Source organism: Pedobacter cryoconitis (assembly GCF_014207135.1).
In the GTDB taxonomy this organism is placed as follows: domain Bacteria; phylum Bacteroidota; class Bacteroidia; order Sphingobacteriales; family Sphingobacteriaceae; genus Pedobacter; species Pedobacter cryoconitis_D.
This window is the reverse complement of record NZ_JACHCC010000005.1, coordinates 403,699-454,710: the sequence shown is the minus strand read 5'-3', so window position 1 is coordinate 454,710 and position 51,012 is coordinate 403,699. Positions and strand designations below refer to the sequence as shown.

Annotated in this window: 42 protein-coding genes (1 of these 42 only partly in view); 18 read left to right on the top strand and 24 right to left on the bottom strand. The window is 39.9% G+C overall.

Annotation, left to right across the window (positions count from 1 at the left end; genetic code table 11):
* The first annotated feature begins 287 nt into the window (after nucleotides 1-287).
* Nucleotides 288-1,268 carry an acyl-ACP desaturase gene (locus HDF25_RS11695; protein ID WP_184624941.1) on the top strand — a complete coding sequence of 327 codons (981 nt, stop codon included), beginning with the start codon at nucleotides 288-290 and terminating at the stop codon, nucleotides 1,266-1,268.
* Between the two features lie 98 nt (nucleotides 1,269-1,366).
* On the opposite strand, the gene HDF25_RS11690 is transcribed toward HDF25_RS11695, so the two are convergent.
* The 11 genes from HDF25_RS11690 to pyrR all read right to left on the bottom strand — a co-directional run bounded on the left by HDF25_RS11690 (nucleotide 1,367) and on the right by pyrR (nucleotide 17,879).
* Nucleotides 1,367-4,744, bottom strand: coding sequence for a methylmalonyl-CoA mutase family protein (locus HDF25_RS11690; RefSeq protein ID WP_184624940.1), 3,378 nt, complete (start codon nucleotides 4,742-4,744; stop codon nucleotides 1,367-1,369).
* A gap of 165 nt (nucleotides 4,745-4,909) precedes the next feature.
* A complete protein-coding gene (pafA, locus tag HDF25_RS11685) occupies nucleotides 4,910-6,577 on the bottom strand; it encodes an alkaline phosphatase PafA (RefSeq protein ID WP_184624939.1) in 1,668 nt (555 codons plus the stop codon).
* A gap of 50 nt (nucleotides 6,578-6,627) precedes the next feature.
* Nucleotides 6,628-7,914, bottom strand: a complete 1,287-nt coding sequence (locus tag HDF25_RS11680; protein WP_184624938.1) for a bifunctional folylpolyglutamate synthase/dihydrofolate synthase — start codon at nucleotides 7,912-7,914, stop codon at nucleotides 6,628-6,630.
* Nucleotides 7,915-7,984: 70 nt separating this feature from the next.
* Nucleotides 7,985-8,800, bottom strand: coding sequence for an energy transducer TonB (locus HDF25_RS11675; protein ID WP_184624937.1), 816 nt, complete (start codon nucleotides 8,798-8,800; stop codon nucleotides 7,985-7,987).
* Entirely contained in the window at nucleotides 8,800-9,201 is a 402-nt protein-coding gene (locus tag HDF25_RS11670; RefSeq protein ID WP_184624936.1) for an ExbD/TolR family protein, read from the bottom strand. The genes HDF25_RS11675 and HDF25_RS11670 overlap by 1 nt, the downstream gene beginning before the upstream one ends.
* On the bottom strand, nucleotides 9,201-9,911 hold the full coding sequence (locus HDF25_RS11665; protein WP_184624935.1) for a MotA/TolQ/ExbB proton channel family protein: 711 nt from the start codon (nucleotides 9,909-9,911) through the stop codon (nucleotides 9,201-9,203). Before HDF25_RS11665 ends, HDF25_RS11670 begins: the two co-directional genes overlap by 1 nt.
* Nucleotides 9,912-9,913: 2 nt before the next feature.
* Nucleotides 9,914-11,290 (bottom strand): hypothetical protein, encoded by a 1,377-nt coding sequence (locus tag HDF25_RS11660; protein ID WP_184624934.1) that lies wholly within the window; start codon nucleotides 11,288-11,290, stop codon nucleotides 9,914-9,916.
* Nucleotides 11,291-11,384: 94 nt separating this feature from the next.
* Nucleotides 11,385-13,151 (bottom strand): TonB-dependent receptor, encoded by a 1,767-nt coding sequence (locus tag HDF25_RS11655; RefSeq protein ID WP_184624933.1) that lies wholly within the window; start codon nucleotides 13,149-13,151, stop codon nucleotides 11,385-11,387.
* Nucleotides 13,152-13,161: 10 nt separating this feature from the next.
* Nucleotides 13,162-16,179 carry a tetratricopeptide repeat protein gene (locus tag HDF25_RS11650; RefSeq protein ID WP_184624932.1) on the bottom strand — a complete coding sequence of 1,006 codons (3,018 nt, stop codon included), beginning with the start codon at nucleotides 16,177-16,179 and terminating at the stop codon, nucleotides 13,162-13,164.
* Nucleotides 16,180-16,394: 215 nt separating this feature from the next.
* The gene (locus HDF25_RS11645) at nucleotides 16,395-17,327 is read right to left on the bottom strand and encodes an aspartate carbamoyltransferase catalytic subunit (RefSeq protein WP_184624931.1); all 933 of its coding nucleotides are present in this window, start codon (nucleotides 17,325-17,327) and stop codon (nucleotides 16,395-16,397) included.
* Nucleotides 17,328-17,330: 3 nt separating this feature from the next.
* Nucleotides 17,331-17,879: a bifunctional pyr operon transcriptional regulator/uracil phosphoribosyltransferase PyrR gene (gene pyrR / locus HDF25_RS11640; protein WP_184624930.1), complete on the bottom strand. Its 549-nt coding sequence runs from the start codon at nucleotides 17,877-17,879 to the stop codon at nucleotides 17,331-17,333.
* 120 nt (nucleotides 17,880-17,999) lie between these two features.
* Between pyrR and HDF25_RS11635 the strand changes: the two genes are divergently transcribed.
* Nucleotides 18,000-18,395: a thiol-disulfide oxidoreductase DCC family protein gene (locus HDF25_RS11635; protein ID WP_184624929.1), complete on the top strand. Its 396-nt coding sequence runs from the start codon at nucleotides 18,000-18,002 to the stop codon at nucleotides 18,393-18,395.
* Between the two features lie 55 nt (nucleotides 18,396-18,450).
* Here HDF25_RS11635 and rpsA read toward each other — a convergent pair whose 3' ends face one another.
* Together rpsA and cmk are read right to left on the bottom strand one after the other, a co-directional pair.
* The gene (rpsA, locus tag HDF25_RS11630; protein ID WP_184624928.1) at nucleotides 18,451-20,385 is read right to left on the bottom strand and encodes a 30S ribosomal protein S1; all 1,935 of its coding nucleotides are present in this window, start codon (nucleotides 20,383-20,385) and stop codon (nucleotides 18,451-18,453) included.
* Nucleotides 20,386-20,519: 134 nt separating this feature from the next.
* Nucleotides 20,520-21,224 (bottom strand): (d)CMP kinase, encoded by a 705-nt coding sequence (cmk, locus tag HDF25_RS11625; RefSeq protein WP_184624927.1) that lies wholly within the window; start codon nucleotides 21,222-21,224, stop codon nucleotides 20,520-20,522.
* Between the two features lie 132 nt (nucleotides 21,225-21,356).
* Between cmk and HDF25_RS11620 the strand changes: the two genes are divergently transcribed.
* Nucleotides 21,357-21,782, top strand: a complete 426-nt coding sequence (locus HDF25_RS11620) for a peptide chain release factor-like protein (RefSeq protein WP_184624926.1) — start codon at nucleotides 21,357-21,359, stop codon at nucleotides 21,780-21,782.
* Between the two features lie 4 nt (nucleotides 21,783-21,786).
* On the opposite strand, the gene HDF25_RS11615 is transcribed toward HDF25_RS11620, so the two are convergent.
* On the bottom strand, nucleotides 21,787-22,740 hold the full coding sequence (locus HDF25_RS11615; protein WP_184624925.1) for a lipid A deacylase LpxR family protein: 954 nt from the start codon (nucleotides 22,738-22,740) through the stop codon (nucleotides 21,787-21,789).
* A gap of 87 nt (nucleotides 22,741-22,827) precedes the next feature.
* Complete coding sequence (gene lon, locus HDF25_RS11610; RefSeq protein ID WP_184624924.1) at nucleotides 22,828-25,308, bottom strand: endopeptidase La; 2,481 nt, start codon at nucleotides 25,306-25,308, stop codon at nucleotides 22,828-22,830.
* A gap of 274 nt (nucleotides 25,309-25,582) precedes the next feature.
* Between lon and HDF25_RS11605 the strand changes: the two genes are divergently transcribed.
* Nucleotides 25,583-26,209, top strand: a complete 627-nt coding sequence (locus HDF25_RS11605) for a tetratricopeptide repeat protein (RefSeq protein ID WP_184624923.1) — start codon at nucleotides 25,583-25,585, stop codon at nucleotides 26,207-26,209.
* 99 nt (nucleotides 26,210-26,308) lie between these two features.
* On the opposite strand, the gene HDF25_RS11600 is transcribed toward HDF25_RS11605, so the two are convergent.
* A complete protein-coding gene (locus tag HDF25_RS11600) occupies nucleotides 26,309-26,839 on the bottom strand; it encodes a hypothetical protein (RefSeq protein ID WP_184624922.1) in 531 nt (176 codons plus the stop codon).
* A complete protein-coding gene (gene gpmI / locus HDF25_RS11595; RefSeq protein WP_184624921.1) occupies nucleotides 26,839-28,359 on the bottom strand; it encodes a 2,3-bisphosphoglycerate-independent phosphoglycerate mutase in 1,521 nt (506 codons plus the stop codon). Before gpmI ends, HDF25_RS11600 begins: the two co-directional genes overlap by 1 nt.
* Before the next feature lie 180 nt (nucleotides 28,360-28,539).
* Here gpmI and HDF25_RS11590 point away from each other — a divergent pair, with 180 nt between their 5' ends.
* Genes HDF25_RS11590 through HDF25_RS11575 form a run of 4 tightly spaced genes read left to right on the top strand, consistent with a single transcriptional unit; the run spans nucleotide 28,540 to nucleotide 31,319 of the window.
* Nucleotides 28,540-28,935, top strand: a complete 396-nt coding sequence (locus tag HDF25_RS11590) for a DUF4783 domain-containing protein (RefSeq protein ID WP_221450891.1) — start codon at nucleotides 28,540-28,542, stop codon at nucleotides 28,933-28,935.
* 48 nt (nucleotides 28,936-28,983) lie between these two features.
* On the top strand, nucleotides 28,984-29,826 hold the full coding sequence (gene nadC, locus HDF25_RS11585) for a carboxylating nicotinate-nucleotide diphosphorylase (RefSeq protein ID WP_184624920.1): 843 nt from the start codon (nucleotides 28,984-28,986) through the stop codon (nucleotides 29,824-29,826).
* Between the two features lie 3 nt (nucleotides 29,827-29,829).
* Nucleotides 29,830-30,483, top strand: coding sequence for a glycerol-3-phosphate 1-O-acyltransferase PlsY (plsY, locus tag HDF25_RS11580; protein WP_184624919.1), 654 nt, complete (start codon nucleotides 29,830-29,832; stop codon nucleotides 30,481-30,483).
* An 8-nt stretch (nucleotides 30,484-30,491) separates the two neighbouring features.
* On the top strand, nucleotides 30,492-31,319 hold the full coding sequence (locus HDF25_RS11575) for a M48 family metallopeptidase (RefSeq protein ID WP_184624918.1): 828 nt from the start codon (nucleotides 30,492-30,494) through the stop codon (nucleotides 31,317-31,319).
* 56 nt (nucleotides 31,320-31,375) lie between these two features.
* Here the strand turns inward: HDF25_RS11575 and HDF25_RS11570 are convergent, their stop codons facing one another.
* From HDF25_RS11570 to HDF25_RS11555, 4 genes are all read right to left on the bottom strand, one after another.
* Nucleotides 31,376-32,629: an anthranilate synthase component I family protein gene (locus HDF25_RS11570; RefSeq protein WP_184624917.1), complete on the bottom strand. Its 1,254-nt coding sequence runs from the start codon at nucleotides 32,627-32,629 to the stop codon at nucleotides 31,376-31,378.
* Nucleotides 32,630-32,698: 69 nt separating this feature from the next.
* Complete coding sequence (locus tag HDF25_RS11565; RefSeq protein ID WP_184624916.1) at nucleotides 32,699-33,976, bottom strand: adenylosuccinate synthase; 1,278 nt, start codon at nucleotides 33,974-33,976, stop codon at nucleotides 32,699-32,701.
* Nucleotides 33,977-34,011: 35 nt separating this feature from the next.
* Nucleotides 34,012-34,500, bottom strand: coding sequence for a Fur family transcriptional regulator (locus tag HDF25_RS11560; RefSeq protein ID WP_184624915.1), 489 nt, complete (start codon nucleotides 34,498-34,500; stop codon nucleotides 34,012-34,014).
* A 63-nt stretch (nucleotides 34,501-34,563) separates the two neighbouring features.
* The gene (locus HDF25_RS11555) at nucleotides 34,564-36,771 is read right to left on the bottom strand and encodes a RelA/SpoT family protein (protein WP_184624914.1); all 2,208 of its coding nucleotides are present in this window, start codon (nucleotides 36,769-36,771) and stop codon (nucleotides 34,564-34,566) included.
* A 110-nt stretch (nucleotides 36,772-36,881) separates the two neighbouring features.
* On the opposite strand from HDF25_RS11555, the gene HDF25_RS11550 reads away from it, so the two are divergent.
* The 6 genes from HDF25_RS11550 (at nucleotide 36,882) to HDF25_RS11525 (ending at nucleotide 42,310) form a co-directional block, all read left to right on the top strand.
* The gene (locus tag HDF25_RS11550) at nucleotides 36,882-37,502 is read left to right on the top strand and encodes a DUF4294 domain-containing protein (protein ID WP_184624913.1); all 621 of its coding nucleotides are present in this window, start codon (nucleotides 36,882-36,884) and stop codon (nucleotides 37,500-37,502) included.
* A gap of 2 nt (nucleotides 37,503-37,504) precedes the next feature.
* Nucleotides 37,505-38,002, top strand: coding sequence for a glutathione peroxidase (locus tag HDF25_RS11545; protein WP_184624912.1), 498 nt, complete (start codon nucleotides 37,505-37,507; stop codon nucleotides 38,000-38,002).
* A 63-nt stretch (nucleotides 38,003-38,065) separates the two neighbouring features.
* Entirely contained in the window at nucleotides 38,066-38,782 is a 717-nt protein-coding gene (gene bshB1, locus HDF25_RS11540) for a bacillithiol biosynthesis deacetylase BshB1 (protein WP_184624911.1), read from the top strand.
* A gap of 47 nt (nucleotides 38,783-38,829) precedes the next feature.
* Entirely contained in the window at nucleotides 38,830-40,191 is a 1,362-nt protein-coding gene (locus HDF25_RS11535; RefSeq protein ID WP_184624910.1) for an acyl-CoA dehydrogenase family protein, read from the top strand.
* A 51-nt stretch (nucleotides 40,192-40,242) separates the two neighbouring features.
* The gene (locus tag HDF25_RS11530) at nucleotides 40,243-41,001 is read left to right on the top strand and encodes a DUF4369 domain-containing protein (RefSeq protein WP_184624909.1); all 759 of its coding nucleotides are present in this window, start codon (nucleotides 40,243-40,245) and stop codon (nucleotides 40,999-41,001) included.
* Between the two features lie 175 nt (nucleotides 41,002-41,176).
* Nucleotides 41,177-42,310, top strand: coding sequence for a TlpA disulfide reductase family protein (locus HDF25_RS11525; protein WP_184624908.1), 1,134 nt, complete (start codon nucleotides 41,177-41,179; stop codon nucleotides 42,308-42,310).
* Nucleotides 42,311-42,380: 70 nt separating this feature from the next.
* Here HDF25_RS11525 and HDF25_RS11520 read toward each other — a convergent pair whose 3' ends face one another.
* From HDF25_RS11520 to HDF25_RS11510, 3 genes are all read right to left on the bottom strand, one after another.
* Complete coding sequence (locus HDF25_RS11520) at nucleotides 42,381-42,785, bottom strand: hypothetical protein (RefSeq protein WP_184624907.1); 405 nt, start codon at nucleotides 42,783-42,785, stop codon at nucleotides 42,381-42,383.
* Nucleotides 42,786-42,791: 6 nt separating this feature from the next.
* Nucleotides 42,792-44,123 (bottom strand): L-lysine 6-transaminase, encoded by a 1,332-nt coding sequence (gene lat / locus HDF25_RS11515; RefSeq protein WP_184624906.1) that lies wholly within the window; start codon nucleotides 44,121-44,123, stop codon nucleotides 42,792-42,794.
* Between the two features lie 158 nt (nucleotides 44,124-44,281).
* Nucleotides 44,282-45,016 carry a DUF6882 domain-containing protein gene (locus HDF25_RS11510; protein WP_184624905.1) on the bottom strand — a complete coding sequence of 245 codons (735 nt, stop codon included), beginning with the start codon at nucleotides 45,014-45,016 and terminating at the stop codon, nucleotides 44,282-44,284.
* A gap of 88 nt (nucleotides 45,017-45,104) precedes the next feature.
* Between HDF25_RS11510 and HDF25_RS11505 the strand changes: the two genes are divergently transcribed.
* From HDF25_RS11505 to HDF25_RS11490, 4 genes are all read left to right on the top strand, one after another.
* Nucleotides 45,105-46,025, top strand: coding sequence for a SecDF P1 head subdomain-containing protein (locus HDF25_RS11505; protein WP_184624904.1), 921 nt, complete (start codon nucleotides 45,105-45,107; stop codon nucleotides 46,023-46,025).
* A 75-nt stretch (nucleotides 46,026-46,100) separates the two neighbouring features.
* Entirely contained in the window at nucleotides 46,101-46,439 is a 339-nt protein-coding gene (locus tag HDF25_RS11500) for a hypothetical protein (protein ID WP_184624903.1), read from the top strand.
* Between the two features lie 100 nt (nucleotides 46,440-46,539).
* Entirely contained in the window at nucleotides 46,540-50,907 is a 4,368-nt protein-coding gene (locus HDF25_RS11495; protein WP_184624902.1) for a CusA/CzcA family heavy metal efflux RND transporter, read from the top strand.
* Between the two features lie 8 nt (nucleotides 50,908-50,915).
* Nucleotides 50,916-51,012: the 5' portion of an efflux RND transporter periplasmic adaptor subunit gene (locus tag HDF25_RS11490; protein WP_184624901.1), read on the top strand. It continues 1,049 nt past the right edge of the window; 97 of the gene's 1,146 nt are visible here — the first part of the coding sequence; its start codon is at nucleotides 50,916-50,918; its stop codon lies off the right edge, out of view.

Genomic DNA, 51,012 nt, shown 5'->3' with positions numbered 1-51,012 from the left:
CGGTGCCAAATCTTAAAGAAAGCCTGTAGGAAACTACAGGCTTTTCTTGTTTATAACCTTTTTGGAAATCTCAGATCCGTTTTTTAAGTCTCAGCCGGCGTTTATTTTTAGAAATATTCATAACAAAGTTCCTCTTTCAAACGTTGTAATTGCAGCTATCCTGAATTCTTTTAGAATTTGTCTTAATAGAGTGATATTTTTAAGCATAATCTGCTATTAAATGGTCTCACAAAGGCATTATGAAATAATTTTGGTTATATTTGGTGTTAAACTAAAACACACATATAATGAGTTTTTTTGCTGAAAAAAGAAGGGAAGTAATGCTTCACATCGAGCAGTATATGCTTGATATGATGAGTACTTACCTGAAACCGATTGATACAAATTGGCAGCCAACTGATTTTTTGCCTGTTTCTACGAGTGAGACCTTCATTCAGGATATAAAATCCCTTCGCGAAACTGCGAATGACCTTTCATATGACCTGGTTGCCGTTTTAATTGGTGACACTATTACAGAAGAAGCATTACCAACATATGAATCATGGTTAGCTATGGTTGATGGTATTACCAGAGATGAAGAAGGTGGATGGATGAAGTGGGTACGTCATTGGACTGCTGAAGAAAACAGACATGGTGACTTGTTAAATAAATATCTTTATTTATCAGGCCGCGTTGACATGCGCCAGATGGAGATCTCTACACAATATCTGATTGCCGATGGTTTTGATATCGGCACCGGACATGATCCTTACCGTAACTTCATTTATACCAGCTTCCAGGAACTGGCAACTAATGTATCTCACCGCAGAGTGGCATCTTTAGCTAAAAAAGACGGTGATACCTTACTTTCAAGAATGTGTGGTGTAATTGCTTCTGATGAGGCAAGACATGCCAAGGCTTACAAAGATTTCATGTCTAAAATATTTGAGGTGGATCCTAATGAAGCTATGATTGCTTTTGAAGATATGATGCGCAAAAAGATTGTGATGCCAGCTCACTTCCTGAGAGAAATGGGAATGAAGATGGGACAAACTTTTGGTCACTTTACAGATGCAGCACAGCGTTTAGGAGTGTATACAGCAGTTGATTATGTCGAGATCATGCAACAGCTGATCGTAGAATGGAAAATCGAAAGTATGCGCGACCTGAATGAAGCTGGTGAAAAAGCACGTGATTATATTATGGCCCTGCCAAGCCGTTTATTACGTGTGGCTGAAAGAATGAAAAATCCTACTATGGATTACAAATTCAGCTGGATACACGCTTAATCAATTTATTACCCTACTAATTACCGACCTTATTATAGATCCTTATCCGCCTTGGCAGATAAGGATTTTTTTATTCAATATAGCAGGGCACTATATACTTACATATTTCTTCTGTATTGTCCGCCTACTTCGTATAGGGCATTAGAGATTTGTCCGAGAGAACAGATCTTACAAGCTTCCATTAAGGCTTCGAAGATATTTCCTCCGGTAACTGCTATCTTTTGCAGCTCTTTTAAAGCTTGTGTGGTATGATCAGCATTTCGTTTCTGGAACTCGTTCAGTGCTTCAATCTGGAATTGTTTTTCTTCTTCGGTCGCACGGATAACTTCTCCAGGGACAATTGTAGGTGATCCGTTTTTATTCAGGAAGGTATTCACACCAACAATAGGATATTCACCTGTATGTTTCAGGGTTTCATAGTATAGACTTTCCTCCTGGATCTTACCTCTCTGGTACATGGTTTCCATTGCCCCTAAGACACCACCACGATCATTGATCCTTTTGAATTCTGCCAGTACAGCTTCTTCAACCAGGTCAGTTAAATCTTCTATAATAAAGGCACCTTGTAAAGGGTTCTCATTTTTAGCAAGACCTAATTCCCTGTTGATGATCAGCTGAATAGCCATAGCCCTTCTTACGGATTCTTCGGTAGGGGTAGTGATGGCTTCATCATAAGCGTTGGTATGCAGTGAATTACAATTGTCATAAATCGCATATAAAGCCTGAAGCGTAGTTCTGATATCATTGAAATCAATTTCCTGGGCATGTAATGATCTGCCCGAGGTTTGAATATGGTATTTAAGCTTCTGTGAGCGATCATTTCCTTTGTATTTATTCTTGATTGCCTTAGCCCAGATGCGTCGGGCTACGCGGCCTATAACTGCGTATTCCGGATCTATACCATTAGAGAAAAAGAAGGACAGGTTTGGCGCGAAATCATCGATATGCATCCCTCTGCTCAGATAGTATTCTACAAAGGTAAATCCATTACTTAGTGTAAAGGCCAGCTGTGAGATTGGATTGGCACCTGCTTCGGCAATGTGATAACCGGAAATAGATACGGAATAGAAATTCCTTACTTTTTCATCTATGAAGTACTTTTGGATATCACCCATCATTCTCAGCGCAAATTCGGTAGAGAATATACAGGTATTCTGCGCCTGGTCTTCTTTCAGGATATCGGCCTGTACTGTACCGCGTACGGTGCTGATTGCATAAGCCCTGATTTTGGCATAAACATCCGCAGGTAATACCTGGTCACCTGTTACGCCTAAAAGCATCAGACCAAGGCCATTGTTACCCTGAGGCAACACGCCGTTGTAAACAGGTCTTTTTATTTTTTTTGCTTTGTAGATCTGGTTGATTTTTTCATTAACCTCGTCTGTCAGCTCGTGTTCTACGATGTATTTTTCACATTGCTGATCAATGGCTACATTCATGAAGAAACCCAGCAACATAGGTGCCGGTCCGTTAATCGTCATGGAAACTGAAGTAGAAGAAGCACAGAGATCGAAACCTGAATAAAGTTTCTTAGCGTCATCCAGGGTGGCGATACTTACCCCTGAATTACCAATTTTACCGTATATATCCGGTCTGATGTGCGGGTCTTCACCGTACAGGGTTACTGAATCGAAAGCTGTGGAAAGACGATGCGCAGGCTGCCCAAGAGAAACATAATGGAACCTCTTATTGGTTCTTTCCGGTCCGCCTTCTCCGGCGAACATCCTGGTAGGATCTTCCCCATCACGCTTCAAAGGAAATACTCCGGCTGCATAAGGAAATTCACCCGGTACATTTTCTGTTAATAACCAGCGAAGGATATCCCCCCAGTCTTTGTAGCGTGGCAGCGAAACCTTTGGTATTTTAAGCTGTGATAAAGACTCATAAAACAGAGGTTGTTTAATCTCTTTATCCCTTACTTTATAGACAAAATATTCTTCTTTATATTTCCGGAGTGTATCCGGCCATTCTCTGAGTAATCTACGGCAGGAGCCATCCAGTTGTTCTTCGAGATGATTGTATATATCCTTTAGTGAGTTTTTTAAAGAACCGGCTGACTGGTTTTCTTCATCACATATTTCCAGCACCCCGCTCAGCTGGTAAAGTTTACGCGCTATACCACTTTGAATTTCTACCCATTCATTATATGCCTGACTTGATTCGGCAATTTCAGCCAGATATCTTGTTCTGTCTGGTGGGATAATATATATTTTTTCTGACTGGCCATCGACCATCAGCATTCTGGCTTTGAAATCTGTACCTGTTCTTTCTTTGATTTTGGCCATCAAAGCGGTAAACAGGTTATTCATACCCGGATCATTGAACTGTGAAGCCATGGTTCCGAATACAGGAATGGTATCATCTTTAGCATCAAACAGATTGTGATTTCTCTTGTACTGCTTGCGAACATCGCGCAAAGCATCTAAAGCCCCGCGTTTATCAAATTTGTTAATCGCTACCAGATCAGCAAAATCAAGCATGTCTATTTTTTCAAGCTGAGTGGCCGCACCAAATTCGGGGGTCATAACATACAGGGAAACATCGCAGTGTTCTGTAATTTCTGTGTCTGACTGTCCAATACCAGATGTTTCGACAATGATCATATCATAACCTGCAGCTTTACAGATATCAATGCTTTCCTGAACATTAACAGACAGTGCTAAATTAGCCTGCCTGGTGGCCAGGGAACGCATGTAGATTCTGGGGTTATTAATGGCATTCATCCGGATCCGGTCACCTAAAAGGGCACCACCTGTTTTCCTTTTGGAAGGGTCAACAGAGATAATCGCCAATGTTTTGTCTTTGACTTCCATCAGAAAACGTCTGACCAGCTCGTCAACCAATGATGATTTTCCTGAACCACCTGTGCCTGTAATACCCAGAACAGGGGCCTGACTTTTACTGGTCAGTACCTTCAGTTCGTTGACAAAAGACTGTGCACCAACAGGATCATTTTCAGCAACAGTAATAGCCGAAGCAATACTGCGGACCTCTTTTTTAGGGATCATTTCAAGCTCGTTGGTAATCGATTTAGTGGTTACAAAATCGGTCTGTTCCAGCATATTGTTGATCATACCCTGTAAACCCATTTTGCGCCCGTCATCCGGCGAGTAGATCCTGGTAATTCCGTAGGCTTGTAATTCGGCGATTTCAACAGGTAAAATCACACCGCCACCGCCGGCAAATATTTTGATTTGTTTAGCTCCTTTTTCCTGGAGCAGATCGTACATATATTTAAAGTATTCCATATGTCCACCCTGATAGGAGGTCATGGCTATACCCTGAACGTCTTCCTGAATGGCACAATTAACTACTTCTTCCACTGATCTGTTGTGTCCCAGATGGATAACCTCCGCTCCTGAAGACTGCAGGATCCGGCGCATGATATTGATAGTTGCATCGTGCCCGTCAAACAGGGCTGCAGCAGTGACAAAACGAATCTTATTTTTAGGGACGTAACTTTTAACTGGTTCCATTGATGAAATTATATTTGGTCTGTAAAGTTAATAAAAACTAAATAGCAAGCTTAATTATTGAAAATCAAAACTAAATATTTGGGGCATAAAAAAAGACAAACCCTTTCTGGACATGCATCCCTTTTTTCAAAGGGTTGTTGAGCGGAGAGAGTTTGTCTTTATGTATTATTGGTGAGTAAGTTCTGTAATAGGTTCTCCTATACAGCCACTCGGCATTTGAATATGCAGCATAGCAGCTAGTGTAGCCGCGATATCTGTCATATGATGAGTTTTATTGGTTTTACCTGGTTTTACATTCCATCCCATGAAAACCAATGGGATATGTGCATCGTAAGGATTCCATGCACCGTGTGTAGTCCCTGTTTTTCCACCGTCAAACCAGTTAGGCTGCAGAATAAAATATACATCCCCGCTGCGACGTGCATTATAGCCATTTGAGATCATTTCTTTCTGAACTGCAGTCAGTGTGCTTTCTGCGATTTTTGTTAAATCTACAGCATCGGCAAATCCATCCAGAGTTCTCAGATAGTCTATCGTAGCAGCTTTCATCGCCGTAAAATCTGTTTGCCTGAAATCAGGATTTTCATGATTGAAAATAATCTGGTTGTTCATCGCAAGCAATACTGGGGCCTTGATCTTAAATCTGCTTTCCAGATAAGTGTTCAGTCCTTTTACAATAGCCTTATCATCCACTACTCCACCCGGAAGTCTGTTTTCTTTCATAAAACCAGGAACATGTGCTGCACCATGATCTGCAGAAAGGAATAAGAGATATTTTCCTTTACCTACAGTATGATCCAGATAGTTGAAGAAATCTTCAAGATCTTTGTCCAGACGTAAATAAGTATCTTCTGCTTCTATGGAATTAGGACCGTATTGATGACCAATATAATCGGTAGATGAGCAGCTTACCGCAAGAAAATCTGTGGTATTGTCTTTACCTAGTTCTTCGGCTTTGATGGCCTCCTTTGCAAGCTCTAGCGTAATCGTATTTCCATAAGGAGTACTTTTGATCATCTCATAGTTCTTTCCTGCATATAGTTTTAACGGATGAGGGAAAGTTGGAGTTTGTTCTCCTCTGGTTTTACCTTCATAGTCTTTGTTATCCGCAGTACTTTGGGTATAACTCTCAATAGGGTAGAGAGTATTCCAGTTTTGCGCAAAATATTTATTGGCTGTTTTTAGTTTATTATAGTCCTGTACCCAGGCAGGTAGCTGGTTCATATAATATGTACTGGTAATCCAGTCACCAGTTTGCCCGTCATACCAGTAAGCTCCGGTCGGGGTATGGCCTGCCGGAAGAATAGATCCGCGGTCTTTCAGGGAAATTCCGATTACCTTGCCTTTGAAGTTGGTCGCCAGACGCAGTTCATCGGTTATTGTACTGCTCAATAAGTTTTTAGGAGACATCTTTCCTGCTGTTGTTGTAGAACCAACTGTAGTTACAGAGGAGTCTTCTGTACAATAAACACCTCTTTTAAGTTGTGGATCATACCAGTCATTTCCAACAATACCAGTAATTGAAGGTACAGAGCCGGTGTAAATACTGGAGTGTCCGACTGCGGTATAAGTTGGGGTATAAGGGATCAGTGTATTCTCAACTGAAAAACCTTCATTAATCAGGCGTTTGAAACCTCCGCTTGAATATCTGTCATAATAGCGATACAGATAATCCCATCGCATCTGATCGACAACAAGTCCGATCACTAGTTTTGGACGGTCTATCGTTGCGGGATAGACACGCTGAGCACCAGAATTCTTTTCTTTTTTTTGTGCTATAGCTACATTGCATAAACAGGCAACTGCGGCGAATAACAAGTACGTTTTTTTCATCAGGGTGTATATTGTTTTTTCATTATTTAGTTATGAAGCTGGTATTAGCTTTAAAGTACTTCTGCGACAACAAATGTACTACCGCCAACAAAGATTAAATCATTGGCTGCAGCATTTGTTCTGGCAGCCTCCAAAGCTAAGGTTACAGTGTTAAAAACAGACCCATGTAACATGAATTTTGCTGCATGTGCGGCCAGTTCTTCTGCAGACATTGCTCTTTCAAGATCTGGCTGACAGAAATAATACTTAGCTTCAGCAGGTAATAACTCCAGTACGCTGGTCACATCTTTATCTTTCAGCATACCGATAACTATATGTAAGTCTTTGAATTCAGTAGTACGGATGTTTTCGAGGACTTCCTGAATTCCTGCTATATTATGGCCAGTATCGCAGATAACCAGTGGTTGCTCACTTAAAGTCTGCCATCTGCCCTGTAAACCGGTAATTTCTGCGGTATGGGCAAGACCTTCATAAACGGCCTCATCCGAAATATGGAAGCCATTCTGGTTTAAGGTCCTGATAGATTGAATAACTGTCAATACGTTCTTCAACTGATAAAATCCACTGAGATCCAGTTTCAGGTCTTTAAACAAACAGGTGTCTTTTTCATACACTGAAGTTTTCAGCTGTCTGCCTTCACGGCTGGTATCCTGTACATGGAGTTCCTCACTGGCAAAGACAAGTTTACTTGCTGTTTGTTGTGCTTCGGTTATAAACACCTGAGCAGTTTCTTCCTGTTTCTCGCCAATGACTACTGGTATGCCGGGTTTAATAATCCCTGCTTTCTGATAAGCAATCTGCTCCAGCGTATTACCCAGCAGGTTGGTATGATCATAACTGATATTGGTAATGACGGAAAGCTCAGGATGGATGATATTGGTAGAGTCCAGTCTTCCGCCCAGCCCAACTTCAATGATTGCCACATCGACATGCTCAGCTGCGAAATAAGCAAATGCCATCGCAACGGTCACTTCAAAGAATGATGGACTGATAGATTCTATCATTTCTTTCTCCTGTTCCGTAAAATCAACAACGAAGGATTCTGTGGCCATTTCGCCATTTATCCTGATTCTTTCTCTGAAGTCTTTGAGATGGGGAGAAGTATATAAGCCGGTTTTATAACCGGCCTTTTGTAAAACAGCGGCCAGCATATGGGAGGTCGAGCCCTTACCATTTGTTCCGCCTACATGGATAGTTTTGAATTTATTTTGCGGGTTTCCAAGGTTTTCACACATAGCCAGTGTATTGTGTAAATCCTTTTTAATTGCAGCTGCTCCTTTACGGGTAAACATTGGAAGCCTGCTGTACAGATAATCCAGGGTTTCTAAATAAGTCATTCGAATGATTCTATGGTTGCAAAAGTATCAAAGAAACCTTAGAAAACTCAAAATTTAACGAGCTTAATGATTATTTAACCTTGAAGTTGAAAACTACTACACCAACCTGAAAATCAGGAGCAGATTCGTCTTTGTTCAAACGGGCACCCATCACTGCGGCTTTACATTTAGCCCAGAGATCCAGATCCTGTAAAGTTGTTCCTTTAACACCCGGAACGGCATCTACTACAATTCCATCTTTATTGATACTGATCCTGACTGCAATTTTTCCGGTTTTCTGTCCATTGTCCTGAGGAGTCACCAGGTTAGTGAAACGTCTTAAGGAAATGGGTTTGTTGCCGAAGCCTGATCCGCCTTCTCCATAATTATTGGCCAGCGGGTCACCGTTAACAGAACCCTGGTTACCCGGGGTACTTCCGGTACCATCTCCCTGTCCGGTTCCTTTATTTGCTTTACCTTTATAAAGTGCATTTTGGTTTACTGTAGGTTTTGCCGGTTTTTCGGCTACCGTAGCAGCAGTAGGAGTAGAGGGCTTAGCTGTTTTTTTAGTATTGATACTGACAGCTTCTTCTGTATTCTGGGTAGCAATTTCTTTATCTGTACTTTGTGAAGATTTTACTGGTGTAACCTGTTTTTCAGGGACTACTTTATCCGGAAGCTGCTTATTGGCATTAGGATCAGAAGAGGGCTCTTCTACACTGGTGTAATCAGTGCCCATTCCTTCTACAGAAGTACCATAATTAACAACCATTCCCCCCATACCAGCTTCCTCTGCCGGTTTGAAGGTCCCGATAGCAATAAAAAAGCTTAATACCAGTAAACCTGCCATAATTGCGGTAGAGATGGCTATAGCCTTAGGGTAATTATTTTCTTCTTTATAAGTCATTATTTTTTCGGTTCTACAGCTAATACAACTTTCAGTTTTAACTGATTGGCTACATCAAACACGGCCATAGTATTCTCGATGGAAACACCTCTTGCGACATAGAGCACAATGGTAAGATCTGGTGAAGCTTTCTGATAAGCTTCAATGCTTGCCTTCATGTTTTCCAATGTAACAGGTTGCTTCTCTACAAAATAAGTCAGATTATCATTGATAGAGACAGTTACTGTTTTCTGAGCCGCTGATTGCTGCCCGGATTCGGAACGCGGAAGCAGTAGTTTAACTACCTGCGGGTTTACTGCTGCCGAGGCAAGCAGGAAGAACAGCATCAGGAAAAACATGATGTCATTCAGCGCAGAAGTGTGTACCTCGACTGTTCCTTTATTTCTTTTGCGTAGATTCATTATTTACCTGGCTCCTCTAATAGATCAATAAACTCTAATGCATCTGTTTCCATTCTAAGGATGATTCTTTCGACCATCGCATTCAGGATATGGTACAAAACGTAAGAGATAATACCTACGATCAGACCGGTCGCTGAAGTAATCATTTTTGTATACAAACCTCCGGATATCGTTCCGATTTCAATTGCACCTTTTACAGATACATCATGGAAGATGGTAATTACCCCGATGATAGTACCAACGAAACCTAGCATCGGCGCTATACCTGCGATAATTCCTAAAATACTGATGTTTTTCTCCAGTTTGGAAACTTCGAGTTTACCTACGTTTTCAATAGCAGCTTCAATATCCTTAATCGGTCTTCCAATACGTTTTAGCCCTTTTTCCAGCATACGGCCTAATGGAGAATTTGTATTTCTGCATAAAGCAATTGCATTTTCCAGTCTGCCTTCATGGATATATTGTTTAATCTGAAGCATCAGATTGGACTCAGTCTTTGAAGATTTTCTGATAGTCAGGTAACGTTCAACGAAAATTACCAGGCCAGCAAAAGCAAGAAAAGCAAGGGGAAGCATTACCCAACCACCCTTCATTAATAAATCAAAGAAGTGCAGTTCCGGAGGTGCAGCAGTTACAGCCTGTTTTGCAGCGTTGGCGGTATCCGTTAGTTGGTGTACTGTATCTGTAGCAACCTGTAGTAAAGTGATCATATTTATTGTCTGTTTTTATAAATGTATATTCCGGGTATCTTTAATTTTTTTGATAATCTATCCAGCTCTTTTTTAGCTGATTCCTCATCTTGTAACGTTGCAATACTCATCTTTAGTCTTCTTCCGGACATATTGGTGACTACCTTGGCGTCTATTCCGCTTTTTTTCATCAGTTCGATGAATTTGTCCGCCTCTTTCTGGTCATGCATCGATGCACCGATAATTTCATAAACTACTTTAGCAGAATCGGGTGTTTTTGCAATAGTCTTCTGACTTGAAGAATCTTTTTTAACTGCAGGGGCAGTAACCGGAGCAGGTTTTTTAGTGGAATCTGTAGCTACAGAATCAGGTTTGTACCTGGTTTGTATAGGTGGTTTTGAAGCTGGTTGTTCAGTTTTTGCGGTATTAAACGGACTGTTGGCTATCAGACCATTAAACCATTCTGGTTTGACAATATAAGCTACAATCATCATAATTACCAGGATCAGAAAGCCCAATATGATTTTGAGATATAAAGGGGTGGATTTAACAGGTTTTTCTTCGTCTTCAGTCTTGTAAACTTCTTCTTTATAGAATTTAGCAGGTTCGGGTGCCTGAGTCATTTGCTGATCTTTTAAATTCCAGATCACTTCTTCCTGCTCAGGAACTGAAGTTTTTGAAACAGGAGATTTTGATCTGTAAAAGTTCAGTGCTTCGATCTCTGCACGGAGTTGTTCTTCATTTTTTTTCTGTGCTACGGGATGTTCTTCACTGAAATTCTCATTATCCGGTACAACGGTTTCAATATGGTGTTCTTCTACAGGAGTACTTACTACCTCCTGTACAACTGGTGTTTCAGGAGCTGGTTCTTCAGTATGCTCACTGGTTACTTCCTCCACAACAGGTATTTCAACTGCTGCTTCTTCCACAGGGTGATGAACCGGATCTTCGACAACAGGAGGTGTTTCTGGTACGATCTCCTCGGCTGATGGTTCCTGCTCAGCCTTGATACTGGGCAGACCGTAAAAATCAAAGCCAAAATTCAGTTTCTCCAAAGGCTCAAAATGAAGCTCATCATCAGCCTTGTATAACATACCCAGACCATCTAGTTTTGCTTCCTGATGATCATTAAGCTGCTGAAGGATACCATTGCTGAATTCATCGATAAAGTAATGAGCAGTATCTACCGATACATTTCTTTTTTTACTGATGAACTCCGCTAACAAGACCTCTTCCTTAACTTCCGGCGTAAAGTCAATAGTATAACTGGGCGGTACAAATGAATGCGTTTCTGCATCATACCTTCCCGGAGATTTCTTTTTGTAGACAGTTCCCAATCCGGAAACTCCTACAGCTTTACGGGTTTGAATAAGTTCAGTGAGATAAGATAAGATATCCATTCTGGTAAAAATAAATTTTAATTCTGTATCAACCAATTATAATTTTAATTGCTTAGCGCCTGTTTAAATCTATTTGTACAAAATCTATGTGTTTTTAGAACGAATAGCTGATTCCGCCAAATACATTCACACCAATTGCCTGGTAATATAAATAACGGCTGTACTTGGTATTGAGTAAGTTATTGGCTTTAGCAAAAGCAGAGAACTTATTATTGATCTTATAAGTAGCTCCAATTCCTAAATCTACAAAACCTTTAACGTTTACTACAGTTTCAATTGCCGGATTTGGAATGATGTATGGTGAAGCTGGTGCAGCTGTATAAACTTTCGCATTGGAAGCATCCTGAATAACTACAGCAGCATTGAATCCTAACTTATCGGTCACGTTGAATAATAAGTCTGAGCTTACACGAACTTTTGGTTTACCCCAGCTATATCTTTCAGAAGCTGGTTTGTAATCTTCCAGGTTTATTTTACCTGTCCACTTTAACTGGTCACTTACCTGTACAGAGATTTCACCTTCCAATCCTGTCAGTTTCGTATTTCCGAAATCATAAATTACATCGAATTTAGTGAAGTCGGCATAGTTGTTCACGAAAAGTGGCATGTCAGTAATTTCTTTACGATATACTCTTGCCTTATAACCAAAACCAGGACCACCAGTACCTTTTACACCGGCACTGAAACTGATTTTGTCAACAGAGTTTTTGATCGCAATATTGCTGTTCAGGAATGGGTTTTCATCAGTTAATTCTTTCATAGAATTCCTGTTCACATCTCCTTTGATTTCACCAAACAGCTGTAGATAATCAGGTATAATAGTGAAATCTGCTGTTATTGCAGGGAAGATTCTGGATTTGGAAACTGTACCAAATTCCTGTACAAAATTCACTCCTGCAGCAATTTTTATCCCATTCGCCTGTAATCTGATGTAAGGGTTCAGACGCATCAGGTTATTGGTTACGCTGGTGGATACATCTTTTGTATTTCCAAATTCGCCTGAAGCAGCCAGTCCGAAATTGAAACTGCTGATTCTTTTATTTAAATAACCATTTACAACAACTGAGTTTTCTTTGGCAGAATACTGATCACCCCAGATATAACCGTTGATTTTAGCGGCATAACTTAAAGCGTCTGCATCTTCGGTATGTTTATTAACCACTTCTCCTTCTGCTTCAATGAAGTTGAAAGACTGTTTTCCAGGATTAGGGTTTCTCAAAGGATTACTCTCATCATAACCATAGAAATAGAAACCTTTTCGTTCATAATTAATACGGCCGCTTAAGATAGCTTTATCACCGATACTACGACCAAAAACACTTAACTGCTGCTGGTTCATTTTTTGCCCGTTTAATTTCCCCGACTGACTGAAATGTCTGAAGAAACCACCTGCCTGCAGATTCTCATTGCGGCCCATGTTGATATAGGCTTCGCCTAACAGGGTACTGGCAGAACCAAATGCTCCTTTAACGTAGTTATTGACAATTTCTGCTTGTTTCTCGGCAGCTACATCCTGTGCATAAAGTTTGTCGATATCAGAATTGAGTTCCAGTTTCCTGTCAGTCAGACTGTAGTTAAAACGCGCTTTATAGGTTTTAACATCATTCAGATCCGGGCTTCTTCTCAATTTAACAGCTTCGGCAAGAACTGGTTTGTAAGGTCTTACTACTTCAATTTCTTCAGTGACCGGCTTATTATCATCAGCAGCTTTTTCTGCGGCCTTCTTTTCAGCTGCTTTCTTCTCCGCTGCTTTTTTCTCTGTAGTCTTTTTCTCCGTCGTTTTCTTATCCTGTGCCTGAAGCGTTAGGGTACCTGCAGTAAGTAAAAAAACGGTTGTATATATGAATTTATTAAATCTCATGGTGGTGGTCTTATTTAAGTTTCTCTAATTTTTCTTTGGCAGTAGCTACGATTTCGTCTTTACCGTCATAGTTATCAATAATACTTAACAATGTACTTTTTGCCTGCAGGTTATCTTTTAATGCGACATAGTTATCAGCCAGTAAGATGAACGCCTTAGCTACCCAGTAATCGTAAGAAGGCATGTTATTGATTAAATCAAAACAAGTTTTCTGCGATGTTTTATAGTCATGTTTAGTATACTGTATTTCTGCCAGCGTATATTTTGCTTCGGCTGCTGCCAGTGTTTTGGTTTTACCTACGACATTGGTGAATGCTTTTACTGCCATTGCAGTATCTGCTTTTAACAGATAAGCTTTACCTGCATACAGATCAGCACTGTTTACTTCTTCTTCTGAAGCTTTATCGGACTCCTTGGTCAGCAATACATATTTAAGGATATCATCAGGCATATTTAAAGCAGTGTATGCTTTTAGCAGATTGTTGATAGCAAATGAATAATGTGATTTATAATCTGCTGAGGTTTCCAGTCTTTTCAGGTAAACGATAGCTTCATTATATTTCTTCTGTGCCAGGAATAACTTTGAAATACTAACCAGTGAACGTTCTGTATAATCACTTGTCCAGTCGTTTAAGATAAACTCATAATCCGGGATAGCTTCATCCGGACGGTTTAATTTAACCAGTGACTCTGCTCTGATGAATTTGGCTTCCTTAGCATGTATTGCCTTCGGATATTTATCGAAGTAAGCATTGATGCTCTCTACGGCTCCTTTGGCATCGCCTTTTAGGTAAGTATTGTTAGCAGCCTGGAAAACTATATTATCCTGCTCTGCTACCGTGTAATTACCAATAGGGGTTGTGTTTGCATAAGCAATAAAACCATTTGCATCTCCACGGTCAACATAGATATTCTTGATTGACTCTAAAGCCTGTTTGGCTTCTTCGGTACTGGCATAATCGTTAATTACTTTTTTGAAGGTTGTCAGTGCCTCATCATCTTTGTCCTGGTTGTATTGCACCAGACCAATAGTAACCAATGCTCTTGGCACGTAACTGCTGTTCGGGTATTTGCTGATTAAAGCAGTCAGGTCATTTCTCGATTTATCGAGATCACCTTTATTAAAATAAGTATAGGCGATTTCGAAACCGGCATCATCTGCATAATTGGATACAGGGAATTGCTTCAGTAAACTTTCCATTGTCGCAATCTTGGTATCGTCCTGTCCCTGGAGACCCTGGATCATTCCTCTCTGGAAGAGTGCATAATCCTCACCTGTAGATCTGTCAGCAATAATGCGGTTATAATAAGTCAGTGAGTTGGAATAACTCTTACTCACAAAGTAAGAATCTGCCAGACGCATTGTCGCATCTACAACGGTATTTTTGTCTTTATCGTTTCCGTTCAGGAAGCGTTCGTAATAGGTTGCTGCTTTAGCATATTTTTCATCTTCAAATGCGGCATAGGCCAGGGCGTAATTCGCATAATTGTATACCTTGGTTTTATCTGCACCTGGCATTCCCAGGAACTTTTCAAAGGTTTTTACAGCTTCACCATATTTGCGCAGTTCGTACATAGACTCGGCCATCCAGTAGGTACTCAGTGCATGTATTTCCGGATCGTTTGGCAATGCATTAGAGCGCAGGAACATAGAAAGTGCGTTTGGAAAAGCACGTTCATTATAAAATTCCAGTCCTCTGAAATAAGTTACTTTCTGATAAGCTTCTTCGGCTTCTGGTGATTTATTAGAGATAGGTTCTAAGATATCAATTGCTGCCTGGTAGTTTTTACTGGTCAGTAAAATTTCACCCAGTAATGTTTTGGCTTCATTCAGTTTGCGTGATGCAGGGAATTGTTTCAGGAAATTTTGTGTGGACTCCAGGGCCTGCTGGTTAAAATCAAGTTCATAACTTAACCTGGCGTAATTGATCCAGGCATCTTCCTGAAGTACTTTGTCAAATTCAAGACGGGAAGCTCTGAAGAATGCACTTCTTGCTTTCTCTTTATCACCCAATTTAATGAATGAGCGTCCAAGTGTATACATTCCGCTTTGCAGATAGACATCATCAGTAGTCAGTTGCTCTAATATACCAACTGATTCTCTGTACATGCTTAACTGAAACAGGGAATAACCATATTGATAGATGAAAAGATTGTTCTTGGTTTTAGTGGTGCTTTTGGTATAAAAGTCACTGAAATAAAGAGCCGCATTTTTATAATCTGATTTCGCAAAATAAGAAGCTGCAATCAGGCTGAGCATTTCCGGCTCAAATTGCTGTTTAGTAGTTTTCAATACCGGAACAGCATAATTAATGACATCATCATAACGCTCATCCAGGTAATACATCGAGGTGATGTAATAAGGATAACTCGCCTCATAGGTTTTTGAACCTTTCAGCTTCTCGAAATTGCTGAGTGCAGTTTTATATTCTTTGTTCAGATAATTGATATAGGCAAAATAATAAGTTGCACTTTCCTGAAAAGGACCGTCGACTTTTTTTACCGCTTCAAATAAAGGTTCTGCCTTTTCTATATTTTTAAGTTCAAAATAGGAGTAACCCTGTTTGAACTGGTATTCTGTTCTTTGTTTCTGAGAAAGTGTAGAAGGATCTGTTTTTTCAAACCATTCCAAAGCTTTCGTGTAGTTTTTTTGTGCGAAATAAGATTTACCTACGTGGAAGTAAGCTAATTTCGTGTTTGGATTTAATGGATAGTCCTTAATGAAGTTCTGAAACAGGCTTTCAGCGTCTTTATTACCTAATTCAAGGGCACAAACAGCTGCATAAAACTTTGCATTTTCTCTGAGTAAAGAAAGTTCAGCATTGCTCTCCTGTTGTGTACCTGGTCTCTGTCTTAGCTGTTCAACCAGTCTGAATTGCTGGGCAGCAGCAACATACTTTTCGTTCTGAAGTAATTCAAGGCCGGTCTGATAGTTTTTATTGAGGTTTACTAGGGCACTTACCTGCGCATAACCTGCGGTAAAGTTACCTGCTAATAAAAGCGGAATAAAAAAGTATTTTTTCTTCATTGGTGTTTAATTTCTTTAAGCGGTTATGAAACTATCCTGATCCTTTTTATTGCCTTTTTTGCAATCGGGACATAATGGTTCCAGCTGATTTCAAATAGGATTGCTGCTAATATAATTATTGTAATGTGTCTTATTAACATAAGAAGTTAACAAGTGTTGATAACACTGATAAACGGTAATTTGATCAGAATGGTATAAAAAGAAATAGGCTGATGTTAATCTCGTTGAGAAGCAAGCAGATAAAGTACTGCCATTCGTACAGCAACGCCGTTTTCCACTTGTTCCAAGATTATAGACTGTTTACTGTCAGCCACATCACTGGTAATCTCAACACCTCTGTTGATCGGACCGGGATGCATCACGATGATCTCTTTGTCCAGGTTGTCCAGAATTTGTTTATTCAGTCCGTACATCATGGCGTATTCTCTCAGTGAAGGGAAGTATTTAATATCCTGTCTCTCTAACTGTATCCGGAGCATGTTCGCTACGTCACACCAGTTTAATGCTTTAACCAGGTCATGCTCAACTTTTACGCCCAGACTGCTGATATGTTTCGGGATCAGGGTAGTAGGACCACAGACCATTACCTCAGCACCTAGTTTTTGCAGACACAGGATGTTGGAAATAGCGACCCTGGAATGCAGGATATCACCGACGATGACAACTTTTTTGCCGCGGACATCACCCAATTTCTGACGGATAGAGTAAGCGTCGAGTAATGCCTGGGTAGGATGCTCGTGCGCGCCGTCTCCGGCGTTTACAATCTGTGCATTGATGTGTTTACTCAGGAAGACCCCTGCGCCTGCGTAAGGATGTCTCATCACGACCATATCAACTTTCATGGCCAGGATATTATTCACCGTATCAATCAGTGTCTCTCCTTTGCTCACAGAGGAGGAGGAGGCAGCAAAATTAATTACATCTGCTGAAAGCCTTTTTTCTGCCAGTTCAAAGGAAAGTTTGGTACGGGTAGAGTTCTCAAAAAAGATATTCGCAATGGTGATATCACGCAGCGAAGGAACTCTTTTGATTGGCCTGTTAATAACATCCTTGAAATTATCTGCAGTTTCAAAAATCAATTCAATATCATTCAGGGTAATATCTTTAATGCCTAAAAGATGTCGTGTTGATAGTTTTTCTGCTGCCATTTCTTATTTATTTCGGTCTGATAATAAAATTACTTTGTCTTCACCCTCTGTCTCTTTCCAGCTTACCTTTACCAACTGGGAATCCAGACTATCTACCTGTTGCCCGATGTAGTCAGGCTCGATCGGGACATGTCTGGAAAATCTTCTGTCGATTAAGACAAGCAGTTCTACTTTGGCTGGTCTGCCATAGGCAAGCAATGCATCCAATGCTGCTCTGATGGTCCGGCCAGTCCATAGAACATCATCAATCAGAATGACATTACAGTCTTCTATGATGAAATCTATAGTATTGCTGCTTGCGGAAACGATTCCGTCTTTTCTCCTGAAATCATCTCTGAAGAAAGTGATATCAAGATTACCTTTTCTAATGGTATCGGTTTTGAGAATTACGGAGAGTTCTTGTTTGATTCTGTCTGCGAAGTAACTGCCTCGGGGCTGAATACCAATGAGTACGGTATTTGAAAAATCGTTGTGATTCTCAATTAATTGGTGACAAAGTCTCTTAATTGTGATTTGGAATTTTTTACCGTCTAGCAGTGTTCTCTTTTGCATTGACAAATTGATTAGGCAAATATAAAAAATCGAATTGAATTATGTGACGGCAATTTTAATTAATTTTAGCTGATCATGCAATTCTAAACGCAAATAAGTGATAATTAACTCAATTGAATAATGCAGCATTCTATAATATTTTTTGATGGTGTTTGTAATCTGTGCACGGGCTCTGTAAAATTCGTGATTAAAAGAGACCGCAAAGATATATTCAGGTTTGCTGCGCTGCAAAGTGATATAGCGGGTCAGCACCTTGGACCCTTTGGTTTATCTCTGAGTGAACTGAATACAATTATTCTGTTAGAGAATGGAAGGGTTTATCAGCGATCCACAGCTGCACTGCGTATTGCCAGGCATCTGAGTGGTGGATGGCCGTTGTTGTATGGTTTTATGGTTATCCCGGCCTTTATCAGGGATTTTGTTTACAATCAGATTGCCCGCCGAAGATACCGGATCTGGGGCAGGGAGGAGAGCTGTATGGTTCCAACTCCAGCTATAAAAGCTAAGTTTCTTTAACAAAAAAAAGAGGGTGCCTTTTGGACACCCTCTTTTAATATATAAGCTTTAAAGATTATTTAGCTTTGTTTTTGCTTTCTTCGCCTTCCATTTGCTCTTTCAATTGTGCAAGAACACCTAGATCACCAAGAGTTGATTTCTCAACTGAATCTTTAACTTTTTTAACTGCATTGCTTGAAGCTTTAGCATCTTTTTTCTTTGTAGCTCTTTCTTCAGCAGCAACTTCAGCTTTAGCCTCTTCCCAGATACGGGCGTGAGAAACAACGATACGTTTAGCATCTTTGTTAAACTCGATGATTTTGAAATCATTAGTTTCTTCAGCTTTGATAGTAGTACCATCTTCTTTAGCCATGTGTTTAGTTGGAACGAATCCTTCTACACCATATGGTAAAGCAATAACAGCACCTTTATCAGTTACTTTAACAACAGTTCCCTGGTGGATTGAATCTAACGTGAAGATAGTTTCAAAAGTATCCCAAGGGTTTTCTTCTAATTGTTTATGACCTAAGCTTAATTTACGGCTATCAACGTCTAATTCTAAAACAACTACGTCTAATGTATCACCAACTTTAGTGAATTCGTTAGGGTGGTTAACTTTTTTAGACCATGAAAGATCAGAGATATGGATTAATCCATCAATACCTTCTTCAATTTCCACGAATACACCGAAGTTAGTCATGTTTTTAACTACAGCAGTATGTTTGCTTCCGATAGGATATCTTTCAGCAACATTTTGCCAAGGATCCTGAGTTAATTGCTTAATACCTAAGCTCATTTTGCGTTCTTCGCGGTCTAAAGTTAATACTTCAGCTTCGATTTCATCGCTAACTTTAAGGAATTCCTGAGGGCTGCGTAAGTTTTGTGACCAAGACATTTCTGATACGTGGATTAAACCTTCAACACCAGGAATGATTTCTAAGAATGCACCGTAATCAGCTACAGTAACGATTTTACCTTTAACTTTAGATCCAACTACCAGGTTAGTATCTAAACTTTCCCAAGGGTGTGGAGTTAATTGTTTTAAGCCTAATGCAATACGTTTTTTCTCGTCATCAAAGTCAAGAACAACAACATTGATTTTCTCATCTAAGCTCAATACTTCTTTTGGATGCTCTATGCGGCCCCAAGAAATATCAGTAATGTGAAGTAAGCCGTCAACACCACCTAAATCGATGAATACACCGAAGTCAGTAATGTTTTTAACTGTACCTTCTAATACCTGACCTTTTTCAAGTTTAGATACGATCTCAACTTTTTGACTTTCTAAATCGTCTTCGATTAAGATTTTGTGCGATACTACAACGTTTTTAAATTCGTGGTTGATTTTAACAACTTTGAATTCCATTGTTTTACCTACGTAAACATCGTAATCACGGATCGGTTTGATGTCGATCTGAGAACCAGGTAAGAAAGCTTCAACACCCATGATGTCAACGATAAGACCACCTTTAGTACGGCTTTTAACAAATCCGTTGATGATTCTGTCATTGTCAAGGGCTTCGTTGATAGATTCCCAAGATCTCTGAGTTTTAGCTCTTTTACGAGATAAAATCAATTGACCATTTGCGTCTTCCGGAGCTTCAACAAATACATCAACTGTATCGCCGATTTTCAAATCAGGTGTATCACGGAATTCAGAAGTTGATACTAAACCGTCAGATTTAAATCCTACGTTTAATACAACGTCTTTATTGTTGATTGATACAACAATACCGCTGATAATTTCACCTTGGTTGATTTGATTGAAAGTATCGGTATACATGTCTTCAAACTTTTTACGGTCTTCGTCAGAGTATTTTCCGAAAGCTTTATCGTCTGCATCCCAGTCAAAGTCCTGATCTGGTGTTGCTAGTGATGATTTGATCTGTTCGATCGACAATGAATCAGCTTCTGATTCAATGGTTTCTTTTTCAGTCAGACGAGCGTCTGCACCTTGTAATTCGGCTTTTTTAGCCTCTAATTCTTTTTCTGCTACTTGTTTTTTTGCCATTAATCATTTAATCTCCTTTTCCCTTTAGGGACTGCAAAGATAGAAATTAATATATTTAATGAAAGAATTTTTTAATAAATGTTGTTGATTTTGAACTGCTTGCCTTAATTAATATGTATTTGGAATGACAATCTTTAGCTTTTCATCTTAATCAGTGACATCTCCGGAAGAAAGGGATAGACCTTCTCCAGTGCGAAGTCCAGCTGTTGTACAGGAGTGATATTTGTATTGTCCAGTATGATGGCATCATCAGCACGCACCAACGGACTTTCTTTCCTGGTTGTATCGGCATAGTCTCTATGTGCCAGGTTTTCAAATACATCTTCGAGTGATGTACTGGTATCTCCTTTGCTTTGTAATTCTTTAAATCTTCTTTCAGCCCTGATTTTAGGATCTGCTGTCATGAAAAGTTTAACCTGGGCATCAGGGAACACGGTAGTACCAATGTCACGGCCATCCATTACGATATTCTTGGATTTGCCCATACGTTGCTGTTGTCTGACCATTTCCTTGCGTACCTGTTTCAATGCAGAAACCTCACTTACATTTTCGGAAACAGGCATTTGTCTGATTTCTTCTGAAACTTCTTCTCCGTTTAAGGTGATGTGTGATTCGTAATCTCTCGAATGAAAGTTCAGTTCTATATGTTGAAGGGCATCGGTTACTGCTGCCTCATCAGCCATATTAATATGATTGCGGATAAAATATAAGGTCACTGCCCGGTACATCGCACCACTGTCAATGTATATAAAACCTAAAGTCTTAGCGAGTGCTTTTGCCAGTGTACTTTTGCCACATGATGAATACCCATCAATAGCGATAACCAGATTTTTTCTCATATGGGTGCAAAGTTAAGATTTTTTGGAATTCCGGCCTGTTTTTTTTTAATAAGACCTGTGTCAGCAACGTCCAATTGATATAAAGCTAAATAGTAATAGATTACTTAAATTGAAATTAATTATTTTTGCCGGATGATACCAGAAAGAAAAGATTTAGTTAAATCGCTTATTTTTAAAACCTCCAGAAGCGGAGGAAAAGGCGGGCAGAACGTGAACAAGGTTTCCAGTAAAGTAGAGCTGATCCTCCATATAGAATCGGCTGATTTTTTTACAGCTGAAGAAAAAGCATTACTTGCAGAGCGGCTGGCTAACCGCATCGATACAGAGGGGAACCTTCATATTGTGTCGCAGGAAGACAGAAGTCAGCTGGTGAACAAGGAGCAGAGTATTGTCAAACTGATCGCATTGCTTAAAACTTCGTTGCATGTAGCTCAAAAGAGGAAAGTAACACGTACACCCAGGCGTGTATTACTCAAAAGAAAAAGTGACAAGCAGTCAATTGCTGCTAAAAAAGAAAACAGGAAAAAGCCAGGCATGGATGCCTGGTCGCACCGATAGTTATCTAGTTGAACCTGTACAGGGCTGTGATCGATCCCCATTGATGTGCTCTTGCAACACTTTTAACTTCTTTGGTTTTAAATATAACACCAAAATCAAAAGTGAAACGGTTCGAACTGTAATCCACACCAAGCTGTTGTGCCAGAACAACAGGTTTCTGTCCAAATGTTACCGGACTATTATTATTAAATAAACTTCCTTCAATTGTCGCGTCATAAGCTACCACGTTGATCTGTGGTTTGGCATAGAAAAATATTTCTCTTTTAACCAGGGCCTTGGTCTTCGCATTGTTGCTGATCACAGAATGGGTATAAGCCGAATTAAAAAGCTGGTTGAGACTTCCTGTCCTGAAAAGTATACCTGCGCCTGCACCGGTAAAGGTAGTTCCGAGGTTTGCATATCCTTCGAAAGAGAATTCAACGGCATTACCAGCTGTGCGGGTAAGCAGTTTAGTGTATTGTCCGGAAAGATTAAGTGTGGGTTCGCCTTTAATCTGATACTGCCATCCATCAATGTCATAAAAACCAAATGTTTTATGCAATAGTTTCTGTCCGGCTTCGCCCAGTGAGCTTTTTCCTGTGGTACCAATCTGGGCACTTAAACTCAGTATACTTTCATTGGTGTAAAACCAGTTCATGATTCCCCCAACATAAAGATATCCTGCAAAAGGACGGTCCTGAGTAGCAGGGTCCGGTGCATAACCTGAATAAGGGTTAAACATCATCTGGCCTAAACTAATCTCATAAGTTTTCTTTTCCAGGCCTTCTTTTAATTTTTGCTGATCTGTTGCATGACGGAAATAGAAAAACAGTCCGTTGGTATAGTAACGGTCAGAACCTGCAGCCAGGTAAGAATCATTATCGGATTTAAAGCCTAATTCGTTTTTATAGGTTTGTGAATAGGCAAAAGAAGAACAGAATAATAAAAAAAGGAGAATCGTATAGCCGGTATACTTCATGTGATTTCTAAAAAAAAAGCCCCGGTTATTCCGGAGCTTTAAATATAGGAGTTAAAATTTATCTGCGCAATCAGCGCTTGTTTAAATTTAATTGGATTCTGTCGCTGCAGGTTTAGTCTTAATACTCAGGTCCTGTGGATTTTTAACTTTATCTTTCATCAGGGCCAGGTCAATTACTTCGCTCATTTCTGAAACGTAATAGAAGTTAAGGTCCTTAATGTAGCTTTCTTTAATTTCCAGGATATCTTTACGATTGGATTTACATAAGATGATATCTTTGATATTAGCTCTTTTTGCAGCCAGTATTTTCTCTTTAATTCCTCCTACCGGCAATACTTTACCACGAAGTGTAATCTCACCTGTCATAGCCAGATTTGATTTAACCTTACGTTGGGTAAAAGCCGAAGTCAGTGCAGTCAGCATCGTAATCCCTGCTGAAGGACCGTCTTTAGGAGTTGCCCCTGCAGGAACGTGTACGTGGATATCAAAAAGATCAAACAGTTGGTTATCTATGCCAAATAAAGTGGCATGTGCCCTGATATAGGCAAGGGCAATAATGGCTGATTCTTTCATGACATCACCCAGGTTTCCGGTTAAGGTTAATTTCCCTTTTCCGGGACTGAGACTTGCTTCTATAAACAGAATGTCTCCACCTACCTGTGTCCAGGCCAGACCAGTAACCACGCCGGCTACCTCATTACCTTCATATAAATCTTTATCATAGATCGGTGCGCCTAAAATACGCTCCACATCTTCAATACTTAATGTAGGCTCATAGGTTTCTTCCATGGCAATCTTTGTCGCTACACCACGAACCAGTGACCCGATTTTTTTCTCCAGTCCACGGACACCTGATTCACGTGTGTAATCTTCGATGACTTTCTCAATAAGAGACGATTTGAGATTGATATCTTTTGTTTTAATACCATGTTGCTCTTTTTGTTTGGGCAGAAGATATTTTTTTGCGATTTCTATTTTCTCTTCTATTGTATATCCATTTACTTCTATGATTTCCATACGATCCAGTAAAGCCGGCTGAATGCTGCTTAATGAATTCGCTGTAGCAATGAATAATACATTGGATAGATCGTAATCTGTTTCTACGTAATGATCATTGAATGCATTGTTTTGCTCCGGATCAAGAACTTCAAGCAGGGCAGAAGAAGGATCGCCCCTGAAATCAGAACCTACTTTATCAATCTCATCGAGTACGAATACCGGATTCGCAGCACCAGCTTTTTTTATGGACTGTATAATACGGCCCGGCATGGCACCTATATATGTTTTTCTATGTCCACGGATTTCGGCCTCATCTCTGATACCACCTAATGCCATACGGACATATTTGCGGTTCAGCGCTTTGGCAATTGATTTTCCCAATGAAGTTTTTCCAACTCCCGGAGGGCCTACCAAACAAATAATCGGCGCTTTCATATCACGTTTAAGCTTTAAAACAGCCAGATATTCAATGATACGCTGTTTTACTTTTTCCAGTCCGAAATGATCTTTGTCTAATACTCTTTGTGCACGCTTTAAATCGAAATTGTCTTTGGTGAAATCATTCCATGGCAGATCGAGTAACAGTTCCAGGTAGTTAATCTGTACAGAATAGTCAGGAGCGGCAGGGTTCATTCTGCCCAGTTTTTCCAGTTCTTTACCGAAATGATCTTTGACCTGAACGGACCATTTCTTCTTTTTGGCACGGGTCTCCAGAGCTTCATACTCTACATCCGAAGAGTTGCCTCCAAGTTCTTCCTGAATAGTCTTAAGCTGCTGGTTTAAGAAATAGTCTCTCTGTTGTTTATCTAAGTCAACACGAACTTTAGACTGGATCTGATTTTTTAATTCCAGCATCTGCAGTTCCAGTGTCAGTAGCTCCATGACCATCAGGGCCCTTTCTCTCAGATTATCCATTTCCAGCATTTTCTGCTTGTCTTTGACATCTGCATTCATATTGGATGAGATGAAATTGATCAGGAAGGAAGTGCTTTCAATGTTTTTAAGTGCCATAGCTGCTTCGCTCGGAATATTGGGCGACAACTGGATAATCTGTGAAGACATTTCCCTGATAGAAGCTACCAAAGCTTTAAACTCTTTGTCTTTTTTATGTTTGGCCTCGTTAAATTTACTGATCGTAACTTTAATATAAGGTTCAGATTGTACCTCTTCAAGTAATCGGAAACGTTGTTTTCCCTGGATAATTACCGTTGTATTTCCATCTGGCATCTGTAGCATTTTGATAATATGTGCTACTGTACCGACTTTATTCAACTGTTCAAATGTAGGATCTTCAATTGATACATCCATCTGGGAAACCACACCGATAATTTTATCACCTTTATAGGCCTCTTTTATCAGTTTTATGGATTTATCCCTTCCCACGGTAATAGGGATGACAACTCCGGGAAATAATACTGTATTTCTTAATGGAAGTATAGCTAGTATTTCCGGTGTTTCTTCGTTATTCATCTCATCTTCATCCTGTTGAGACATTAAAGGAAAGAATTCCGTATCTTCATTTATGATGGGTAGTGCATTGCCAAAATCAAACTGATCTTTTATACTCATTAATAGGCCTTTCTAGAATAAAAAAACGACAATCTGACAGTCTGCCGCTTATAAAAACAATAATTATATATTGTTGTGTATAATTTCAACTCCTGTGCCAAAACCTGAATATCGGCTTTATCTGTTAAAAAGTCAGAATATTTAAAATTAATGGACAACTGTATCATAATTTGATTTTTTAAGCGTTTACCTTTAAAAATCAATAAATGATATGTAAATTATGGGCACTTATACCTATCATTTTATATCTTTATTCTTTATTAAATAAAATTTGATGAACTACATTAAAAAAGCGCTTATACTTCTTTTAGTTATTTCTGCCAACGCCAGCTTTGCTCAGAACGGAAGTTATGATAAATTAGGAATGCAGGCAATGATGAAAGGTGATTACAAAGGAGCGGTTGCTCAGCTGGAAAAGGCCGATTCTAAAACCCCTAATAATCCAAATGTACTGAAGATGCTTGGGTATTCTTATTTTCAATGTGGTAATTTTGAGAATTCTATCGAAACTTACAGTAGATTGATTACAGTAAAGCCATCTGATTATTCAGCATATTATTACAGAGGCAAGGCAAGACAAAACGTAGCCAATGATCCTAAGGAATCTTTGAACCAGATGCGTGAGACTTTTTATTTATCGGCAATTAAAGATTTTAGCAAAGCTATAGAGATCAACGGGGAAGAAGATACCCAGTTATTACAGAACAGGGGTCTGGCTTACAAGGATTATGCAATCTATAAATCTTATAAAATCAAAAAACGCGTTGATAAAGATGCGTGTATCGTTTTGTTTAACAATTCAATAGCAGATTTTCAAAAAGTATTGACCGTTCAGCCATTACGTAAAGATATTATTTCACTGATCGATTATGTAAAAGCACAAATTTCAAGTTTGAAATAAAAAGATCTTTCTATACCATAAAAAAGCCTGAAGTATATACTTCAGGCTTTTTTATGGTATAGAAATCTGCTTTGAGAAATTCAGATAAGCTTGAGATTTTTATTTAAACCTTCCGGTGATCTGATAGCTTTTTTCATTCAGCAATTTAATATGCTGCGTCTTTTTTAGCTGATAGAGGCTATCAGGGAAATAAGAGAGGGTATCGTTGGAAGTATACAATGAGTTTTCTGTTCTGATCAGAAGCTCAATACCATGAACCTTGCCATTCCTATAACTGATGGTCATTGATTTTACAGGAACCTTTTCATTGTCTGAAAGATAGCTTTCTGTGTCTTTTCCTTTCCGCTGTTTAAAGAGTCCCTGCCAGGCAGATTTATTAATGTCAGCATCAGCAAATGAAGAGAGTTCTTTTTGCCAGTCTGCAATTCTGAGTTTCTTTCTTTCTGCGGACTGATTAACCATGACAGTCTTGTCTATTTCAGGGTTCAATACCTTAAGACGCTTAGCTTCAAGATCCATATAATCTTTAAGCTTAAAATAAGTGAATGAAGTATTTTGTTTTTTGGGTGCGGACGGATTACATGCCGCAAAAAACAAAATACTTAAAGATATGGTCGTCAGGTGCTTCATTAAATTAAATAATTTCCTGTCATGATCGCAGGTTTCTCAATTCCCATGAGTTTAAGAATGGTAGGTGCAACATCGCCTAGTTTACCATCGGCAATGCTTGTATAATCGGTACCTACCAAAATGCAGGGAACAAGGTTTGTCGTATGGGCTGTATTTACAGAACCATCCTGATTAACCATAAATTCTGAGTTTCCATGATCTGCCAGTATAATAAATGAATATCCGTTTTCAAGACCTTTGGTAACTACTGCTTCAGCACAGCGGTCTGCTGTTTCTACTGCTTTAACAACTGCCTCAAATACACCGGTATGTCCTACCATATCAGGATTAGCAAAGTTGAGACAAATAAAATCTGCCCATCCTGTCTCCAGTTCTGCGGTAATGGCATCGGTAATTCCCTGAGCACTCATTTCTGGTTTAAGGTCATAGGTCGCTACTTTTGGAGAAGGGATCATTAATCTCTTCTCATTGGTAAAGGCCTGCTCCCTGCCACCAGAGAAGAAGAAAGTTACATGTGGGTATTTCTCCGTTTCCGCAATACGGATTTGATTTTTATGATTTTCGGCTAAGATTTCACCTAATGTTTCAGTAAGATCGTCTTTGGTGAATATCACCTTCACATTTTTAAAGTTCTCATCATATGCAGTCATTGTCACATAATACAACGGTAGTTTGTGCATGTCGAAATCCGGATAATCCTGCTGTGTTAAGACGGTTGTGATTTCCCTTCCTCTGTCTGTTCTGTAATTAAAACAAATAACCACATCATCTGGCTGGATAGTTGCCAATGGCTGATTGTTTTCGTTGGTGATCACAATAGGTTTAACAAACTCATCGGTAATTCCCGCTGCATAGGATTGTTCAATTGCTTTTAACGGATCTTGTGTGTGTTCTCCAATCCCTTTGGTTAATAAGTCGTAAGCCTGTTTAACACGTTCCCACCTTGAATCTCTGTCCATTGCATAGTAACGGCCAATTAAGCTGGCTATTTTACCTGTTGAGGTTTTCAGGTGCTGATCAAGTTCTTTGATAAAACCCAGTCCTGAATTAGGATCTGTGTCCCTGCCATCCAGAAAAGCATGTACAAATACTTCTTTCAGTCCCTGATCATTTGCTGCGTCACACAATCCTTTTAAATGATTGATATGTGCATGCACACCACCATCAGATACCAGTCCGATAAAATGAACAGCTTTATTGTTTTTCTTTGCATAGTCGAAGGCGTCAACTAAAGCCTGGTTAGACTTGATGGAACCATCACTGATGGCTTTATTGATCCTGCCCAGTTCCTGATAGACAACTCTTCCCGCACCCAGGTTCATATGGCCAACCTCAGAATTTCCCATCTGGCCAGCCGGTAAACCCACTGCCTCACCAGATGCTTCCAGTTTTGAGTTGGGATATTTTTTTAGTAAAGAATCAAAGAAAGGTGTATTAGCTGCATAGGCTGCATCAGAATTGTCTTGTTTTCCGTAACCCCATCCGTCCAGGATAAGGAGCATCACTTTTTTATTATTCATTTAAATTGAATTGATATTTCGCTGATAAATAAAGTATGAAGACCTGTTAGATTTTTTATGCCATAAATCAGAACAGGCTCAAGCAAATATAAACTATTTGATGCTGAAGAAGAACCTAAATGTAATTTATGATGTGTGAATGGCATAATTTGTGTGCATAATAATTGTTATCTTTAGAGTATGATTAGACCATTACTTTCGGTATTGATTTTATTGACCCAGCTGTTTCATCCGGTGGATTTTCAGGGCGATATTGTCGATTCATTATCAGCCTTATTCAAGACAGGAAATTCAAAGGAAATCAGTAAGAATTTTTCCCCTTCTGTAGAATTGACTATAATGGAAGAGGAAGATGTCTACACGAAAGCACAGGCTGAACAGATTCTAAGAGAATTTTTTACAAAAAATCAACCTGTAAGTTCAATGGTTGTTCACCTCATTAATACCAACCCTAATTACCGGTTTGGTATTCTGTCCCTGAGTACTAAAAATGGGAAATACAGGGTTGCTATCACCCTTAAAAAGACGACTAATACCTTTTTTATCACCGAATTAAGGATTGAACCAGATAAATAGTAATATAAATTTAGGTAAAAATGCTATTTTTGATCTAAAATACATGTTTTGGATAAGAAATTAATAGACCTGTTTATAAAAAATGCTATTGCTGAGGATCTTGGTGATGGCGATCATACGTCCATGTCCACCATTCCTGCTGGTGCTACAGGGAAAGCAAAACTTTTGGTTAAAGAAGACGGTATCCTTGCCGGAGTAGAACTTGCCCTGGAAATCTTCAGGCAAATAGATCCAACCCTGTATACTGAAGTATTTCTGAATGACGGGGATGAAGTGAAATACGGAGATATTGCTTTTACAGTATCAGGCAGTTCCCATGCTATTCTGCTGGCCGAGAGGCTGGTGCTGAACTGCATGCAGCGGATGAGCGGAATCGCGACCAAGACCAATCGGATTGTACATTTACTTTCACCTTATCAGACCAGATTGCTGGATACCCGTAAAACAACACCAGGTATGAGATATCTGGAAAAATGGGCTGTCAGAATTGGTGGTGGAGTTAATCACAGGATTGGTTTGTATGATATGATCCTGATCAAGGATAATCATGTTGATTATGCCGGCGGGATTGCAAATGCGATCACGGCTGCAAATGATTATCTTGCAGATAAAGGAAAGTATTTGGAAATTGAGATTGAAGTAAGAAACCTGGAAGAACTGGACCAGGTACTGGCAAAAGGTATGGTAAACAGAATTATGCTGGATAATTTTAGTTTTGATGACCTTAAAACAGCTGTGAAAGTGATTGATCACCGGTTTATCACAGAAGCATCCGGTGGAATTACCGAAGAAAATATAACTGAATATGCAGATTGTGGCGTTGACTATATCTCTATGGGTGCATTAACTCATTCGGTTAAAAGTTTAGACATGAGTTTAAAAGCCTATTAAGGTATGATATCAATCTACTCTATTTCTGCAGTTATTTTAGCTTACCTCTGTGGGTCAATCCCAACGGCGGTTTGGATCGGACAGGCATTTTACGGTATTGACGTAAGAGAATACGGCAGTGGAAATGCAGGTGCTACCAATACCTTCCGTGTATTGGGTAAAAAGGCTGGGATGGCTGTAATGACCATTGATATTGCCAAAGGGTACACTGCGACCAAACTTGCCTATTTTATAGGTCTTTCAGTGACCGGACCCCATAACTCTTCCCAATTTGTAAATTATGAGCTGGCTTTGGGTGTAACTGCTGTAATGGGACATTTGTTCCCGGTTTTTGCTGGTTTCAGGGGAGGAAAAGGTGTTGCTACTCTTTTTGGAATGATTTTGGCGGTTAATTTTCCGGCAGCTATGCTTTGTGTACTTGTTTTTGTGGTCGTGCTTCTGGTTACCAAATACGTATCTCTAAGTTCTATATGTGCTGGGTTTACGTTTCCATTGGGAATTGTTTTTATATTCCATTCGACAATTAAGTCAGAAGTTTTGTACGGGATGTGTGTATGTATACTGATCCTGGTTACGCATCAGAAAAATCTTGAGCGCCTGCTTAAAGGCAAGGAATCAAAAGTGTATCTGTTCAAAAAGAAAACACCTGCTAACTAAAAAAACTAATGAAGAAATTAACATTGCCGGGTATTGCTGTTGTAATATCGATGGCTTACGCTTGTTCCACTGTCCCGTTGTCCGGGAGAAACAGAATAAGTTTTGTGAATGAAAGCCAAATGCAGACTGCCGCTGCACAAAGTTATACCACTTTACTGAAAGATCCGAAGACTAAGATATTGAATAATGCTGATGCAGCGAGGGTGAAGAGAATAGGAGAGAAGATTGCTGCTGCGGTAACTAAATACATGAATGCAAACGGTTATGCCGCGCAGATCCAGGGCTTTCATTGGGAATTTAACTTAATTGACAGTAAAGAAGTTAATGCCTGGTGTATGCCAGGAGGTAAAGTAGCTGTTTATTCAGGTATTTTACCAGTAACCAGAGACGATGCAGGACTGGCAACGGTGATGGGGCATGAGATTGCCCATGCAGTAGCGCAGCACTCTTCAGAAAGAGCGTCGAAAGCTGCCGTAGCACAAGGGCTCGGTGGTTTAATCGGGGCTGCAACCGGAAATCAGTCTGAAGCTACGCAGAATCTGATCAGTCAGGTTTATGGTGTTGGGGCGCAAGGGTTCTATTTGTTGCCTAACTCAAGAACACAGGAGTTGGAAGCTGACCATCTTGGACTTATTTTTATGTCTATGGCTGGTTATAATCCTTCAAATGCAGTTAGTTTCTGGCAGAGGATGGCTGCTGTAAGTCAGAGTTCACAAAAACCACCTGAGTTTTTGAGTACTCACCCGGCCGATGCAACAAGGATAGCACAGATCCAGAGAGATTTACCTGAGGCACAAAGATATTTTAATTCGGGTTCAGGAAAACCCATCAGATAGTTTAAATAAGAAAGACAGCCCGTGATCAGGCTGTCTTTCTTATATCAGGATAATGATTAATTAGCCAGTGTTTTAATTATAGCTGATGCTTTCAGCATGCATTCTTCATATTCTGATTCGGCCGAAGAAGCGTAGGTTATTGCACCGCCTACCTGGAAGGACAAATATTTTTTCTGTTTATTATAGAGTATGCTCCGGATCACGACATTAAAATCAAAGTCTCCATCAGCATCAAAATAACCAAATGTTCCAGAGTATATCCCTCTTTTGCTACATTCAGTCTCTTCGATGAGTTCCATCGCCCTGACTTTGGGTGCGCCAGTCATGGAGCCCATCGGGAAAGTGTTTTTAATAATTTCGGCCGGGTGTAAAACGGGATTAGCCTGGCAGCTTACAGTTGAGATCATCTGATGAACCTGAGGAAAGCTATAGATACCAAATAATTCGTCAACCCTGACAGTTCCCGGGACGGCACTTTTAGTTAAGTCATTTCTAACTAAATCTACAATCATTACATTTTCAGCCTGTTCTTTAAGATTGTTCTTGAGTTCCTTTTTGATAAGCTCATCTTCTTTCTGATCATTACTTCGTTTAGCAGTACCTTTAATAGGTTGTGAAATCAGCTGGTTTCCGCGTTTACAGAGGAAGCGTTCCGGGCTTGCTGAAAGAATGTAGTTGTCGTTTATTTTAAAGTAGCCTGCAAAAGGGGTAGGAGATAACTCATTTAAATTAAGATATACTCCGAAAGGATCGATTGAAGCATTTTCAGCAAAAAACTCCTGACAAAAATTGACTTCATAGATGTCTCCCCTGGATATGTGCTCCCTGAGTTCATTTACTTTATTCAGATAGGTTGCTTTGTCTATTTTGTATTCCATATTCAACATGGAATTTGGAGCTGGCTGATGCGGGGAAAGAGCATGAATTGTTTCCAGAAGACCTGCTTCTCCTCTTAATACTTCAATATTTCCGTTCCGGATGATGATCAGGTTTTCCGGAATAAAGAAAAAGAGATCAGGAAAATCAAGATGGTCCACATGAGTAGAAGACAAAGTTTCAATTTCATTTTTCAGGTCATAACTCATTAGCCCGAACATCCAGTCAGAATTGGCCTGTTGGAATTCTTGAAGAGATTTAAATGCCTGACCTGTATTTACATTTAACTGACGCCTGGCACCTGCTGCCAGCAGAAAATCGTATTTGGAATAAGGATCGGTATATTCATTAGAATCGAAGCAACAGCATATTTCAAACTGATTGGCCCATTGTAAGGCTTTCTGTTTAAATGAAATTAGTTCCTGTGAATTCATTTTGGGATAGAGAGATTATCGAACAAAAAAAGGCGGCACCAGGCCGCCTTTTTGTTTAATTGTATTTTCTTAGTTAAGAATTAATGTTTGAACCCTGTCTGGTCCAACAGAAAGGTATTTTACCGGTACTCCCAGTTCTTTCTCTAAGAAAGCTATGTATGCTGAAAGCTGGGCAGGGATCTGATCAATTTCAGTAATAGCTGTTATATCTGTTTTCCAGCCTTCAATCGCTTTCAATACCGGAGTAGGTTTGATTGTGATAATATCGTAAGGCATGTAATCAATTTTTTCACCATTGTGCTCATAATGAGTACAAGCGTAAATCGTATCAAAACCACTTAATACGTCAGCTTTAGTCATTACCATTTCGGTAACTCCGTTTAACATAATCGCATATTTAAGTGCAGGAAGATCTATCCATCCGCAACGGCGTGGTCTGCCTGTGGTAGCACCAAATTCGTGACCTACCTGACGCAGGTTTTCACCAACTTCATCTTCCAGTTCAGTAGGGAACGGTCCGCTTCCTACACGTGTGCAGTAAGCTTTGAAAATTCCAACCACACTTCCGATTCTGTTCGGTGCAATACCTAATCCTGTACAAGCACCTGCAGTAGTCGTATTAGAAGAAGTTACGAAAGGATAAGAACCAAAATCGATATCCAGTAATGTACCTTGTGCACCTTCAGCAAGAACTTTCTTGCCTTCTTTAAGATAGCCATTTACAAAATGCTCGCTATCTACATGAGGGATAGTTTTAATAAATTCAACAGCTTCAAAGAAGGCTGCTTCTTTTTCCGCCAGGTCATACTCAAAATTATAATGAGAAAGCAATTCTTTGTGCTTATCAACCAGTTTGTTATAACGTTCCTTGAAATCAGGCAGAGTTGTATCACCAACACGTAAACCATTACGTCCGGTTTTATCCATATAAGTCGGTCCTATACCTTTAAGGGTGGAACCAATCTTATCTTTACCCATTTTTTGCTCGTTGGCAGCATCTAAAAGCTGATGAGTTGGAAGGATAAGGTGTGCTTTACGGGCAATTACCAGTTTTCCATTAGCAATCGGATCGTGACCTGCTTTTTTCAGATTGTCTAATTCCCTTTTTAAAATGATGGGATCAACTACTACGCCGTTACCGATCAGGTTCATGGTGTCTTTGTTGAAAATACCAGATGGAATAGTATTTAGCACAAACTTTTTGCCATCAAACTCTAAGGTGTGGCCGGCATTCGGTCCGCCTTGAAAACGAGCTATCAAATCATATTGAGGACATAGTACGTCAACAATTTTTCCTTTGCCTTCATCGCCCCATTGCAGGCCAAGAAGCACGTCTACTTGCGTCATTATTTTAATTTAAGAAAAGATTATAATTGTGTTGTTTAACTTGCATTTTTAATATCCTCTTTTTGTTTAATGGATGCTTTTGCAGCACAGTCAAAACAACTGCCATATAAATTTAAAGAGTGATGTTTGATGTCGAATTTTAACAGGTCACCTACCATGCTCTGAATCTGATGAATCCGGGGATCACAGAATTCAACAACTTTTCCGCAGTCAATGCAGATTACATGGTCATGCTGGTGGTATCCGTAAGACTTTTCGAATTGTGCCATGTTCTTCCCAAACTGATGTTTGGTAACCAGATCACAGGAAACAAGCAGCTCTAAAGTGTTGTACACGGTAGCCCTGCTTACTCTGTATTTCTGATTTTTCATATGGATATAGAGGGTCTCTACATCGAAATGATCATCTCTGGAATAGATTTCTTCTAAGATAGCAAAACGCTCAGGCGTTTTTCTAAGACTTTTGTTTTCGAGATAGGCTTCAAATATTTTTCTAACCAACTCGCTGTTATGGTTTGCAGACATAGTTTTAAAACTCCTTTCAAAGGTACCAATTTTTATATAGAACCCTACGATTTATTCATTTTTTTAGGCATCGAAACGTGTGACGCCTGTTACACCTTTAACCTCTAAAAGATTTTTGATCAGGTTGTCAAGGTGCTCTTTATCATTTACAAAGATCATAATTGATCCGTCAAAAATACCATTATCGGTATCTACAGTTATAGAACGCATATTCACTTTGAAATCACCAGAAATTACTTTGGTAATATTATTAATCAAACCGACATCATCGATACCTATAATATGTAATCCGGTAAGGAAAGTCAGCTCCTGTTGTTTGTTCCATTTTGCTTTGACTACCCGGTATCCGTAATTAGCCATCAGCTGTGCGGCATTCGGGCAATTGGTCCGGTGAATTTTGATACCCTCGCTTACGGTTACAAAGCCGAATACGTCATCACCAGGAATAGGATTACAGCAGGCAGCAAGCGTATAATCTATTTTTTGAAGGTCTTCACCAATCAGTAAAATATCTGATTCGGGACCTTTCACCTTATTTAACAGTGCTTCGATCTGTTGTCCGTCATTTCTTTCAGCCCCTCTGTTCTCAATCTCTTTTTCACTGGCCAGATATTCTTTCAGGTCCTTGAGTTCTATTTTTCCCGTCGCTACAGCGATAAAGAGCTCCTGTGTAGAGGCTAATTTGAAGAAATAACTTAATTTATTGAGGTTATCAGTGTTGTAGGTGATTTTTAAAGACTTGAGTTTGCGTTCCAGCGTTTCTTTACCACCTTCAGCTATCTTTCTTTTCTCCTCTTTCAGCGAAGATTTTATTTTCGATTTGGCTTTTGCGGTTACGACAATATTCAACCAGTCTTCTTTAGGGACCTGTTTACCCGAAGTAATGATTTCTACCTGATCGCCATTCTGCAGTTTATAGGAAAGAGGTACCAGTTTATGGTTGACTTTAGCCCCAATACATTTGGCACCTACGTCGGTGTGAATCTCAAAAGCGAAATCCAGTGCAGTAGCACCTAATGGAAGTTGTATTAAAGCCCCTTTAGGCGTAAAGATGAAAATCTCATCCGAGAACAGGTTCATTTTGAAATCATCCAGGAAATCCAGTGCATTCGCCTCTGGGTTATTCAGCATTTCCCTGACTTTCATGATCCACTGATCCAGCCCGTTATCATTACTTGACTCTTTATATTTCCAGTGTGCAGCAAAGCCTTTTTCGGCAATCTCATTCATTCTTTGGGTACGGATCTGTACTTCTACCCACTGTCCTTTGGGCCCCATTACTGTAGTATGAAGAGATTCATAACCATTTCCTTTTGGTGAGGAAACCCAGTCGCGTAAACGATCAGGATTTGGACGGTAGAGGTCAGTTACTATAGAATAGGCTTTCCAGCAGTCTGCTTTTTCATTTTCAGGCGAGCTGTCCAGTATAATACGGATGGCAAAAAGATCATATACTTCTTCAAAAGGAATATTTTTCTTTTTCATCTTGTTCCATATCGAATGGATAGATTTTGGCCGGCCATAAATACTCGCGACAAAACCCTGTTCGGCTAATATCTCGTTGATTGGTTCAACAAAGTGTTTAACGAATAAAGTCCGTTCTGCCTTTTTTTCATTGAGTTTGGTGGCTATGAATTTATAAGTATCAGGCTCCAGATATTTCATGGAAAGATCTTCCAGCTCTGATTTTATAGCATATAGACCCAGCCTGTGTGCCAGCGGGGCATAAAGGTAAATAGTCTCGGAGGCGATCTTCAGCTGCTTGTGTCTGGGCATAAAGTCCATAGTCCGCATATTGTGAAGACGGTCTGCCAGTTTAATTAAAATTACCCTTACATCATCGGCCAGGGTAAGCAGCATTTTCCTGAAGTTTTCGGCCTGTAAAGAGCTGTTATAATCAAAAACACCTGCGATTTTAGTCAGGCCATCAATGATTTTTGCGGTCTTTTTTCCAAATTCTCTTTCAATATCTTCGAGCGTAATATCTGTATCCTCTACTACATCATGCAGCAGGGCACATACGATAGATGTTGTTCCGAGTCCGATTTCCTCAGCAGCGATTTGTGCCACAGCAATAGGGTGATAGATATAAGGTTCCCCAGATTTTCTGCGCATATCTTTATGACTTTCAAGGGCCATATCGAATGCTTTTCTGATTTCTTTTTTATCTCCTTTTTGTAATGTTGGCTTACAGGCACGCAAGAGGGCACGGTATCTCTTCAGGATTTCTTGCTTTTCTGCTTCTAAATCAATCACTAAGGTGTTCTTCATTTGTATTATTTTCGTAATAATTATAGCTTGTTAATCGTTTAAGAATATATTAGATTTAGTTATAAACCTAATGTATTAAATTTGCTTTAACTTCGTGGGAGTATAAATTTATGAAATTTTGCAGTTTATTTATTCTGTTATTTGTCATTATTGCCGCAGATGAGCTAAAAGCGCAGCAAAATTCTGTGCCCGTTAGGTTTCCTGTACTTGGCAAAAATGATACCATCAGAGTAGCTTCCACAAATGATGACGGAGAAATGATTCCGTGGATACCTCTTAATGAGGTGATTATCTACGGCAACCGCATTTTTAAGACTCCAGCCGACCGTGCTGCATTTAACAGACTCCGTTATAATGTCCTGAAAGTGATGCCTTATGCTCTTTTTGCAAAAAGAAGATATGAGCAGCTGGAACGGGACCTTGCAGTAACTTCCGATCGTAAGGAACACAAAAAACTGGTTAAAGCATGTGATGCTGAAATCAAAAAAATGTTTAATACAGAGATCAAAGAGCTGACTATTACACAGGGTCAGATACTCACCAAATTAATTGACCGGGAAGTAGGGCGGACTACCTATGAGATTGTAAAAGAAACTCAGGGTGGTGTCAAAGCTTTTATTTATCAGTCGGTAGCAAGGGTAGTAGGACACAATTTAAAAAGCACTTATAATCCTGAAGAGGAAAGAGATATAGAATCTATTATTCAGTCTTCAGGTTTTTACCATCAATAAGCATGACAGAGAACCCTCAGCGTATTTATCAGTTCAACGCAAAATTAATCAATGGAAAAGATAAAAATCTAGCTGATTATCAAGGTAAAGTCCTTCTTGTAGTTAACATCGCCTCGGCCTGTGGATTTGCTCCTCAGTTGAAGGAGCTTCAGGAACTTAAGGATTTATTTAAGGAGGAAGAATTTGAAGTCCTGGGTTTTCCGTCCAATGATTTTGGCGGACAGGAGCCTCTGGAAGGAGAAGCTATCCATGATTTCTGTGAAGTCAATTATGGCGTTAAATTCCCGGTTTTTGAAAAAATAATGGTCAGAGGTGAGCATGCTAATCCGATTTACAAATTTCTGGGAAGTAAGGAACTGAATGGGCATATCAAGTCTACTCCAAGATGGAACTTTCATAAATACCTGGTTAATAAAAATGGAGAAGTGGTCGACTACTTTTATCCGTTTACCAAACCTTTATCATCAAAGGTTAAAAAGAAAATTCAGCGTTTGCTTTAATAAAAAAACAGAAAACTAGCTGAAAATGCCATCTGGCGAAGCATAAAATAAGATTAAACATAAATGAAATTAGACATATTAGTATTAGCCGTTCATCCGGATGATGCAGAACTTGGATGTTCAGGAACAATTCTAAAACATATAGCACAGGGTAAAAAAGTAGGAATAGTTGATTTTACCAGAGGAGAGTTAGGTACTAGAGGCACAGCCGAAATCAGAGATGAAGAAGCTGCGGACTCGGCAAAAATATTAGGCTTACATGCCCGTGAAAATCTGAGGTTTAAAGATGGCTTCTTTAAAAATGATGAGGAGCATCAGTTAGAGGTTATCAGAATGATCCGCAAATATCAGCCGGAAATTGTGCTGGGCAATGCCATGCATGATCGTCATCCCGATCATAAAAGAGCTGGAGATCTGGCCAGCGACTCCTGTTTTCTGGCGGGTCTACCTAAAGTCAGGACTATCCAGGATGGTGTAGTGCAGGAAGCCTGGAGACCACGTTTATTTTTGCAATATATACAGGATTCCTATATTCAACCAGACATCATCATTGATATTACCCCTTATATCGAAACTAAAATTGCTGCTATTAAAGCCTTTAAAACCCAGTTCTATAATCCTGAGCAGGATGGGCCTTCGACCTATATTTCTTCACCTGAATTTTTTGAAAGTGTAATTGGACGTTCAAGAGAGATGGGGAAATCTATCGGTGCTACCTATGGGGAAGGATTTACTTCGCGTAAATTATTAGGGGTAGATAATCTTTTCGAACTGCGTTAGGGAACAAAAGTGCCAGTTAGCTGTTCTTCATAGAAACAGCTTTGATTATGGCCAATATATTTTCCAAGATAAAGAACGCTTACACACTTTTTCAGAGTGTGGACCTTGAAAAACTGGACGCACTCTCCAGGAAAGTGGATCTTAAAAAAATAGTAGATGCCGTCGCGGGTTTAGAGGAGGCTCAGCTCAGCGGTTTAATGAAAATGCTCGGAACACCTCATCAGAAAAAGGAGCTTCCACCCATTAACGGAGATTTCTATCATTTAGGTGATGCTGCATTAAACGAGGAAGACCGCGCACTGCAGTTAAAAGTACGTAGCTTTTTAGAGAAAGAGGTTAAACCTTTGGTCAATGATTATTGGCTGAAGGCAGAGTTTCCGTTTGAGCTGATCCCTAAGATCGCCGAACTCAATATTTGCGGACTGACCTATCAGGGCTATGGTTGTCCTGGTAAATCCAATCTGATGGAAGGTATGCTGGCGATGGAAATGGCCAGGGTTGATACTTCCATGTCTACTTTTTTTGGTGTTCAAAGCGGGCTGGCCATGGGCTCTATCTATTTACTGGGTTCAGAGGCTCAGAAACAGGAATGGTTACCAGCGATGCAGCAGATGAAAATAATCGGTGCATTTGGTCTGACAGAACCTGAGGTAGGGTCGGCAGCAGCAGGAGGTCTGACTACGACAGCTAAAAGACAGGGAAACAAATGGATCTTAAATGGACAGAAGAAGTGGATAGGTAATGCTACATTTTCTGATGTCACTATTATCTGGGCCAGAGATCTGGAAGACAACCAGGTGAAAGGATTTTTGGTAAGGAAAGGTACCAAAGGTATTGCCGTAGAGAAGATGCAGGATAAAATGGCGCTTCGTATCGTGCAGAACGGACTGATTACATTGACAAACTGTGAAGTGGATGAAGAAGATCGTTTACAAAATGCCAATTCCTTTAAAGATACGGCGAAGGTGCTGAGAATGACAAGAGCAGGTGTAGCCTGGCAGGCCGTTGGATGTGCAAGGGGAGCTTATGAAAGTGCGCTGGCCTATACCAGAACACGTAAACAATTTGGTAAACCTATCGCTTCGTTTCAGCTGATACAAAATCATCTGGTGGAGATGTTGTCTAACCTGACTGCTATGCAGACTTTGTGTTTCCGTCTGTCTCAGTTGCAGGATCAGGGATTACTGACAGATGAACATGCCTCATTAGCTAAAGTTTTCTGTTCTTTAAGAACCAGAGATGTAGTGAGCAGGGCAAGAGAGGTCATGGGAGGAAACGGGATTTTACTGGAATATGATGTTGCCCGTTTTGTAGCCGATGCAGAGGCTATCTATTCTTATGAGGGAACAAAAGAAATCAATTCGCTCATTGTAGGGAGGGCGATAACTGGGTTTTCCGCTTTTGTTTAGCGTTATTTCAGTTATCAAATGCTATTTTTGGATCAATCATCCAGATTATAAATGAAAAGAATTCTGCTGTTCGTATTATTATCCTTACCAGTGCTGGTTTTTGCCCAGCGAGGTGATTTCCTGTTAAATGGTGTCATCCATCATCTTAAAACTCCTTCAAAGATATATCTTAATTATCTGGCCGACGGGGAGTCTGTGCTTGATTCAGCTGTAACTGATCAGGGTAAATTTACTTTTAAAGGGAAAATAGGTGAACCAGTACTGGCAGAAATCATCTTTGATCATCGGGATGAAGGAGCAGAAAAATTGGGAATAAAAGGAGAGGCAAATTTCACCGGTGATATCCTCGAAGAAATTGATCAGCGGACAGATCATATTTTGCTTTACCTCGAACCTGGTCAGTTCAGTGTTACGGCAAAAGATTCGATAAAATATGCTGAAATTAAAGGTTCAAAGCTCAATGAGGAGTATCATGCCTATCTAAAATATATAGCAACTCCAAGGGCTGCAGTAGCTGCTGTACTCAGGAAGTTTGTCTATGCCTCGGCAGAAAAGAAACAGGATGACGATTTTAATTTTCTGATAGAAACAGAATACGATATGTCTTTCTCTAAACTGAAATCACGTCAGCTGATCTATATTAAATCACATCCTGATTCTTATTTTAGCCTTGTAGCGCTGACTGAGCCTTATCTTAATGAAGAACTAAACTTTCAGGAATTAGCACCTCTTTATAAAGATCTTTCAGCCAGGGTACGTGCGACAGCATTGGGAGTTATGGTTGCCCAAGCAATTGAAGATGCACACTAATGCTTTTTTCGTAATAACGATACAACAAACGAAAGAAATACGTTATATTTTAGTTACACCCTTAATCATCCGATATATTATTTTAATTTTGGATATATTGAAATGCAGCCAATGCAGATTGATCGTTGCGATTTCAGGTTAATTTTTGTTAAACGGATACCTAAAAATAGAATAAATGAAAAGAGTTTTGCTGTCATTATTAATGACCACTCCGGCTTTTGTTTTTGCACAAGCAGGAGATTTTACATTGAATGGGAAAATCAGTACCCTTGATGCCCCTGCAAAAGTATATCTGACTTACAGAGCGGGGGAGAGTTCAGTAATGGATTCTGCAGTCGTGAACAAAGGAGCATTTGTGTTTAAGGGAAAAGTCGCCGGACCTACCATGGCCAGAGTGATTGTTGACCATAAAGGAGAGGGCCTTAAAAAATTAGGCAGATCTGCAGATAATGTTATCGTTTACCTTGAGCCGGCAGTTATTAACCTGTCTGCAAAAGACTCGGTGAAAACGGTAGTCGTTACAGGTTCAAAACTGAATGATGAGAATGCCCGCTACATGAAACATGTTGCTGTTCCTCTGGCTGAATTAACAGCAGTAAATAAGGAATATAGCAGTGCTACAGAAGAGCAGCAGAAAGATGAGAAATTCAGAAGTGCACTGGAGGCTAAATATGAAAAAGCATCAGCAGCTATGCAGGCACTTCAGTCAACATTTATCAAAGCTAATCCAGATTCTTATTTCAGTTTGCTGGCTTTACGTGAAACAGCAGGTTCAAGTATAAACGTTGCTGAAATTGAGCCAGTTTATAAAGGCCTTTCTGCAAGAGTACGTGCTACACAGGCTGGTGTTGAACTGGCAAAAGCTATTGATGCTGCACGTGCAACATCAATAGGTGTAATGGCTCCTGATTTTACGCAAAATGACGTGAATGATAAACCAGTGAAATTATCCAGTTTCCGTGGTAAATATGTACTGATCGATTTCTGGGCATCCTGGTGTGGTCCATGCAGGGCAGAAAACCCGAATGTGGTAGCAGCTTATAATAAATTCAAAGACAAGAAATTTACTATCCTTGGTGTATCATTAGATCAGCCAGGTAAAAAAGATGCATGGTTGGCTGCGATTGCTAAAGACGGTTTAGTCTGGACACAAGTTTCTGATCTTAAATTCTGGAATAATGCTGTAGCTGTACAATACGGTGTAAGAGGTATTCCTCAGAACTTCCTGGTGGATCCTGCAGGTAAAATTGTAGCCACAAACTTAAGAGGTGAGGCTTTAGAAGCTAAGCTGGCTGAACTCTTAAAATAAAAAGAGTATAATATCAAGAGCCCCTGTCCAGAGATCTGGACAGGGGCTCTTGACGTTTACAGGCAATGCCTTACTTAAATGGCCGTTTGGTAATACTGATATTTCCCATGGCACTTTTCTCGTACAGCCCGACGCAATTTCCGTTAAACTTCGTGTCAAAATTCACGCTGCCCGGAGTTAAATCTGTAGGTACTGCCGAACCCTCAAGGAAGTAATATACTTTGGTATTTCCCCCTTTATGGTGCGGTTTATAGTTCCCGTAAGTTTCCATCTCCGACCATATTGTATCTTTAACCGTTACAGCAAAGACGTATTGTACAGGACCTGTGTTATTCTCATTTCTGTAATGAGCAACCTCTTTGAAGCCAGCTTTAAGATCGCCGGCCCCAGGTTGAAAAAAGGTACCCTTAAGCATCCATATCACTAAAACAAAAACAAGGATACCCAGGAAAATATTTATTTTTTTATTGCGCATTATATTTTATAAATCAGCTAATATTTTAGTCATTACTTCCAACCCCTGGTCGATATGGTTTTCCTCTATAATCAATGCAGGACGGAAACGGATGGTCTGAGGGCCACAACCCAGGAACATCACATTGTGCTCCATTCCCTTTTGAATAAAAGCATTGCGCATTTCTGCGTCAGGGAAATCAAAGGCACATAATAATCCTTTACCACGTACATTCGTTATTTTATCATGTTTTGAAGCCAGCTCTTCCAGGTTGCTTTTCAGATATTGACCGACTTTGGCAGCATGGTCACATAATTTATCCTCTTCAATGATCTGCAGGATCTTTGTAGACCTGACCATATCCACCAGATTACCTCCCCAGGTGGAATTGATTCTTGAAGGAACACGGAATACATTGTTTTCCACTTCATCCACCTTGCTACCTACTAATATACCACATACCTGCATTTTCTTACCAAAAGCAAGAATATCCGGACGGGCTTTTTCGCTATAATGCTGATGGCACCAGAATTTACCAGTTAGTCCAACACCAGTCTGTACCTCATCGTAGATCAGGAAAGCATCATTTTCATCTGCAATACTGCGGAGCTGGATCAGGAATTCTTCACGTAAATGATTATCGCCGCCTTCAGATTGAATAGGTTCGATGATGATGGCGCAAATATCATCTTTATGCTCAGCAAAAGCCTGTTTGATCTGCGTTATGGAAAGTTCTTCAGTATGAATAGCGGTGGCTAAATTATCATTTTCCAGTGGAAATTTTACGGTAGGTACGGATACCCTTGGCCAGTCAAATTTAGCGAACCATTTAGTTTTATCCGGAAGTGTATTGGTTAAGCTGAGTGTATAACCGGTTCTGCCATGGAAGGCTTTTTCAAAATGCAGAACTTTGAACCCTTTCTCTTCTTTGTAGCCTTTAGTAAAGTTTTTCTGAACTTTCCAGTCCATTGCTACCTTAATGGCATTTTCAACGGCTAATCCACCACCTGCTATGAAAAAAGCATGAGGAAGATAAGAGGGGATACCTATCGCACCAAAGGTTTTTACGAATTCTGCATATTGTTGGGTGTACACATCAGAATTTGATGGGTTAGCCATTGCAGCCTGTAAAAGACTTTGTTTAAAAGCAGCATCGTTAATCATTTTCGGATGATTGTATCCCAGAGGGACAGATGCAAAACAAGTAAAGAAATCCAGTAACGTTCGCTTGTACTTTGAGTCGTAAATGTATGCTCCCTGGCTTTGTCCCATGTCATAGGTCAGATCAAATCCATCGGCTAAAATATGCTGACTTAAAATCTCATTAACCTGTTCAGGAGCAACAGTAAGTTCGTACATAATTCTATGTTTTGGTTTATCCAAATTTAGCAAAAAGCCCCTAAATAACAAGTACAGGGCATTTTTTGACTAAAAAACTAAAAACAAGGTTTAAACTGTTTAAAGTATGATTTTGTGATAAAACGGATCTTAACCGAACAGTTGTTAACTATATTTTACTATCCTTTCAGATTGGTTAAGCGGTGCTGACCGTCAAATTCGGCTGTAATGGTCTCGCCGTTTTTTGTGGCTGTCAGTGTGTCGCCTTCATTTGTTATTGAATAATTCTTTTGAATCAGGTAATTATTCAGGGAAGTCTGATGATTCATTTCAAAGGTAGAGATGAGCTCTGGGAAAACGGTCAACACCCTGATGTGGTCATCTTTACTATTCTTCTCAATCGCATCTGCCTTGACAGTTACCACCAGTATACCCTGACCATAGTCGGCCAGGTAATAGGCACTGGAGTTGAACAGTCCTGAGGCAATCATTCCGATGAGGTGGAGGTCGTTGATGTCTGCTTCGAAATCGCTGTTTTTTAACAGATTGAGATTGTTGTCTTCGCCATATTTTTTAAGTTGGAGGGCTTGTTGCAGAAAAGCTTCCGGACAATCCAGTTGCTTATTTGCCCATGCCCAAAGCCATGTCTGGGATGAATGAGAGAATGAGCCAAGAACCTGAATAGGGAAAACGAGATTCTCCCCAAAGCTGACTTCTCCTTTCTTCAGGTCTGCATTCCAGTTATTATCGCCAATCAATCCATAAAGATTACGTTGTTTATCTAAGCCGATACCACCATAAAATTCCAGTAATTCCTGTTCTGTTTTGAATGATGTTGAAGATTCAATCTGATGAGTTGGGTTTGCAGTTGTTTGTCCGGATTCTTTTCCGAAAAGGTTTTTGAATAGGCTCATCGTATGATATGTTTAACGTTTTAAATGACAGGCTGTTGGAATTAGATGATAAGATATCCTTATTTTCGTAATTCATACCCTGAAATTTATGCAAAAAAAAACAACTTTCCTTTTCATTCTGCTGATTTCTTCTGCTTTATTCAGCCAGGCACAGCCGCAGGCCAGGAAGACCAAACGCGCTGTAGAAAAAGGAGAAGAAAAGGCAGCAAAAAGAATAATGCATACTGTTTTTACTTTGCAGCCAGAAGATCCGGCTTTCCAGGCAGATACTTCTTTTAAAACTTTCATGATAGAAACCATTACCAGTCGTTTAAACGGAGTGTATAGCCATAAAATAGCACCTGAAGATCTGGTACCAGGGAATGGGGAAATTCTGCTGCATTTGTATGGAAAGGTCAATGTCGATTCGGTAAAGGCACGACTTAACCTCAGAACGAATATTCGTTTCCTATCTGGCTATCCTGATGCTCTGGGAATGATTGCTGAATTGAAAGCAAAGGGAGCAGAAAAGTGGCTAACTTTTCCACCAGAAGAAATAACACATTTTACCTATCTGGGAAGTATGAAAAATAAGGATACACTAGAAGTGAGAAAGATCATTCAGCAGATCAGTCTTCCCAAAAATCTGCACTGGTATATGATGAAGAGGTGGGACGATCTGTATGAATTATACCTTTTGGATAATGAAAAACCAATAATCAATAGTGAAGAAATAGTTAATGCGGTGCTGAAATATGACCCGACGACTAACAGGCCAGTTGCATCGCTCATCCTTAACGAATCCGGAAGAGTTAAACTGGCAGCTTATACTAAAGCTCATACAGGCGAAATGATGGCCATTGTGGCTAATAAAGAACTCATTTTGGCTGCTATTATTTATGGGGAGATTAGTCAGGGGAATATGATGATCGCCAATGGTGCTACTGCAAACGAAATGAAGGAACTGACAGATAAGATCGGTTATCCTTTTCCTGTTGCTTTGAAAGTTACAAACGTAAAAGTAGAATAACCTGTTTAAAATTGTTCAAGTTTATATCTTTACGCCGTGAAACAATGCTGCTCTTATATATTGCTATTGCTGATTTTGACGTATAACACGGATCTGAAACAATTGTTGAAGATTCCGATGCTGGTCGCGCATTATCAGGAACATAAACAAAGGGATCTGGATATCACTGTGTTGCAGTTTCTGAGTTTCCATTATTGGGGAGAAGATCTGAATGACGATGATCAGGAACAGGATATGAAATTGCCTTTTAAAAAAGTCGAGTCCTACGTTAGTCAGCTTGCTATTCCAATGGCGAAAACAAGAATCAATAAACCCTATATACTTCCTGTAAAAAGTGTACAACCTATTTTCAGGGATTGTATGTTTTTACAACCGGCTCTTGAATCTCTTTTCAGGCCTCCTCAGCTGTCATAGAAGACAATTTTTTATCATGCTTACCCCTATAGTGAACTTGCAAATAGTTGGCTAAAGGTGGCTTATGCGATCTTTTTTTTTAATCAATAAATAAAAAATTATGCTGAATAAGATAATTGGCTTTTCTGTGAGGAACAAGCTGATCATTGGTTTATTTGTATTCGCCCTGATTGGTTGGGGTGCTTACGAAGTGACCAGATTACCCATAGATGCAGTTCCGGATATTACAGACAACCAGGTACAGGTGATCACCGTTTCTCCTTCACTCGGAGCCCCGGATATAGAAAGATTAGTTACTTTTCCCGTTGAACAAGCCTGCAGTAGTATTCCTGGTTTGAAGCAGATCAGAAGTTTTTCCCGTTTTGGACTCTCCCTGGTGACCATCGTATTTAATGATGGTGTCGATGTTTACTGGGCCAGGCAACAGATCAGTGAAAAACTCCAGCAGGTTACCAAAGATATACCGGAGGGTTCTGGTAGTCCCGAGATGGCGCCAGTTTCAACAGGACTAGGTGAAATATTCCAATACGTAGTCAGGCCCAAAAAAGGTTTTGAAGATAAATACGATGTAACGGAGTTGCGAACTATTCAGGACTGGATCGTAAGAAGGCAGTTGCTTGGAACCCCCGGGATAGCCGAGGTTTCCAGTTTTGGAGGTAAACTCAAACAATATGAAATTGCGGTTCGTCAGCAGCAATTAAAGGCCTATAATATGACGGTCGCAGACGTTTTCGATGCCCTGGAAAAAAATAATCAGAATACTGGAGGTGCATATATTGAAAAAGGACCTACAGTATTATATATACGAAGCGAAGGGCTTACTTCTTCCATTGAAGATATTAAAAAGATTGTAGTTAAAACCCTCGGTAATGGAATGCCCGTATTAATGGGCGATGTGGCTGATGTACAATTTGGTTCTGCCATTCGCTATGGTGCAATGACCTTTAATGATCAGGGAGAAGTTGCCGGTGCTGTTGTCATGATGCTTAAAGGAGAAAATGCTTCTGTGGTTATTAAAAGAGTTAAAGACCGGGTTGCAGAGATTCAGAAAATGTTGCCCGAAGGCGTGGTAATTGAACCTTTCCTTGACAGAACAAAAATGGTTAACAACGCAATTAAGACAGTAGAAACCAATCTAATGGAAGGAGCATTGATTGTGATCTTTGTGCTGGTATTCTTTCTGGGTAATCTGCGCGCAGGATTAATAGTTTCTTCTGTCATCCCCCTTTCCATGCTTTTTGCAATTATCCTGATGAATATGTTTGGCGTCGGCGGCAATCTTATGAGTCTGGGAGCTATAGATTTCGGTCTGATTGTAGACGGATCTGTGATTGTCGTGGAAGCGATTCTGCATCGTTTTTCTCATTCCAAACATTTCAGGGGAATGGCCAGGATTGATCAGCAGCAAATGGATAGTGAAGTGAGTAAATCAACCGGTTCAATGATTAAATCTGCCGTTTTTAGTCAGATCATCATCCTGATCGTCTATTTACCAATTCTCTCCTTAGAAGGGATCGAGGGAAAAATGTTTAAACCAATGGCCTTTACGATTGCCTTTGCTATTCTGGGCGCTTTTATCCTGTCCGTTACTTATGTGCCTATGATGGCTGCTCTATGCTTAAATAAAAAGCTAAAGCATCAGTTAACTTTTACAGACAAGTTAATGGTCTGGCTGGAAAGAAGATATCAGCCACTTTTAAACAGATTATTATCTTTTCCTAGAACGATGATTGTCGTAACACTCTGTCTTTTTGTAACTGCTATAGTGATTCTGAGCCGTATGGGTGGAGAATTCATACCACAACTGGAAGAAGGTGATTTTGCTGTGGAGACCAGATTGCTTACAGGGAGTAACCTGGATAATACTGTCAATTCTACGCAGCAGGCTTCCGGAATTTTGTTGAAAAGATTTCCTGAGGTAGAAAAAATAGTGACTAAAGTAGGCAGTGCTGAAGTGCCAACAGATCCTATGCCTTTTGAAGCTGCCGATATGATGGTGATCCTGAAGGATAAAAAGGACTGGGTATCAGCTACTACATTTAGCGAGTTAAGTACGAAGATGACCAAAGCGCTGGAGGAAGTACCTGGCATTACTGTTGGCTTCCAGTTTCCGGTTCAAATGCGTTTTAACGAATTGATGACCGGTGCCCGGCAAGATGTAGTTTGTAAAATATTTGGAGAAGACCTGGATTCTCTTGCAAGTTATGCGCACCGGCTGAATGACGTAATTCAGTCTGTAAAAGGTGCCGTTAATATTTATGAAGAACGCGTAACCGGAATGCCACAGGTGGTCATTAAATACAACCGGGATGGGATGGCTAAATATGGCTTAAATGTAAGTGATATTAACCGGGTTGTGAATACAGCTTTTGCCGGACAGGTAGCAGGACAAGTATATGAAGGCGAGAAACGTTTTGATATGGTAGTCCGTCTGGCGGGTGATTCCAGGAAAAATATTTCGGATGTTGAAAACTTGCTGGTTCAGACCAGACAGGGTACGCAAATCCCATTGTCTTTTGTTGCGGGAATTGAAGAAATTGAGGGCGTAAACCAGATACAGCGGGAAAATACAAAAAGAAGGATCATCGTAGGATTTAATGTAGGTGGACGTGATGTACAGTCTATCGTTACTGAACTTAAGCAAAAGGTTGAGCAGAAATTAAAGCTGCCAAAGGGATATACCATCGTGTATGGAGGCTCTTTTGAAAACATGACCGCTGCCAAAGCCCGTTTAAGTATAGTTGTTCCAATTGCCTTACTGCTGATATTTTTATTGCTTTATTTTGCATTCAGTTCTGTAAAACAAGGTCTTTTAATTTATACAGCTATTCCTTTGTCCGCGATAGGTGGTGTGTTCGCTTTATGGGTCAGGGACATTCCATTCAGTATATCTGCCGGAGTTGGTTTTATTGCCTTGTTCGGAGTAGCCGTATTAAACGGGATTTTACTGGTGTCTGAGTTTAACCGTCTTCAGAAGGAGGGTTGGACAGATGTTAAACGCATAGTAATCCATGCGACAAAATCTAAGTTGCGTGCCGTATTGATGACAGCCCTGGTGCCTTCTTTAGGTTTTATTCCAATGGCAATTAGTACCGGAGCAGGTGGGGAAGTACAAAAGCCTCTGGCCACCGTTGTTATCGGTGGACTGATCGTCTCCACTATGCTTACTTTATTTGTTTTACCCATGCTGTATATCTTATTTGAAAAAGGTTTCGGTTATTTTAAACCCACAAAATTGATAATATCCTTATTTCTGATCCTTGGGTTTAGTTTTTCGAAGACCAGTGCACAACAGAAAATTTCTCTGCAGACATCAGTAGACAGCGCATTAAAAAATAATGCGTCATTGAAGGTCTCCAAAACGGAAGTAGGGTATTACCGGGCCCTGAAAAAGAGCAATCTTGATCTGGAGAAGACAAATGCCACGTTTGAGTACGGTAAGTTTAATAGTATAGCCAATGATAATCGTTTTTCCATCTCTCAGGCTATTCAGTTCCCCGGAGTTTACAAACACCAGGGCAGTATTAACCAAACTAATATTAAGATTAGTGAAATTGACCTGGCACAAAGGGAGCTGGTTATTATCAATCTGGTTAAACAGACCTTTTATCGTTTACTGGTTTTACAGCAAAAAAAGGCACTCTTGCTGGAAACTGATAGTTTGTATTCCAAATTTCTTCAAAAAACAAAGCAACGGTTTAAAACCGGTGATGTGGATGTGCTTGAACAGACGACAGCAGAAAATCAGCGTTTTCAGATTTACAATCAGTTACAGCTGCTTGATACCGACTATCAGGTGTTAAAGAACCGTTTTAAGGTTTTGCTGAATACTGAATATGAAATTGAACCCGCATCAGATCCTGTTATATATCATCTGACTGCTTTACCTGATACAAGTTATCTCGGACGAAGCCCGGCAATGCGCTTACAGCAGGAACAGGTCGAACTTGCCCGGCATCAGCTTAAACTGGAGAAAAGTAAGTTAATGCCAACTTTTAATGCAGGTTATAATAGCTCAACTATTATCGGATGGCAGACTACAGGCCAGAATATAGAAAAGTATTATAGTAATCATAACCGGTTCTCTTCTGTAACTGTCGGCATTGGTATCCCGGTTTTCTGGGGGGCTCAGCGTTCCAGGATCCAGGCATCAAACCTATTGATTCGTCAGCGTAAGGAAGAAGCAGATGTAGTTGTGCAGCAACTTCAGTCTGGTCTTCAGGATGCGATCCGCATATACAATCAAAGCAGCAGAATGGTTAAATCCTATCAGGAAACATTGCTGCCAAATGCAAAATCTATTATTCATACCGCTACACTCAAGCTGGATGCCGGAGAAGTCGGTTACCTGGATTGGGTAATTCTGATCAACCAGGCCATTCAAATCAGAAGTGAGTATTTTAATACTGTACAACAATTGAACGAAGCTGCTTTTGAAGTAGAAAAAATATTGCCATTAACTAATTAAAGATATATATGAAAGCAAGCGCCTTAATTACCGTAATGCTGATGATTCTGTTCTCTTCCTGCAGCGAGCAGCCTAAAGAAGATAAAACCAGCACAGGTACAACAA

Bases quoted from the DNA above. Each gene is read 5' to 3' on its own strand.
- lon (WP_184624924.1), bottom strand. From the start codon at position 25,308: ATGAGTATAAAAGATCAGTTTGATTTTGGCAATGCACTACCCATCATA.
- HDF25_RS11510 (WP_184624905.1), bottom strand. From the start codon at position 45,016: ATGAGCCTATTCAAAAACCTTTTCGGAAAAGAATCCGGACAAACAACT.
- HDF25_RS11590 (WP_221450891.1), top strand. From the start codon at position 28,540: ATGATTAGACCATTACTTTCGGTATTGATTTTATTGACCCAGCTGTTT.
- HDF25_RS11675 (WP_184624937.1), bottom strand. From the start codon at position 8,800: ATGACTTATAAAGAAGAAAATAATTACCCTAAGGCTATAGCCATCTCT.
- HDF25_RS11695 (WP_184624941.1), top strand. From the start codon at position 288: ATGAGTTTTTTTGCTGAAAAAAGAAGGGAAGTAATGCTTCACATCGAG.
- HDF25_RS11600 (WP_184624922.1), bottom strand. From the start codon at position 26,839: ATGAAGCACCTGACGACCATATCTTTAAGTATTTTGTTTTTTGCGGCA.
- HDF25_RS11495 (WP_184624902.1), top strand. From the start codon at position 46,540: ATGCTGAATAAGATAATTGGCTTTTCTGTGAGGAACAAGCTGATCATT.
- HDF25_RS11680 (WP_184624938.1), bottom strand. From the start codon at position 7,914: ATGACTTATTTAGAAACCCTGGATTATCTGTACAGCAGGCTTCCAATG.
- HDF25_RS11525 (WP_184624908.1), top strand. From the start codon at position 41,177: ATGAAAAGAGTTTTGCTGTCATTATTAATGACCACTCCGGCTTTTGTT.
- HDF25_RS11605 (WP_184624923.1), top strand. From the start codon at position 25,583: ATGAACTACATTAAAAAAGCGCTTATACTTCTTTTAGTTATTTCTGCC.
- HDF25_RS11570 (WP_184624917.1), bottom strand. From the start codon at position 32,629: ATGAATTCACAGGAACTAATTTCATTTAAACAGAAAGCCTTACAATGG.
- HDF25_RS11505 (WP_184624904.1), top strand. From the start codon at position 45,105: ATGCAAAAAAAAACAACTTTCCTTTTCATTCTGCTGATTTCTTCTGCT.
- HDF25_RS11615 (WP_184624925.1), bottom strand. From the start codon at position 22,740: ATGAAGTATACCGGCTATACGATTCTCCTTTTTTTATTATTCTGTTCT.
- bshB1 (WP_184624911.1), top strand. From the start codon at position 38,066: ATGAAATTAGACATATTAGTATTAGCCGTTCATCCGGATGATGCAGAA.
- HDF25_RS11635 (WP_184624929.1), top strand. From the start codon at position 18,000: ATGCAGCATTCTATAATATTTTTTGATGGTGTTTGTAATCTGTGCACG.
- HDF25_RS11575 (WP_184624918.1), top strand. From the start codon at position 30,492: ATGAAGAAATTAACATTGCCGGGTATTGCTGTTGTAATATCGATGGCT.
- HDF25_RS11555 (WP_184624914.1), bottom strand. From the start codon at position 36,771: ATGAAGAACACCTTAGTGATTGATTTAGAAGCAGAAAAGCAAGAAATC.
- HDF25_RS11690 (WP_184624940.1), bottom strand. From the start codon at position 4,744: ATGGAACCAGTTAAAAGTTACGTCCCTAAAAATAAGATTCGTTTTGTC.
- pafA (WP_184624939.1), bottom strand. From the start codon at position 6,577: ATGAAAAAAACGTACTTGTTATTCGCCGCAGTTGCCTGTTTATGCAAT.
- HDF25_RS11535 (WP_184624910.1), top strand. From the start codon at position 38,830: ATGGCCAATATATTTTCCAAGATAAAGAACGCTTACACACTTTTTCAG.
- HDF25_RS11545 (WP_184624912.1), top strand. From the start codon at position 37,505: ATGACAGAGAACCCTCAGCGTATTTATCAGTTCAACGCAAAATTAATC.
- HDF25_RS11560 (WP_184624915.1), bottom strand. From the start codon at position 34,500: ATGTCTGCAAACCATAACAGCGAGTTGGTTAGAAAAATATTTGAAGCC.
- gpmI (WP_184624921.1), bottom strand. From the start codon at position 28,359: ATGAATAATAAAAAAGTGATGCTCCTTATCCTGGACGGATGGGGTTAC.
- plsY (WP_184624919.1), top strand. From the start codon at position 29,830: ATGATATCAATCTACTCTATTTCTGCAGTTATTTTAGCTTACCTCTGT.
- HDF25_RS11650 (WP_184624932.1), bottom strand. From the start codon at position 16,179: ATGAAGAAAAAATACTTTTTTATTCCGCTTTTATTAGCAGGTAACTTT.
- HDF25_RS11565 (WP_184624916.1), bottom strand. From the start codon at position 33,976: ATGACGCAAGTAGACGTGCTTCTTGGCCTGCAATGGGGCGATGAAGGC.
- HDF25_RS11665 (WP_184624935.1), bottom strand. From the start codon at position 9,911: ATGATCACTTTACTACAGGTTGCTACAGATACAGTACACCAACTAACG.
- HDF25_RS11550 (WP_184624913.1), top strand. From the start codon at position 36,882: ATGAAATTTTGCAGTTTATTTATTCTGTTATTTGTCATTATTGCCGCA.
- HDF25_RS11660 (WP_184624934.1), bottom strand. From the start codon at position 11,290: ATGGATATCTTATCTTATCTCACTGAACTTATTCAAACCCGTAAAGCT.
- HDF25_RS11670 (WP_184624936.1), bottom strand. From the start codon at position 9,201: ATGAATCTACGCAAAAGAAATAAAGGAACAGTCGAGGTACACACTTCT.
- HDF25_RS11655 (WP_184624933.1), bottom strand. From the start codon at position 13,151: ATGAGATTTAATAAATTCATATATACAACCGTTTTTTTACTTACTGCA.
- rpsA (WP_184624928.1), bottom strand. From the start codon at position 20,385: ATGGCAAAAAAACAAGTAGCAGAAAAAGAATTAGAGGCTAAAAAAGCC.
- HDF25_RS11645 (WP_184624931.1), bottom strand. From the start codon at position 17,327: ATGGCAGCAGAAAAACTATCAACACGACATCTTTTAGGCATTAAAGAT.
- HDF25_RS11530 (WP_184624909.1), top strand. From the start codon at position 40,243: ATGAAAAGAATTCTGCTGTTCGTATTATTATCCTTACCAGTGCTGGTT.
- pyrR (WP_184624930.1), bottom strand. From the start codon at position 17,879: ATGCAAAAGAGAACACTGCTAGACGGTAAAAAATTCCAAATCACAATT.
- cmk (WP_184624927.1), bottom strand. From the start codon at position 21,224: ATGAGAAAAAATCTGGTTATCGCTATTGATGGGTATTCATCATGTGGC.
- lat (WP_184624906.1), bottom strand. From the start codon at position 44,123: ATGTACGAACTTACTGTTGCTCCTGAACAGGTTAATGAGATTTTAAGT.
- HDF25_RS11520 (WP_184624907.1), bottom strand. From the start codon at position 42,785: ATGCGCAATAAAAAAATAAATATTTTCCTGGGTATCCTTGTTTTTGTT.
- HDF25_RS11620 (WP_184624926.1), top strand. From the start codon at position 21,357: ATGATACCAGAAAGAAAAGATTTAGTTAAATCGCTTATTTTTAAAACC.